51 protein-coding genes and 1 pseudogene (2 of these 52 only partly in view) are annotated in these 56904 nt (G+C 63.8%); 19 read left to right on the forward strand and 33 right to left on the reverse strand.

What is annotated here, in order from left to right:
• Positions 1-511, forward strand: partial view of a glycosyltransferase gene (locus tag ACP15W_RS12490; protein ID WP_424933228.1) — the 3' portion only. Its footprint begins 335 nt before the window's first position; 511 of the gene's 846 nt are visible here — the last part of the coding sequence; the start codon falls outside the window, past its left edge; it ends in the stop codon at positions 509-511.
• A 70-nt stretch (positions 512-581) separates the two neighbouring features.
• Here ACP15W_RS12490 and ACP15W_RS12495 read toward each other — a convergent pair whose 3' ends face one another.
• Together ACP15W_RS12495 and ACP15W_RS12500 are read right to left on the reverse strand one after the other, a co-directional pair.
• Entirely contained in the window at positions 582-2837 is a 2256-nt protein-coding gene (locus tag ACP15W_RS12495) for an ATP-binding protein (protein ID WP_424933229.1), read from the reverse strand.
• Between the two features lie 125 nt (positions 2838-2962).
• Complete coding sequence (locus ACP15W_RS12500) at positions 2963-4153, reverse strand: RsmB/NOP family class I SAM-dependent RNA methyltransferase (protein ID WP_424933230.1); 1191 nt, start codon at positions 4151-4153, stop codon at positions 2963-2965.
• A gap of 194 nt (positions 4154-4347) precedes the next feature.
• Here ACP15W_RS12500 and ACP15W_RS12505 point away from each other — a divergent pair, with 194 nt between their 5' ends.
• Positions 4348-4809: a (2Fe-2S)-binding protein gene (locus ACP15W_RS12505; RefSeq protein WP_424933231.1), complete on the forward strand. Its 462-nt coding sequence runs from the start codon at positions 4348-4350 to the stop codon at positions 4807-4809.
• Positions 4810-4812: 3 nt separating this feature from the next.
• On the forward strand, positions 4813-6996 hold the full coding sequence (locus tag ACP15W_RS12510; protein ID WP_424933232.1) for a molybdopterin cofactor-binding domain-containing protein: 2184 nt from the start codon (positions 4813-4815) through the stop codon (positions 6994-6996).
• A gap of 102 nt (positions 6997-7098) precedes the next feature.
• On the opposite strand, the gene ACP15W_RS12515 is transcribed toward ACP15W_RS12510, so the two are convergent.
• The 5 genes from ACP15W_RS12515 to ACP15W_RS12535 form a co-directional block, all read right to left on the reverse strand.
• Positions 7099-7614, reverse strand: a complete 516-nt coding sequence (locus tag ACP15W_RS12515; protein WP_424933233.1) for a CarD family transcriptional regulator — start codon at positions 7612-7614, stop codon at positions 7099-7101.
• 302 nt (positions 7615-7916) lie between these two features.
• Entirely contained in the window at positions 7917-8255 is a 339-nt protein-coding gene (gene fdxA, locus ACP15W_RS12520) for a ferredoxin FdxA (protein ID WP_424933234.1), read from the reverse strand.
• Between the two features lie 88 nt (positions 8256-8343).
• Positions 8344-8628: an RNA-binding S4 domain-containing protein gene (locus ACP15W_RS12525; protein ID WP_424933235.1), complete on the reverse strand. Its 285-nt coding sequence runs from the start codon at positions 8626-8628 to the stop codon at positions 8344-8346.
• 7 nt (positions 8629-8635) lie between these two features.
• Positions 8636-11692, reverse strand: coding sequence for a helicase-related protein (locus ACP15W_RS12530; RefSeq protein ID WP_424933236.1), 3057 nt, complete (start codon positions 11690-11692; stop codon positions 8636-8638).
• Positions 11693-11716: 24 nt separating this feature from the next.
• Positions 11717-12295, reverse strand: a complete 579-nt coding sequence (locus ACP15W_RS12535) for a tetratricopeptide repeat protein (RefSeq protein ID WP_424933237.1) — start codon at positions 12293-12295, stop codon at positions 11717-11719.
• 62 nt (positions 12296-12357) lie between these two features.
• Between ACP15W_RS12535 and ACP15W_RS12540 the strand changes: the two genes are divergently transcribed.
• Both ACP15W_RS12540 and ACP15W_RS12545 read left to right on the forward strand, forming a co-directional pair.
• Positions 12358-12648: an SCP2 sterol-binding domain-containing protein gene (locus ACP15W_RS12540; RefSeq protein WP_424933238.1), complete on the forward strand. Its 291-nt coding sequence runs from the start codon at positions 12358-12360 to the stop codon at positions 12646-12648.
• Positions 12648-13595 carry an alpha/beta hydrolase gene (locus ACP15W_RS12545; protein ID WP_424933407.1) on the forward strand — a complete coding sequence of 316 codons (948 nt, stop codon included), beginning with the start codon at positions 12648-12650 and terminating at the stop codon, positions 13593-13595. The genes ACP15W_RS12540 and ACP15W_RS12545 overlap by 1 nt, the downstream gene beginning before the upstream one ends.
• Here the strand turns inward: ACP15W_RS12545 and hisN are convergent.
• From hisN to typA, 3 genes are all read right to left on the reverse strand, one after another.
• Positions 13583-14389: a histidinol-phosphatase gene (hisN, locus tag ACP15W_RS12550; protein ID WP_424933239.1), complete on the reverse strand. Its 807-nt coding sequence runs from the start codon at positions 14387-14389 to the stop codon at positions 13583-13585. The two genes, ACP15W_RS12545 and hisN, sit on opposite strands and share 13 nt — an antisense overlap.
• A 100-nt stretch (positions 14390-14489) precedes the next feature.
• Complete coding sequence (locus tag ACP15W_RS12555) at positions 14490-14873, reverse strand: helix-turn-helix domain-containing protein (RefSeq protein WP_424933240.1); 384 nt, start codon at positions 14871-14873, stop codon at positions 14490-14492.
• A 389-nt stretch (positions 14874-15262) separates the two neighbouring features.
• Positions 15263-17080: a translational GTPase TypA gene (gene typA / locus ACP15W_RS12560; protein WP_424933241.1), complete on the reverse strand. Its 1818-nt coding sequence runs from the start codon at positions 17078-17080 to the stop codon at positions 15263-15265.
• A 342-nt stretch (positions 17081-17422) separates the two neighbouring features.
• Here typA and ACP15W_RS12565 point away from each other — a divergent pair, with 342 nt between their 5' ends.
• The 7 genes and pseudogenes from ACP15W_RS12565 (at position 17423) to hemN (ending at position 26110) form a co-directional block, all read left to right on the forward strand.
• Positions 17423-19078, forward strand: coding sequence for a hypothetical protein (locus ACP15W_RS12565; RefSeq protein ID WP_424933242.1), 1656 nt, complete (start codon positions 17423-17425; stop codon positions 19076-19078).
• Between the two features lie 40 nt (positions 19079-19118).
• Positions 19119-19235: pseudogene (locus ACP15W_RS12570) on the forward strand (hypothetical protein); the annotation flags it as partial.
• Between the two features lie 15 nt (positions 19236-19250).
• A complete protein-coding gene (locus ACP15W_RS12575) occupies positions 19251-20315 on the forward strand; it encodes a phosphatase PAP2 family protein (protein ID WP_424933408.1) in 1065 nt (354 codons plus the stop codon).
• Positions 20316-20447: 132 nt separating this feature from the next.
• A complete protein-coding gene (locus ACP15W_RS12580; RefSeq protein WP_424933243.1) occupies positions 20448-22484 on the forward strand; it encodes a S8 family serine peptidase in 2037 nt (678 codons plus the stop codon).
• Between the two features lie 157 nt (positions 22485-22641).
• A complete protein-coding gene (locus tag ACP15W_RS12585) occupies positions 22642-23418 on the forward strand; it encodes a Bax inhibitor-1/YccA family protein (protein ID WP_424933244.1) in 777 nt (258 codons plus the stop codon).
• A gap of 120 nt (positions 23419-23538) precedes the next feature.
• Positions 23539-24642, forward strand: coding sequence for a LacI family DNA-binding transcriptional regulator (locus ACP15W_RS12590; protein ID WP_424933245.1), 1104 nt, complete (start codon positions 23539-23541; stop codon positions 24640-24642).
• A gap of 118 nt (positions 24643-24760) precedes the next feature.
• The gene (gene hemN / locus ACP15W_RS12595; RefSeq protein ID WP_424933246.1) at positions 24761-26110 is read left to right on the forward strand and encodes an oxygen-independent coproporphyrinogen III oxidase; all 1350 of its coding nucleotides are present in this window, start codon (positions 24761-24763) and stop codon (positions 26108-26110) included.
• Positions 26111-26159: 49 nt separating this feature from the next.
• On the opposite strand, the gene ACP15W_RS12600 is transcribed toward hemN, so the two are convergent.
• Positions 26160-27707 (reverse strand): CHAD domain-containing protein, encoded by a 1548-nt coding sequence (locus ACP15W_RS12600; protein WP_424933247.1) that lies wholly within the window; start codon positions 27705-27707, stop codon positions 26160-26162.
• Between the two features lie 344 nt (positions 27708-28051).
• Here ACP15W_RS12600 and ACP15W_RS12605 point away from each other — a divergent pair, with 344 nt between their 5' ends.
• Positions 28052-28564 (forward strand): hypothetical protein, encoded by a 513-nt coding sequence (locus ACP15W_RS12605; protein WP_424933248.1) that lies wholly within the window; start codon positions 28052-28054, stop codon positions 28562-28564.
• Positions 28565-28581: 17 nt separating this feature from the next.
• Here ACP15W_RS12605 and cobC read toward each other — a convergent pair whose 3' ends face one another.
• From cobC to ACP15W_RS12650, 9 genes are all read right to left on the reverse strand, one after another.
• Entirely contained in the window at positions 28582-29094 is a 513-nt protein-coding gene (gene cobC, locus ACP15W_RS12610; RefSeq protein ID WP_424933249.1) for an alpha-ribazole phosphatase family protein, read from the reverse strand.
• On the reverse strand, positions 29085-29852 hold the full coding sequence (gene cobS, locus ACP15W_RS12615) for an adenosylcobinamide-GDP ribazoletransferase (RefSeq protein WP_424933250.1): 768 nt from the start codon (positions 29850-29852) through the stop codon (positions 29085-29087). Before cobS ends, cobC begins: the two co-directional genes overlap by 10 nt.
• Positions 29849-30868: a nicotinate-nucleotide--dimethylbenzimidazole phosphoribosyltransferase gene (gene cobT, locus ACP15W_RS12620; protein ID WP_424933251.1), complete on the reverse strand. Its 1020-nt coding sequence runs from the start codon at positions 30866-30868 to the stop codon at positions 29849-29851. Before cobT ends, cobS begins: the two co-directional genes overlap by 4 nt.
• Before the next feature lie 207 nt (positions 30869-31075).
• Positions 31076-31933 (reverse strand): DMT family transporter, encoded by an 858-nt coding sequence (locus tag ACP15W_RS12625; RefSeq protein ID WP_424933252.1) that lies wholly within the window; start codon positions 31931-31933, stop codon positions 31076-31078.
• 139 nt (positions 31934-32072) lie between these two features.
• Positions 32073-32432 (reverse strand): HNH endonuclease, encoded by a 360-nt coding sequence (locus tag ACP15W_RS12630; RefSeq protein ID WP_424933253.1) that lies wholly within the window; start codon positions 32430-32432, stop codon positions 32073-32075.
• 736 nt (positions 32433-33168) lie between these two features.
• A complete protein-coding gene (locus ACP15W_RS12635; protein WP_424933254.1) occupies positions 33169-33462 on the reverse strand; it encodes an HU family DNA-binding protein in 294 nt (97 codons plus the stop codon).
• Between the two features lie 207 nt (positions 33463-33669).
• Complete coding sequence (locus tag ACP15W_RS12640; protein WP_424933255.1) at positions 33670-35160, reverse strand: AMP nucleosidase; 1491 nt, start codon at positions 35158-35160, stop codon at positions 33670-33672.
• 25 nt (positions 35161-35185) lie between these two features.
• The gene (ade, locus tag ACP15W_RS12645) at positions 35186-36985 is read right to left on the reverse strand and encodes an adenine deaminase (protein ID WP_424933256.1); all 1800 of its coding nucleotides are present in this window, start codon (positions 36983-36985) and stop codon (positions 35186-35188) included.
• A 62-nt stretch (positions 36986-37047) separates the two neighbouring features.
• Entirely contained in the window at positions 37048-37812 is a 765-nt protein-coding gene (locus ACP15W_RS12650) for a helix-turn-helix domain-containing protein (RefSeq protein WP_424933257.1), read from the reverse strand.
• Positions 37813-37952: 140 nt separating this feature from the next.
• Here ACP15W_RS12650 and ACP15W_RS12655 point away from each other — a divergent pair, with 140 nt between their 5' ends.
• Complete coding sequence (locus ACP15W_RS12655) at positions 37953-38795, forward strand: hypothetical protein (protein WP_424933258.1); 843 nt, start codon at positions 37953-37955, stop codon at positions 38793-38795.
• Here the strand turns inward: ACP15W_RS12655 and ACP15W_RS12660 are convergent, their stop codons facing one another.
• Positions 38796-39392 carry a helix-turn-helix domain-containing protein gene (locus ACP15W_RS12660; RefSeq protein WP_424933259.1) on the reverse strand — a complete coding sequence of 199 codons (597 nt, stop codon included), beginning with the start codon at positions 39390-39392 and terminating at the stop codon, positions 38796-38798.
• A gap of 172 nt (positions 39393-39564) precedes the next feature.
• On the opposite strand from ACP15W_RS12660, the gene ACP15W_RS12665 reads away from it, so the two are divergent.
• A complete protein-coding gene (locus ACP15W_RS12665) occupies positions 39565-40062 on the forward strand; it encodes a fasciclin domain-containing protein (protein ID WP_424933260.1) in 498 nt (165 codons plus the stop codon).
• A 179-nt stretch (positions 40063-40241) separates the two neighbouring features.
• On the opposite strand, the gene ACP15W_RS12670 is transcribed toward ACP15W_RS12665, so the two are convergent.
• Genes ACP15W_RS12670 through ACP15W_RS12685 form a run of 4 tightly spaced genes read right to left on the reverse strand, consistent with a single transcriptional unit; the run spans position 40242 to position 42618 of the window.
• On the reverse strand, positions 40242-41603 hold the full coding sequence (locus tag ACP15W_RS12670; RefSeq protein ID WP_424933261.1) for an ammonium transporter: 1362 nt from the start codon (positions 41601-41603) through the stop codon (positions 40242-40244).
• A gap of 34 nt (positions 41604-41637) precedes the next feature.
• On the reverse strand, positions 41638-41976 hold the full coding sequence (locus ACP15W_RS12675; protein ID WP_424933262.1) for a P-II family nitrogen regulator: 339 nt from the start codon (positions 41974-41976) through the stop codon (positions 41638-41640).
• Positions 41973-42293, reverse strand: a complete 321-nt coding sequence (locus ACP15W_RS12680) for a hypothetical protein (protein ID WP_424933263.1) — start codon at positions 42291-42293, stop codon at positions 41973-41975. The genes ACP15W_RS12675 and ACP15W_RS12680 overlap by 4 nt, the downstream gene beginning before the upstream one ends.
• A complete protein-coding gene (locus ACP15W_RS12685) occupies positions 42280-42618 on the reverse strand; it encodes a P-II family nitrogen regulator (RefSeq protein ID WP_424933264.1) in 339 nt (112 codons plus the stop codon). Before ACP15W_RS12685 ends, ACP15W_RS12680 begins: the two co-directional genes overlap by 14 nt.
• Positions 42619-42901: 283 nt before the next feature.
• On the opposite strand from ACP15W_RS12685, the gene ACP15W_RS12690 reads away from it, so the two are divergent.
• Complete coding sequence (locus ACP15W_RS12690) at positions 42902-44938, forward strand: transglycosylase domain-containing protein (RefSeq protein WP_424933265.1); 2037 nt, start codon at positions 42902-42904, stop codon at positions 44936-44938.
• Between the two features lie 15 nt (positions 44939-44953).
• Here ACP15W_RS12690 and ACP15W_RS12695 read toward each other — a convergent pair whose 3' ends face one another.
• Positions 44954-45859 (reverse strand): PhzF family phenazine biosynthesis protein, encoded by a 906-nt coding sequence (locus ACP15W_RS12695; protein ID WP_424933266.1) that lies wholly within the window; start codon positions 45857-45859, stop codon positions 44954-44956.
• Between the two features lie 73 nt (positions 45860-45932).
• Between ACP15W_RS12695 and ACP15W_RS12700 the strand changes: the two genes are divergently transcribed.
• From ACP15W_RS12700 to ACP15W_RS12710, 3 genes are read left to right on the forward strand one after another with little or no spacing between them, the layout of a single operon-like run.
• Entirely contained in the window at positions 45933-46313 is a 381-nt protein-coding gene (locus ACP15W_RS12700; protein ID WP_424933267.1) for an ArsR/SmtB family transcription factor, read from the forward strand.
• A 1-nt stretch (position 46314) separates the two neighbouring features.
• Positions 46315-46758, forward strand: coding sequence for a YcgN family cysteine cluster protein (locus ACP15W_RS12705; RefSeq protein WP_424933409.1), 444 nt, complete (start codon positions 46315-46317; stop codon positions 46756-46758).
• Positions 46758-47837 carry a threonine aldolase family protein gene (locus ACP15W_RS12710; protein WP_424933268.1) on the forward strand — a complete coding sequence of 360 codons (1080 nt, stop codon included), beginning with the start codon at positions 46758-46760 and terminating at the stop codon, positions 47835-47837. The genes ACP15W_RS12705 and ACP15W_RS12710 overlap by 1 nt, the downstream gene beginning before the upstream one ends.
• 457 nt (positions 47838-48294) lie before the next feature.
• Here the strand turns inward: ACP15W_RS12710 and ACP15W_RS12715 are convergent, their stop codons facing one another.
• From ACP15W_RS12715 to ACP15W_RS12745, 7 genes are all read right to left on the reverse strand, one after another.
• Entirely contained in the window at positions 48295-49650 is a 1356-nt protein-coding gene (locus ACP15W_RS12715) for a TRAP transporter large permease (protein ID WP_424933269.1), read from the reverse strand.
• Between the two features lie 3 nt (positions 49651-49653).
• The gene (locus tag ACP15W_RS12720; protein ID WP_424933270.1) at positions 49654-50988 is read right to left on the reverse strand and encodes a TRAP transporter small permease subunit; all 1335 of its coding nucleotides are present in this window, start codon (positions 50986-50988) and stop codon (positions 49654-49656) included.
• A 102-nt stretch (positions 50989-51090) separates the two neighbouring features.
• On the reverse strand, positions 51091-52188 hold the full coding sequence (gene dctP, locus ACP15W_RS12725; RefSeq protein WP_424933271.1) for a TRAP transporter substrate-binding protein DctP: 1098 nt from the start codon (positions 52186-52188) through the stop codon (positions 51091-51093).
• A 227-nt stretch (positions 52189-52415) separates the two neighbouring features.
• Positions 52416-52688, reverse strand: coding sequence for a hypothetical protein (locus ACP15W_RS12730; protein WP_424933272.1), 273 nt, complete (start codon positions 52686-52688; stop codon positions 52416-52418).
• Between the two features lie 60 nt (positions 52689-52748).
• Positions 52749-53648, reverse strand: a complete 900-nt coding sequence (locus tag ACP15W_RS12735) for a histone deacetylase family protein (protein WP_424933273.1) — start codon at positions 53646-53648, stop codon at positions 52749-52751.
• A 52-nt stretch (positions 53649-53700) separates the two neighbouring features.
• Positions 53701-56517 carry a bifunctional [glutamine synthetase] adenylyltransferase/[glutamine synthetase]-adenylyl-L-tyrosine phosphorylase gene (locus tag ACP15W_RS12740; RefSeq protein WP_424933274.1) on the reverse strand — a complete coding sequence of 939 codons (2817 nt, stop codon included), beginning with the start codon at positions 56515-56517 and terminating at the stop codon, positions 53701-53703.
• A gap of 10 nt (positions 56518-56527) precedes the next feature.
• On the reverse strand, positions 56528-56904 hold the end of the coding sequence (locus tag ACP15W_RS12745) for an enoyl-CoA hydratase-related protein (protein ID WP_424933275.1). 400 nt of this gene lie beyond the right edge of the window; 377 of the gene's 777 nt are visible here — the last part of the coding sequence; its start codon lies beyond the right edge, outside the window — the gene reads right to left on this strand; its stop codon occupies positions 56528-56530.

A 56904-nucleotide genomic window follows, 5' to 3' on the forward strand; every position in this document is an offset into this window, starting at 1 on the left:
ACGGTTCTCGACGGGAAGCCTGATCCGGCTCGGCCCCGAGACCACGTCGATCGTGACCGAGGAAATGGTGCGCAAGGGGCTGGTTTTCGACATCGACTGGCTGCGCGCTCACGGTGCGATCGACCGATTGGGCACCTGGCTCAAGACGATGCCGTTTCCGCAACCCGTCATGGGATTTCTCGACCGTGTCACACCGGTTCAGAAGGCGCTTTGCGGCGCGAATGCCTCGTTCTTCCGCGAGGATGCGCTGAGGGTGAACGGGTTCGACGAGAGCATTCGATATGGTGGGGGCGACAAGGAGTTCGGCATTCGCCTGGCCAACGCGGGGATTTCCGGTCAGCATCTGCGCTACTCCGCGCCCCTGGTGCATCTCGACCACCCGCGGAGCTACAAGAATGCCGATGAGATCCGCAAGCATCGCGAATTGATCGCCCGGGCGAAGACACAGAAGATCACCTGGACCGAGAACGGGATCGAGAAGCGCGACGCCAAGGCCGAAGCGGCCGAGTGATTGCAGGTTTGGAGCACGGGGAGCAGCTGCCTTTCAGGAGCTCGAGTCGGCAGCATGCCGGTGCGGGTCATCAGGCATCCAGCATGTCCTTCACGCGCTGGGTCAGTTCGGGCAGGGTGAAGGGTTTCGGCAGGAACGAGGCATCTGCCATGGTTTCGTCGGTGCTGAAGGCGTCTTCGGTGTAGCCCGACATGAAGATGACCTTTGCGGCGGGGCGTTTCTTGCGCGCCTCACGCACCCAGGCCGGTCCGTCGAGCCCGGGCATGATGACATCCGAAAGCATGATGTCGACGTGGAGATCATCATCCTTGAGGATATCGAGCGCTTCCTCACCGGATGCGGCTTCGATCACCGTATAGCCGCGGAGTTGCAGCGCGCGGGCGGCGAAGGAACGGACCGGGTCTTCATCCTCCACCAGCAGGACCAGCCCACGCCCCGTGAGATCACGCGGGGCACGGATCTCGGGTTCGACAAGCGCTTCGGTTTCGGCCGTCTCGTAGGCAGGAAGGTAGATCGTGAAGATCGCACCGCTGCCTGGGGGGCTTTCGGCGAAGATGAACCCGCCGGTCTGCTTGATGATACCATAGGCCGTGGAAAGGCCGAGACCCGTACCCTCGCCCACCTGCTTGGTGGTGAAGAACGGCTCGAAGATCTTGTGGAGCTTGTCCGGCGGGATGCCGGTGCCTGAATCAGCCACTTCGACCACGACGTAGTCACCCTTGAACACCACCGCGCGGTCGCGGTGCATATCCTCCGCGAGATGGATGTTGCGGGTCGAGACCCGGACCTCGCCGCCGCGTGGCATCGCATCGCGGGCATTCACCACGAGATTCATGATGACCTGTTCGAACTGGCGCTCGTCCACGCGGACGGGCGAAAGGTCCGTGCCATGCTCGATCCTGAGGGTCACCTTCTCGCTCAGGAGCCTGTTGAGCAGGTGGGTCAGTTCAGAGAGGGTGTCCTGAAGGTTGATCACGGTCGGGCGCAAAGTCTGCTTGCGCGAGAAGGCCAGAAGTTGCCGAACAAGGGCTGCGGCACGGTTGGCGTTCTGGCGGATCTGCATCAGGTCGCCATGCTCGACATCGGCCACGTCGTGACGCATGAGCAGAAGGTCGCAATGTCCGTTGATGGCCGTGAGTAGGTTGTTGAAGTCGTGTGCGACCCCGCCCGCGAGCTGGCCGACCGCCTGCATCTTCTGGCTCTGGACGAACTGCGCTTCGAGGGTCTTCAGTTCGGTCGCGTCGCTCAGGACCGCAAGGACCGTCTGCTCGCCTTCGTGAACCGTGCGGGAGAACGCAACCTGGAGGAAGTTGTCCTGGCCCTCGGCCTTGCTCTTGGCGACCTCGGAACGTCCCAGACCGCGCCCCTTGGCAGTATCGCTCAGGCGCTCGGAAATCGACCGGCCCAACCCATCCATGAGCTTGGTGATATTCTTTCCCTCGACATTCGCCACGCCCAGCAGCGTGCGCGCCGCATGATTGGCGTAAATGAAATCGCCGTCGTTCTTGAGGCGTGCGAGGGCGACGGGCAGTTCCTCGAGGAAATCGTTGGGAGCCAGCCCCGAAACTTCCGAACTGTCCAGCGGCAAGATCAGCACCTCGCGCGAGGCCTGGTCATCGTTGAGCACGACGGAGCGAACCACCTGCCTGTTGGCAGCGAGCACCTGCACCGTTCCGGCGCGGAAAGGGGGATCGAGCAACAGCGCATCGAGAGACTGGATCGGGTCGTCTTCCAGTTCGTGCGCAGCCTCGTTGCAGGAGAGGACACGGGCATCCTCGTCGATGCGGAACCACGGGTAGCGGCATTCGGAGAAATCCGCAGGCAGCTGCTCGGGGGGGGCGGCCCGCTCAACACGCCACATCAGGAGGCGCGGCCCGACACGGCTCACGCCGATCCGGTGCCGGCCATCGGACGAAAGCTCCGAGGCAGAGCCGTTCGTTTCGGTCTCGCGGGTCAGCCGGTAGATCAGCGAAGGCGCGTCGGACGCCCAGCGCTCGATAAACCCCGAACTGCCCGCACATGCGTTGCGCGAGATGACCTGTCCACTGAGATCCGAGATGAAGACGGGCACCACATCGCTGTCGTAGTAGCGGATGAGCCCGTGACGGCTGGAACGTGCGCCAAGCGTCAGGCCGAGCCGGAGACACAGCATGTAGGTCCCGAAAACGACCAGAGCCACGGCGATGGCCGCGGGCACGACAATCGTGCCGGACCAGAGGGTTGTGAGTGTTGCGACGAGGAGAAGGATGCCCGACAGGGCGACGAATACACCGGAACGACTTTCCGTGGATGCGCTGGTATTCTGGTATTGATGCGTGTCGTGCACAGCTCACCTTGCAACCTATACGCGCACTATAGCGCAATTGGCGCAATTCAACCACAGGTAATATTAACTCTTCCCAAATGAGCCTCAAGGGCGAGTCCGGCTTGGAGGTCAGGCACTTGTCTGGTTCATGCTTCGGGAGCAACAAGCCGGGCCATGTAAAAACCATCGCCGCCATCGAGCGGGGTCAGCCGGCGTTCTTCCTCAAGGCGCCAGTCGGGCCTCTCCGAAAGGAATCGCGCAACCTGGTCCTCGTTCTCGCGCTTGAGCAGCGAACAGGTCGCATAGACGAGGCGTCCACCCGGCCGCACGAACACCGAGGCTTCCGCGAGAACCGTCTGTTGCAGAGGACCGAAGGCTTCAAGGCGCTCGGGGACCAGCGCCCACTTGCCCTCTGGCTGCCTGCGCCAGGCACCGGTCCCCGAACAGGGCGCGTCGACGAAAACGATGTCGCAGACCGGACCGAGTGCTGCTCGGGATGAGCTATCGAGGATCTCGATCTCTGCACCCGCGCGCCGGGCCCGGTCGGGAAGATCCTTCATCCGGCGGGGATTGATATCCCAGGCCATGAGTCGCCCCTGGCCCTTCATGTCGCTGGCCAGCGCAAGTGTCTTTCCTCCGCCACCGGCACAATAGTCGAGAACCGTCATGCCGGGCCGCGCGCCCGCAAAGGCCGCGGCGATCTGGCTGGACACGTCCTGAAGTTCCACCATGCCCTGCGTATAGGCACGACTCGCATTCACCAGGCGCGGATTTTCCACGACGCGCAGAGCGGTCTCCAAAGTGGCAACCGGCTCCGCGGCCACACCGTCGCGCGCAAGCACGACCATCGCGGCATTGCGGTTCGACTTGAGCGTGTTCACCCGCAGATCGACCGGTGCGCGGCTCTGCATTTCCCTGAGCACGTCGGCAAAATCGCCACCAAGTGAGCTTTGGAACTCGGGCAGGAGGAAATCCGGCAGATCAAGTTGCACGCTGGTCGGGGCTTCGGAGATGCTGCGGCCCAAAAGATCCCGCTCCTCCGGGGTCACCGGAGCAGGATCGTACCCCTGCCCCGTGAAAAGCATATCGAGATCCGCTGCCTCGGTCGCCTGGCCTGCGAGAACGATGGCGCGGCCCGTATCTCCACCACCCAGCCAGCCAAGTGACCGGCGGCGGCGCAGCCCCTCGAAGACAAGATCCCGGATCGCGGCCCTGTCCTTGGACCCGGCGAAGCGGCTTGCGCGTGCCCACCGCGAGAGCGCCCGCTCTGCGGGCGCACCGGCGAGAATCTCGTCAAGCAGGCCGATTGCGGCCGAAAGGCGGGCTCCGGGTGTCATCGCCGGTCATCTGCCTGCAAATCACGGGAGGCGCAAGGAAATCCGGCACGAAACGAAGCCGTCCGGCCTGCTTGTGCAAAACCACTCGCATGCGTATTATAAACTGGTCGGTCCACAAACGCGGCACCGTGCCGGCACGGTCCGGTCGTCGCCCCCAGCCAAACGCCAATCAGATGACTGACGGGGAGCCAATCATGTCACAGCAACTCAAGATCAACGGCAAGACCGTGACGGTCGACGTTGATCCAGGCACACCACTGCTTTGGGTCGTCCGCGACGAACTGAAGCTGACGGGAACGAAATTCGGATGCGGGATCGCGGCTTGCGGCGCCTGCACCGTGCACGTCGATGGCGCGCCTCAGCGCTCCTGTCAGATGTACGTTGAAGACGTCGCGGGGGCCGAGATCACCACGATAGAAGGCATCAACGGGCCAGTAGCGGAGGCGGTTCAAAGTGCCTGGGCCGAACTCGATGTCGTGCAATGCGGCTACTGCCAGTCAGGCCAGATCATGTCAGCCGTGGGCCTGCTCTCCGGTGAGAGCCGCCCGGATGACGAAGCAATCACCGCTTACATGCAGGGCAATGCCTGCCGCTGCGCCACCTACCATCGGATCCGTGCGGCCATTCACCGTGCGTCCGACATTCTGGAGGCCTGAGCCATGACATTCGAGACTTCCAGACGCGGCTTCCTGCGCGGAGCCACAGCCGCCGGAGCCGCCCTCGTGATCGGGCTGCGCCCCGATGGTGCCTTGGCCGCAAGGCTCGGCGACGCTGCGACCCTCAATCCCTTCGTGAAGATCTCTCCCGACGGCGCGGTGACCGTGATCATCAAGCACTTCGAGATGGGCCAGGGGACGACCACGGGCCTCGCGACACTGGTCGCCGAAGAGCTTGATGCAAGTTGGGAGCAGGTGAAATTCGAATACGCCCCCGCCGACAACGAACGCTACGCCAACCTGCTTTTCGGTGCGCAGGGCACGGGCGGATCGACGGCGATGGCAAATTCATTCATGCAGTATCGAAAGGCCGGCGCTGCCGCCCGAACGGTGCTGATACAGGCTGCTGCGGAGGCCTGGGGGAGCGACCCCGCCGCGATCACGATCACGGACGGCATGATTTCCGATGGCAGCAACGAGACCGGATTCGGAGACATGGTGACCGCCGCAGCCGCCATTCCGCTTCCGGAAGACCCGCCGGTCAAGGATCCGGCAGACTTCAGGCTCATCGGCCGCGAGACGCTTCAGCGCAAGGACACGCCCGACAAGATCAACGGTACCGCGACCTTTGCAATGGACATCCAGTTGCCCGACATGGTGACGGCAGTGATCCTTCGCGCGCCAAAATTCGGAGGAAAGCTCACGTCCTTCGATGCAACTGGCGCGGAGGACATGCGGGGCTTTGTCGATGCGAAGGCCCTGCCGGACGGTTCGGGTGTCGCCGTCTATGCCAGTTCGACCTGGGCGGCATTTCAGGCGCGGGATGCGATTTCGGCCGAATGGGACTTCTCGGAAGCGGAGACCCGCAGCACCCCCGAGATCAACGAGGCGCTGCTCGGGCTGGTTCGTGCCGATCCCGAATATGTCGCCCGCGCCGAGGCCGATACCGCGGCGCAGGAAGCCATCGCAGCGGCGGACCAGGTGATCGAGGCGGAATTCCTCCTGCCTGCGCTTGCCCATGCGCCGATGGAGCCGCTCACCTGCACCATCGAGCCCACGGAAACCGGCGTGCGTGTCCACGACGGTTGCCAGTTCCCCGCGATCGCGCACCCCACGATCGCCGGCGTGCTGGAACTCGATCCGGCGGTGGTCGAGATCCGGACGCTTTACGCGGGCGGATCCTTCGGACGGCGTGCCAATCCGGCCGCGGATTACCACATGCAGGCGGCAATGGCTTTCGCGCTTACGGATCGCAGCGCGCCTGTGAAGCTTGTCTGGTCGCGGGAGGATGATCTCAAGGGCGGGTTCTATCGCCCCATGGCGGCGCATCGTGCCCGTATCGGCCTGGCTTCCGATGGGACCATTGTCGGCTGGGATCACCGGATCGCGACCAAATCGATCTTCAAGGGTACCACGATGGCGGAATGGGTCGTCCACGACGGCGTGGATCATGCCTCGGTGGAAGGGATTGCCGATACGGTCTACGCCCTTCCCAATCTGACCGTCGGGTTGTCTGACTTCCAGACGCAGGTCCCTGTGCTCTGGTGGCGCTCGGTAGGGCATTCCCACACGGCCTACGTGATGGAAAGCCTGATCGACATGGCGGCCGAAGCGGTCGGGCAGGACCCGGTAGCGTATCGCCTGTCACTGCTCGAGGGCGGCACCCCGGATCAGGCACGGCTGGCCGGCGTGATCAGGCGCGCGTCCGAGGAGGCTGGCTGGTCGGAGCCGCTGCCCATGGGCTGGTCCCGCGGCGTGGCGGCCCATAAGTCCTTCGAGACCTTCGTCGCGCATGTGGTGGAGGTCTCGACAGACGCGGATGGGGCGGTTCGGATCGAGCGGGTGGTCTCGGCAGTCGATTGCGGTGTGCCGGTCAATCCGGACGTGATCCGGGCCCAGATCGAGGGCGGAACCGGTTTCGGTATTGGGGCAGTCATGCGCAATCAGATCACCTTCTCGGACGGGGAGGTCGATCAATGGAACTTCCCTGATTACGAGCCGCTTCGCATGGGGGATATCGGCAGGATCGACGTGCATGTGATCCCATCGACCGAAGCACCCACAGGGGTGGGAGAACCCGGCGTTCCATCCGCCGGCCCTGCTCTCGCCAATGCCATTGCGGCTGCGACGGGTTTGCGCGCAAAGACTCTGCCGATGGCGGAAAATGGCGTGACCTTCGCGGCATAAGCGGATTGCGAACACAAAAAGAGCCCCGGTGATGCACCGGGGCTCAGTCGAGATCTCGCGCTTGGGTCTCATCTGGGCGAAGGGTTCCGCCCGTCAGGATCGTCAGGCTGCGACGCGACCACCGAGCACGCTGTCGACGTGCTGCTGCGCCTTGACCTCTTCGATGCCGTTCACGGCCGCAACTTCACGGGTCAGGCGCTCGAGCGCGGCTTCGTAAAGCTGACGCTCGGAGTAGGACTGCTCGCGCTGATCATCGTTGCGGTGCAGGTCGCGTACAACCTCCGCGATGGAGATCAGATCGCCCGAATTGATCTTCTGCTCGTATTCCTGCGCCCGGCGCGACCACATGGCGCGCTTCACACGCGCACGGCCCTTGAGGGTATCGAGGGCCCGCTCGACGATGTCGGAGGAACTGAGAGGGCGCATGCCGACGGCACTGGCCTTGGCGGTGGGAACACGCAGTGTCATCTTGTCCTTCTCGAACGAGATGACGAACATTTCTAGGTTGAGACCGGCGACCTCTTGCTGATCGATGGAAACGATCTTGCCCACGCCGTGGGCGGGATAGACAACGAAATCATCGGGGCGGAAATCCGCCAGCTTCCTGGACTTGCTCATTTGCGCGTCTTTTCCTTTTGGCCATTACCTGGTACCGCCCGCAAGCTCAGTCAAAGACCCGCCTCGGGTTGCCTGACAACCGTTCAGAGGGGCCAATTGCACATGGGTTTTGAGTGTCGACTCGCGGCCGGTGGGGATCCCAGAGAATTCACATCCCTGATTAAATAGCACAAACGACCGCGAAATGGAAGACCACCGGGCGAGAAACACTTCGAACTTGGTCAATTTGACCGATTTCAAACGTTTTCGCCGCGCCTAAACCGCTTCAAGTCACGTCGTCGCGTGAGGGACAAGAGCGTAACTCAGCCGCCTTCGCCCGGTGTCTCGGAGAAGTATTTCTCCAGTTTACCGGTTTCGCCATCCCGCTCCTCGGCCTCGGGCAGCGGATCACGCTTCGTGGCAAGCACCGGCCACATCTCGGAGTACTTTCGGTTGAACTCCACCCAGTCTTCCAGGTTTGGCTCGGTATCCGGGCGAATTGCGTCCGCAGGGCATTCCGGTTCGCACACACCGCAATCGATACACTCGTCCGGGTGGATCACAAGCATGTTCTCGCCTTCGTAGAAGCAATCCACGGGGCACACTTCGACACAGTCGGTGTATTTGCAGGCGATGCAATTGTCGGTCACGACATAGGTCATGGGTCGTAGCCTTGTAGTTGATAGATCCGCAAAGCCTGTCACACTTCGCAAAAGGCTATTTATCAGGCTCAATTGCAGGATCAAGGCCTCAGTCGGATACCTGTGGCTCTAGATCCTCGTAAAGCAGTTGAGCCTCGGCGGCGGGGCCTCGCCGCACGCCCAGCCCCTTCACCCGAAGCACGCGCACACGACCGTCACGGGCGTAGGAGATACCGTCACCGATCCGCACGGGCGTCGCGGGTTTGACCACCCGTGCGGAGTTGACGCGGATCTTGCCGGAAGCAACCAGTCGCGCCGCGAGGCTCCGTGTCTTGCACAGGCGTGCATGCCAGAGCCACTTGTCGAGGCGGATCGAGGGCGATGGCCCCTGCATCAGCCTCTCAGTTCTTGAACTTCAGCGCGGCGAGAGCGGCGAAGGGATTGTCCGGATCGACAGGCTTGTCGGACCGCGGACCCCGGCCACCATGCTTCGGCCCGCCCGGCTTGCCGCCCTTGCCCTTGTTCTTGTTGCCACCGCCGGGACCACCGCCGGGCTTTCCCCGGCGTGGCCGTCCGCGTTCCTGATTACTTTCGCTGCCTGCTTCGCTCGACGCAGCGGGAGCGGAGGCATCCTTCGCCTGACGGGAGGGTTTCTGCCCGCCGCGGGGGCGTGTATTCTCCCGCGGGGCCCGTTCAGGCCTGCGTCGCGGCGCGCGCGTGAACGTATAGAAGGTCTCCATCTCAGCGGGCGTGTCTCCGGTCGCCTCTGCTTCCTCGGCCCCTTTTGCCTCAGCCGGTTCGGGAGCCTCCTCGGTCGGGACGGCATCCTCCGCAATTTCAGGCGATGGAGGTGCGGCCTGCGCCGATTCGGTTGGAGCGGCGACTTCCGGTTCAGGCGTAGATGCCGTTTCTTCGGCAGTCTGAGCTTCGGCTGCAGCTTCCGAGGTTCCCGCACTGTCCGGGCCTTTGTCGGCACTTTCGGCAACAACCGACCCTGTCTGATCGGACTCCGGCGCAGCCTCCGCCGGTGTCTTGCTCTCCTCTGCAGCCTGGGGCGCGGGAGCCGGTTCGGGGCGTTTCTTGGGGCGGGTTCCCGGCGTCGCCTGATAGCCCAGGCCCTGCATCAGCTTGGCGAACTGGTCCAACGTGAGACCGCTGATCGACAGCATGTCCGGCGTCGCCTCGAAACCGGCACGCGCGTCGAACGGCCGCACCATGTCAGCAAGTCGCTCAAGCATGTCGATACGGATCGCACGTTCGCCCGCGAGCCGGTAGCCTGCGCGGGGGTAGTAACCTTTCGGCGCATCGGGCACGGCCGGAACGGTGACGAGACCGGGCGGCGGCGCCTCCGGGAAGATGTCCAGCCCCTCGGCCAGCGACCACAGCACCAGCCGAAGGCGGGTCGGTGCAGGCTTCAGTAGAAGCGGCATGAAAACGGTGAACTGGCCGAAGCGGACACCGTGCTTGCGCAATCCGGCGCGCTGCTCCTGTTCAAGGCCCTTCACGTCATTGGCGACCTCACCGCGCGGCAGGATGCCAAGCGATTCCACCATGCGGAAGGCAATGCCCCGAGCCATGCCGGTAAGTTCTTCATCGTCACGCAGCTTGATCAGCGGCTCGAACAACGCAGCGATTCGACGGTCGACGAAATGCCCCAGACGCCTGCGGATCTTCTCGGCGATTTCGGGAGCGGCATCTTCGTCCACGAACGGCTCGACCTGCGGGCTCAGCGGATCGGCGCCTGCGACGAGCTTGCCGACCGCATGCTCGCCCCACATCAGGCCGCCCTGATCCGTCACATCGAATTCGGTATCGGGCGCGTTGTAGAACTTGTCCGACCGCAACGAGAACACTGGCGCCAGCGCGGCGATGGCAGCGGCCCGAATCGTCGGAACCTGCTCCGGATCGGCGTTCGGATCGAGCCTGAATCTGAATCCTTCAAGCCGACCAATGAATTGTTCATCGATCGAGACCTCACCGTCTTCGGTCACGTGGGCCACAAGGCTCTCCCTCTGCTTCAACCGCCGCATCAACACAGACGTGCGCCGGTCAACAAATCTCTGGGTCAGGCGCAGGTGGAGCGCATCTGACAGGCGGTCTTCTACAGCACGGGTTTCATTCCGCCAATGGTCGGATTCCTCAACCCATCCATTGCGCTGCGCAACATAGGTCCATGTGCGGATATATGCCAAACGCTTCGACAAGGCATCGATGTCGCCGTCAACCTTGTCGATACGTCCAATCTGGGTCGCCAGCCAGTCCCGCGGGACATGACCCTTCGTCTGGAGGAAGCCCAGGAGCCGGATGCAAAGGTTGGCATGCTCCGTCATCGAGACCTTGCGGAAATCGGGCACGCGGCAGACATCCCAAAGGAGGCGCACATCGGCTGGCGAGATGATCCGCCCACGCAACTCGCTGTTCTCCGAAAGAAACTTCAGTGTCGCCAGGTCGTCGGCCTCCCGCGCCCGAGCGAGCTCGGGATTGTCGGAAGGTGCCTCGAGGCTGGTGATGAGCCTCTCCACCGATCCGAACTCGAGCGCCGAATTGCGCCATTGCAGACGGCGCAACGGCGCGAACCGGCTCTGCTCGATGGCGTCGATCACACCCTCATCGAGCGGGGACACATCGCCTGTCACGCCAAATGTGCCGTCGATCTTGTAGCGCCCGGCCCGGCCGGCGATCTGAGCAAGTTCGTTCGGCATGAGGTGGCGGTGTCTACGGCCGTCGAATTTGACCACACCCGAGAAGGCGACATGGGCGATATCGAGGTTCAGCCCCATGCCGATTGCGTCAGTGGCAACAAGGTAGTCCACATCCCCGTTCTGGTAGAGTTCCACCTGGGCATTGCGGGTGCGCGGACTGAGCGCGCCCATCACTACCGCCGCTCCCCCCTTCTGGCGACGAATCAGTTCCGCGATCGCGTAGACATCATCGACCGAGAAGCCCACCACCGCGCTGCGTGGTGGCATGCGGCTGATCTTGCGCGGCCCGGCGTAGCTGAGCTGTGAGAACCGCTCCCGGCGCACGAACTGCGCCGAGGGAACCAGGCTCGCAATCATCGGCCGGATCGTTTCTGCGCCAAGAAACAGCGTTTCGGACAGGCCACGGGCGTTGAGTAGCCGGTCCGTGAAGATATGACCGCGCTCCGGGTCTCCGCAAAGCTGGATCTCGTCCACCGCCAGGAACTCCGCGCCGAGATCGACCGGCATTGCCTCGACCGTGCAGACCCAGAAGGCCGCGCGCGGCGGGACGATTCGCTCCTCCCCGGTGACGAGCGCCACGACGGATGGCCCGCGCAATTCGACGATTCGGTCGTAGACCTCGCGTGCAAGGAGCCTGAGTGGCAGACCGATGATCCCGGTCCGATGGCCGAGCATCCGCTCGATCGCATAATGGGTCTTGCCGGTATTCGTGGGGCCAAGAACCGCCGTGACCCGCCTCTCGGCACCGAGCTGCATCGTTACGCCTCCGGTGTCCGAGCCTCAGAGCTCGGCCGCGCCTTTTTGCCGTTCCAGCCGCTCGATGGCACTGTCAATTTCCGGCTGGTTGGGATTGAGTTCGTAGGCCTTACGGAAAGCACGAAGCGAAAGTTCCGTCTCTCCAAGCTCCTCGAACATGATGCCGAGGCCCTGCAATGCACCGAAATGGCGCGGATTGAGCGACAGGACATGCTCGATGTCCGAGATTGAGAGCGCATACTCCTGCATCATGAAAAAGGTCGTCGCGCGTGCGTTCCAGCCTTCGGCGAAATCGGGGGCATGATCCGTGAGAGCGGAAAGGTATTGCAGTGCCGTTTCGAGATCTCCCGCTCCCATGGCTTCGCGTCCGCGTTCAAGCAGAAGGTCCATCGAGTCCGACCCGGAACTCGACCAGATCCGCTCGATCTGCCGTTCGATCCGCTCCCAGTCCTGACGATCAGGTTCCGCAAGCTGCTCATGGAGCCTCTCGATCTCCGAATCCGGTGCAAACTCACCGGGCTGGGCGGAGACAGTCGCGGCGGAAACCACACCAAAAAGCATGGAGGGCAGGACAACAAGGAAGCGCTTTCGGAATTTTTTCATGACCCTTAGATTAGCAGGACTTCACCGGAAGTCTAAGCGCTTCGCCGCATCGGAGAGAAAATATGAGCAAGGTCATCGAAGGCGCCGTGAGGGCACTTGAAGAGAAGCTCGACGGCGACCGGGTCAATGGCTCCGTGCGCTTCGTGATCGAGAACGAAGGCTCGATCCGGGTCGATGAAAGCGGTGTGCGCGAAGACGATTCGGAGGCCGACTGCACCCTGCGCGCAACCCGTGAGACATTTGAGGGCCTGCTGGAGGGTCAGGTCAACCCGGCTGCGGCCTTCATGACCGGGCGCCTCAAGGTGGATGGCGACATGGGGTTGGCCATGAAACTCGGCAGCCTGCTCACGTGATGGAAACAGCGCCGTTCTTTGCCGAAGTGGCTTCCGCGCCGGATGGTGCACGCCCCTTCTGGCTTCGAACAGCCGACGGCGTGCGGATCCGTATTGCCGTATGGGAAACCGGCACACGCGGGACGGCGTTCATCTTTCCCGGCCGCACGGAATATGCGGAGAAATACGGCAAGGTCGCGGGCGAACTCGCGGCGATCGGGCTTTCAACGGTTGTCGTGGACTGGCGTGGACAGGGCCTTTCGGACCGTCTGGGACGCACTCATAGCGAGGGTCACGTCGGGGACTTCCGCGAGTTCCAGCACGATGTCACTGCCATGCTCGCGGCTGCGAACGACCTCGGGCTTCCCGGGCCACGCTATGCCTTTGCACATTCCATGGGCGGCTGCATTGCGCAGCGCAGCCTGATGGAGCACCCAGATTTTGCGGGGGCTGTGATGTCGGCGCCGATGTGGCGACTTCAGGCCCGCACGGCGATGCGGGAAGTGCAATCAAAGGTTATCGGGTTCGGGCGCGTATTTGGTCTAAGCAAAACGGTATCGCCGGTTTCGACCACCGAGCCGGACAAGGCTTCGGACGCCTACACGGGCAATCCGCTGACATCGGATGCGGAACTGTTCGGCTGGGCACGAGCCCAGGTTGCTGCCCATCCAGAGTTGGCGCTTGGACCGCCCGGTCCGAGCTGGACGCGGGCAGCAATTGTCGAGATGTTGCGCCTCGATTATCGCCCCCTGCCCACCATTCCCCTCCTCGTGATGGTCGGTGGCGGAGAGCGGATCGTGTCGCGATCCAAGATCCGCAAACGGGCAAGTCAATGGAAGGGAGCTCGCCTGCTGGAGTTTCCTGATGGGCGCCACGAGCTATTTCTAGAGCGTCATGAGATCCAGAACCGGATCTGGCGGAATAGCGAAGCGCTGATTACCGATATCGAGACAGCTCAGTCCGCATAGGGCGCGAGGAGATCCAGCGCCGCCGCATGCACGCGGGGATCGCCAGCCGCCACGATCTGGCCTCCCTCATGCGCAGAACCGCCAGTCCAGTTGGTGACGATCCCGCCCGCAGCCTCAATGACGGCCTGCGGCCCCTGGATGTCATAGGCCTGGAGTCCAGCCTCGATCACCAAGTCCGCCTGCCCCATCGCGATGAGCGCATAGGCATAGCAATCAAGGCTGTAGCGGGTCAGTTTCACCCGGTCGCGAACCGCTTCGAAACCGGTGCGCTCGGTCATCGAACCGACTTCCGGATAGGTCGTGAAAAGCGTTGCATCCGCGAGCGAGGTGCATGGGCGCGTGCGAATGTCGCGGGCGTTCCCATTCCGTCGCACTTCCGCGCGACCGAATCCGCCAATGAAGCGCTCACCGATATGAGGTTGATCGATCAGGCCCAAAATCGGCCCCTCACCTGCATCCACACCGATCAGAATGCCCCAAGTGGGCGCACCGCATATGAAGGCGCGGGTTCCGTCGATCGGATCGAGAACCCAAGTAAGATCCGTTGTTCCGCCTTGCGTGCCGAACTCCTCACCCAGGATGGCATCGTCCGGCCGTCTGAGGGCGAGAACCGCGCGCATCGCCTTCTCGGCTTCTCGGTCCGCCATGGTGACCGGGTCGAACCCTTCGGCAGTCTTGCTCGATGCCCGAAGATCTTCACTTCTGAAGAATGGCAAGCACTCGCGCACAGCCACATCGGCTAGGTCGCTCGCGACCTTCCACAGCTCTTGCTGCAACTTCGGCGTGATCGCCATCCTGGCCACGGGCTCCCTTCGACCTCGACGCCCGACCGATTTCTGCCATCCGGCGTCCTCGGTCAAGCGTGTCGTGGGCCGTCAGAGCGATTGGCCCGGATCAGGCGACGTCGCTCAGGACGCGAGCAAGGTCGAATAGCCGGCGGCGCTGGGTCTCCGGGATCGCGTAGTAGGACCGCACCAGTTCGAGGGCTTCCTTGTCGGCCAGCAGGTCTCCCCGCTGCGTCGCAGAAACTTCTGCCGGAGCGCTTTCGACTGCTTCGGCCTCGTCGAACCCTTCGAAAAAGAAGCTGATGCTGACATCAAGGGCCTGCGCGATATCCCAAAGGCGGGATGCGCTGATCCGGTTCATGCCGGTTTCATACTTCTGGATCTGCTGGAACTTGATCCCGACAATATCGCCGAGTTGCTGCTGGGTCATCCCAACCATCCAACGACGATGGCGAACGCGCTTACCTACATGAACGTCAACAGGATGTTTCATACCAAGTGCTCCAATTGCCAAAACGCTCTATCACTCAACCTACATGCATGGATCGTGCCAACTCATCTAATGCAAGCTGTTGTTCTGCGCCGCAACTCAATCTACGGTATTTTAACTCAAATTTGAGCCAAGACTGACACAATCTAGAGGCGAGCGATCGCTCACCTCGCCCAACCATGCGGAATGCTAGTGCAAATTCGCAAATCGCTTTCGCAAAATGCAATCGGCGGCAATCCCCACTCGCGGAATCTTCCCAAACCGCGAATTGGTTAACGCCAGCATCGATGCAGTCTTCGAGCTGCGTCAGATAGCCTCACCTTAGAAAAACAAGGGCCGGAAGAGTGCGCATCACCCTATCCGGCCCAAATCGGTATCAAATGGAGGGGAGGTCAGCTCGCGCTGCGGGCCTGCCGCTTGCGCTCATGCGGATCGAGGAACCGCTTGCGCAGACGGATCGACTTGGGCGTCACCTCGACAAGTTCATCGTCATCGATATAGGCAATCGCCTGCTCGAGACTGAGGCGCGTGGGTGGCGTCAATACCACCGCATCATCCTTGCCGGCTGCGCGCACGTTGGTGAGCTTCTTGCCCTTGAGCGGATTGACCTCCAGATCATTGTTCCGGCTGTGCTCTCCAAGGATCATGCCGGTATAGACCTTCTCGCCGGACCCGATGAAGAACTTGCCCCGATCCTCGAGGTTGAAGATGGCGTAGGCGACCGAAGTGCCGTCTTCCATGGAGATGAGAACGCCGTTGCGCCGCCCCGGGATGGGCCCTTTGTAGGGTGCCCAGTCGTGGAAAACCCGGTTCAGAACGCCAGTTCCGCGCGTGTCGGTCAGGAATTCACCATGATATCCGATCAATCCGCGCGACGGCACATGCGCCACGATGCGTGTCTTGCCGCCTGCACCGGTGCGCATGTCCGCGAGATCACCCTTGCGCTGGGAGAGCTTCTCCACGACGGCGCCGGCGAATTCCTCGTCTACATCGATGGTCACTTCCTCGACCGGTTCGAGCCGCTGACCACCCTCTTCCCGGAAAAGCACACGGGGACGCGAGATCGAAAGTTCGAAGCCCTCGCGGCGCATGTTCTCGATGAGCACACCCATCTGCAATTCGCCGCGCCCCGAAACCTCGAACGCCTCTCCACCAGGGGTGTCGGCCACCCTGATCGCGACATTGGACTCTGCCTCGCGCATCAGCCGTTCGCGGATCACCCGGCTCTGGACCTTGTCACCATCCCGACCGGCAAGCGGGCTGTCATTGATACCGAAGGTCACGGAGATGGTCGGCGGATCGATGGGTTGCGCCGGGATCGGGACATCGATGGCCATGTCGCAGATGGTGTCCGCAACGGTTGTGGAGGACATGCCGGCGAGGCTGACGATATCTCCGGCCTGCGCTTCCTCGATGGGCTGCTGTGAGAGGCCCCGGAACGCGAGCACCTTCGAGACACGGAAGCGCTCCACCTCCTTGCCCTCACGGCTCAGGGCCTTGACCGTGCGGCCGGCCTTCAGGGTGCCGGTCTCAACGCGGCCCGTAAGCAGTCGTCCGAGGAAAGGGTCGGCGGAAAGCGTCGTGGCCAACATGGAGAAGGGCTCGTCAACATGATCAAGCTGCTTTGGCGCATTCACGTGATCGAGGATGAGGTTGAACAGCGCCTTGAGGTTCTCCCGCGGCCCTTCGAGCGAATCGTCGGCCCAGCCCGAACGTCCCGAAGCGTAGAGCACCGGGAAATCGAGTTGCTCCTCGCCGGCATCGAGGGTGACGAAGAGATCGAAGACCTCATCGAGTGCGCGATCCGGTTCGGCATCGGGCTTGTCGACCTTGTTGACCACGACAATAGGACGAAGCCCCAACGCGAGCGCCTTGGCCGTCACGAATTTCGTCTGCGGCATGGGGCCCTCGGCGGCATCCACGAGCAGGACGACGCCATCGACCATGCTCAGAATGCGCTCCACTTCACCGCCGAAATCGGCGTGACCGGGCGTATCGACAATATTAATGCGATGGCTGTTCCACTCGACGGAGGTCGCCTTGGCGAGGATCGTGATCCCGCGCTCGCGCTCCAGATCGTTCGAATCTAGCGCGCGCTCGGTGAGCGCCTGGTTCTCTCTGAATGTGCCCGACTGCTTGAGCAATGCGTCGACAAGCGTTGTCTTGCCGTGGTCGACGTGGGCAATGATGGCGATATTTCTGATATCCATGCGGGTTTCTGGTCCGGGAATCGGGCCCATGTGCCCGCGAGACGCGCCTTAAATGCAGTGCAACAAAAAGGCAACGCATGAGGACGGGAAAGCCTCAACAGGTGTGACATCGGCCGAAACGCGCAGGTCAGCCGTTCAACCGATGGTCGGGCCCGCTGCTATCTTCCTCGTAAACACCAATAATCCACTCGAAGTAGACAATACGCCGCACATTCGAACAATTCACCACGCGCGAGAGCTCCATTCTTGCGCGAACCTTGCATTTCACGTAGAGCTGTGCATTATTTTACAATTACTTAATAAATCAGTTTTTGGAATGAATCCAAGTCGGGCGGGGGCCCAATGCGTTGTGATAGTATAGAGCATCTGGCCTTGCATCTTGCGGGGCCGCTGCGGCTTTGCCGCGCGGACGGAAGCGACGTGACGCCAAAGAGCCAGAAGGCTCAGGCACTGCTCGCATTGCTTGCGACTGCGACAGGATTCAGCCGACCACGCATCTGGGTTCAGGACAAGCTCTGGAGCGACAGCCCACAAGCACGCGGTGCGTCAAACCTGCGGCAGTGCATCCATCGTCTGCGGAAGGAAGTCCCCATCAAGGGCGAATGGCTCCTGTCCGACAGTCACCGTCTCGCGCTCGACCCTCAATTCGTGAGCGTGCATTTCGGGCTGGAAGACAGTGCGCGTCCGATTTCGAGCGAGGCTCCGGAGTTCTGCGAAGGTCTCGACGTCAAGGATCCCGAATTCGAGGACTGGATCCGCGATCGCCGTTTCGATTTCGAGGACAAGTGGGAAGAGCGGTGCGCCCAAGAGGCCGCCGAGCCACTGACGGCGCCTGCCGAAATCATGCAGCACCGACCGACGGAGACACTCGGGCATTCCGTTCTGCTGATCGCACCGCCTCAATCGAGCGATGACGAACTCAAGGGCCTCGAATCCATGATCTGCATGGATATTGCGGCCAATGTTTCACATATCGGCGGGGTGGAGATCCGGTATCAGAGCGACGGCCTTGTCCAGACGGGCCTCGATGATGCGGTCTGTCTACAGGTGCGCACCTTCCGGTTCGGGGAAAACGTTTCCCTGCAATCGGTCCTGAGCGACCCCAAGAGTGGTGCGGTCTACTGGTCGGACGTGCGCCACCTTTCTTCCCTCGGATCGCGCTCATTCTCGGAAGATTATTCCAGCGCCGTCGCGCATGTGACCTCGGCAACGGCAGTGCAATTTGCGGACGGCCCCATGACAGGCCATTCGACGCGCAAGGCCTATCGCGCGATCTGCGACCTTCTGACTTTCGATAGCACCAAGTTCGATGCCTGCGAGCAGGTGCTTGCCTCCTTTCAGGACGAGCCCCGCTCTGCCTCGCTCGATGCATGGCGGGCCTACCTGCGGGTAACGCAAGTGCTCGAGCGCACGGCATCCGACCGGCATGCAACAACCGAAGAGGCAATCGCGCTTTCTCGTCGCGCTTTGGAGCGGGACCCGCGCAACCCTGTCGTTATTGCCCAGGCCGCGCATGTGGCGCTGTATCTGGAGAAGAGTTCCGAGAAGGCCTGGGCTCTTGCGAAGTCCTCCGTGCTTTGCGGACCCTGCAGCCCTATCGCCTACAATCATTTCTCCGCCGCAGCAGCGGCAATCGGAGAATCCGAAACGTCACGCATCGCATCTGGTCGGGCGCTCGAACTTTCTGCGAGCCAGCCCAACCGAAGCTTCTGGTATATTCTGGAGTGTTTCGCGAAGATCAATTCGCATGACTTCGAGCAGGCCCGCAAATACGCACTTCTCGCTCATCAGATGTCGCCCACTTTCCGCCCATCCCTACGATATCTGATCGCCCTGAGCCACGTTTGCGGCGACGAAGAGGGTGCCTCGGCTGCGATCACCAAGCTTAGCGCGTTGGAGCCTGGTTTCAGCATCGAACAATTCAACGACTCCGATTACCCGACACCCACCCTGAGGAGAGCCGGACTCACACACGGTCTGCTTGGTCGGCAGGTTTAGTTTTGCATTACGTTCCATTCACATTTCGAAGGGCAGGAAGATGGCTATTTTGAGCACTTACAGCCATGGAAGTCACGGATCGCACGGCAGTCATGGCTCACACGGAAGTCACGGGTCACATGGCAGTCACGGATCACACGGGAGCCATGGGTCGCATGGAAGTCATGGCGGAGTGTCTCCCACGGAGATCACCGGTTCGCTCATCACCACCCGCGACGGGATTATCGGCGCCTGGAATGACCCCAAAAGCCCGGCGCCGCCGGATCGGCCGCTGGGTGGCGTAGCCAATCTCAAGCAGTGGTCGCCGTCCTACCGGGCGCTGGTGTTCGATGCAGAACTGACCTCACGGCTCTGTTTCTGCCATGGGAAAGGGGGGTACGACGCGTCGCTCTATCACATGAGCATTGCCGAAGCTCCTGAGGGACCGACCGGGGCCGAATTCACACCGGTCGTTCACATGGACCGCCCCACAAAGGAAACCTTCCGCGAGCAGCTGGCGTTCCTGCATGGCTACGCCAACATCCGTACCGACCGATACGGGGAAATCCTCGACCAGATCGGCGCAATCACCCCGTTTCAGGCCTCGATCGCGTTTCTGCGCGCGGATACCAAACCCAAGTCCCATGAGCTTCTTGAGGTTGCCTTCCGGCTCGCCCGGCATGTCGAGCATCAGTTCAAGCATGCTCTCGCCTGCCGCCGACCGATTGAGCTTTCCGCGCAGGTGCAGCCGATCATCGAGACGCCCGGTCACGGCACCCTGCCCTCCGGCCACTCGACCGAAGCCTTCATGGCCGCATTCGTGCTTTGGGAGCTTCTGAAGGATGCCGATCTCGATCCCTATGGCGAAGAAAGCTATGGCATTCAATTTATGAAGCTTGCCAACAGGATAGCGGTCAACAGGACCGTTGCGGGGGTTCATTTTCCGCTCGACAGTGCGGCGGGGGCGACGCTCGGATTGACGTTGGGCGCATATTTTGTCGGGCGGGCGAAAGGGGGCGTGGGCAGCTATAGGCCAGCGCATTTCGACGGTCGCGCGACCATGCCTGCGGAAGACACATCCATCGGGCATCGCGACTTCCACTGGACCATGGCTTTCGATGTGAAGGCTGGCCAGATTCGCCAGGACGAGGACGCGCATCCGAGCATCAAGCTGCTGAAAGATAAAGTAGAACTGGAAGGACAAGGCTCCGAGATCCTGCACTGGCTCTGGGATGAAGCCCGCAAGGAATGGACCTGAGCCATGGCCTTCGATCATGACGGACACGGCGTTGCGGAGGGAGATCCCGACGCGGCGCAAACGCTCGACTTCAGCCGGATTCGCGGCATGGATTCCGATATGGTTTCGATATGGAAACCGTATGGAAAACGTATGGCTATTCCCTTCCTTCTGCACCTTCCAGACGAGAAGGTGCGCGCGGCCTTCCGAAACCTGCCGCCGCTGGAGGGCGAGGAGGGCAATGGTGCGGCGGTGATCGGCGGCGCCCGCGCGGCGCGCCTGACCGGCGGGGCCTACCTTGCCGTGATCGCCCCTCCCGAGTGGTTCGCCCGGCTGGCCGACCCGGATGCGCGCGACCCGGCGATCATCGCCTTTCGGGATGCGGACAAGACGATCCGGCTGTCCGTGCCGGGCAGTCTTCCAAGCTGGTTGTGCCGCATCGCGCGGAGATTGCCCGCAGCGCTCAACTGGCGAGAGCCGGCGGCCTCCACCAAGCCACGCCGGGGAGAGGTCTGCATCGGCATCGTGGATGACGGAATTGCCATCGCGCATGAGCGGCTGCGATGCGACACGCTTGAAAGCCGGGTTGAAGCCTATTGGGATCAGAACACGCTGCTGACCGATCGGGAGGAGATCGAGGCGATCAAGGCGTTCAGCGAGAGTGACCTCCAGGGTCGTGCGCTCGGAAAGACGCTGACACGAAAAGAAATCGACGCGGCTCTTGCCTGGGCCGATCCACATATGGACGAGGACGCGATCTACCGCAGGCTGGGTCTGATCGATTACCGCAAGGCCGGTCCGCAGTTCGCCGCGCACCGGATCGCGCATGGCATGCATGTGGCCGATCTCGCAGCCGGCTATGCGCCCAGCTCGGCTGAGGCCAGTTCGCGCCCGGTCATTGCGGTGCAGATCGCCAATCCGGTGATCGCGCGCCCCATCGACGATCGGCGGCTGGATTTCCACATCTGGCTGGGCATCCTCTTCATCGTCGATCAGGCGGACCGGATCTGGGGCGAGAACAAGATGCCGCTCGTGATCAACGCGAGCCTCGGCAAGATCGCCGGGCCGCATGACGCGACCGGGCTCTTGGAATCGGCCATAGATTCGCTGGTGAAAAACCGCGAGGGCATGGTTCATGTGGTGCTGCCCGCAGGCAACCATCATCTCTCGCAGTGCCATGCCTGCATCGACCTTGGCGAAGGAACTGAGAAACAGGTGGACTGGATCGTCCAGCCCGACGACAGGACCTGCAGCACGGTCGAAGCCTGGTTGCCGGCTGGGATGGCCGCCGAGGACGTAATGTGTGAACTGACCACGCCCGCCGGAGCGAAATTCACGCTTGCAGGCGAAGTGGCCGATCCGGTGGAGATCCGTTACCTGGGCAAGACAGCGGGCAAGATCAGTCGGATTGCCAATGGCGAGAGGCGGGCCATGATACGCATCGATATCGGCCCGACCGTGCCCGACCCTCTGGAAGAGGGAGATTTCAGTATCGCCCCCTCGGGCAGATGGACCCTGAAGTTCGAGGCCGCGGCCCCCTCCTGCAAGGGCCGGGTTCTGCTCTGGTCGCAACGTGACGATACGCTGCACGGCTACCCGCAGGCCGGGCGGCAATCCTATTTCGAGCATCGGAACCACCGCATGATCGCGGAAGCCAAGATCGGTTCGGCCTCGCGCGTCACGACATTGGTGGAGGATGACAGCCACCCCGAACAGGCCGGTCTGAAATCCCCGGTGCAACGCGCACGGCTCGCGAATGCCATTGCGACGGGGGAAGAGACTCTGGTCGCGGGAGGCAATATCGCGCAGACCGGGGAGGTCGCCCCCTACTCCGCCGGGGGCCCGGTGGGCACGGCCGGGGAGCCTGTTTTTGCCCGTCGCAAGCCCGATGTCCTGATGCGTTCGGACGATTCGCGTGTGCACCTCGGAATCCTCGCCGCCGGGTCACATTCGGGCTCCACCGTCTCCCTGAGCGGCACGAGTGTCGCGGCGCCCCAACTTACCCGATGGGTGGCGGACCTTCTGGCGCGCGACGGCGCAACCCCTGCGGCGGACCTCCGAAAGCGGATGGAGGAGGCCGCGACTGAGCCGCCCAACTCGGCCGGATGCGAAAAGCGTATGGGTTACGGCAACTTGCCAGGGATCGAGACACGGGATCAGTTCATCCCCGAGCGGTTCGAGCGGGATTGAACTGGGCGCGCGGGACGATCCATCGCCGCCCCGCGCGTCATGACCGAAATGTCAGCACAGTCTTAGCGACTTCACCGTTGAAATTCCCGACCCAATACCCAATATTTCATGCAAACCCAGCGCTTCGCTGGAACTTTTTGGTTCAACGGAGGAACACATGGCCGAATTCGAGACCGTTCGTCGGACGCACGCCGGCGTAAGAACGGCGCAGATCGACGAGGGTCTACGCGCCCACATGAACAAGGTCTACGGCACGATGTCCGTAGGCATGCTGATCACTGCCCTGGCCGCCTGGGCCATCGCGGGGCTTTCGGTGACCAGCGACCCGGCGTCCGGCATGATGATCCGCGAGGGCCAGTATCTCACGAGCCTCGGCAGCACGATCTACGCCTCGCCGCTGAAGTGGCTCATCATGTTCGCGCCGCTCATCTTCGTCTTCGGGATGAGCGCGGGCATCAACCGCATGTCGGCCGCCACCGCCCAGACGGTGTTCTACGCCTTCGCGGCGGTGATGGGTATTTCCATCAGCTCGATCTTTCTCGTCTTCACCGGCGAGTCGATCGTTACCGTATTCCTCGTGACCGCGATCGCCTTTGCGTCGCTCAGCCTCTACGGCTACACGACGAAGCGTGATCTGAGCGCGATGGGCACCTTCCTGATGATGGGTCTGATCGGTCTGATCGTGGCATCGATCATCAACATCTTCCTTGCCTCTTCGGCACTGGCCTTTGCCGTCTCGGCGATCGGTGTCCTCGTGTTTGCCGGCCTTACCGCCTATGACACGCAGAACATCAAGAACACCTACATCCAGATGGCCGCCAGCGGCAATCAGGAGTGGCTTGGCAAGGCCGCGATCATGGGTGCGCTGAGCCTGTATCTGGACTTCATCAACATGTTCATGATGCTGCTCTCGCTCTTCGGAAATCGCGAATAAGCCGCGTCACGACGCAGACACAGTAGCGCTCGGGCCCCGGACACCTCGTCCGGGGCCCTTGTTTTTTGTTGGCGGAACCCGTTTGCAGCGCTATCCTTTTCCTGAAAAGGGGAGGATCCCGTGTCACACGGGAATGCAACACTCAAGGATCTGGCGAAAAAGCTGGACGTTTCCATCGCGACCGTCTCGAGAGCTCTTTCGGGGCAGGATCGAATTTCGCCGGAGACCCGCAAACGCGTCGAGATGGCCGCGCGCGAGATCGGCTATTGCCCGAACCGCGCCGCCCGCGCGCTCGTATCGGGCCAGACCGGGCTTGCGGCGCTTGTCCTGCCCGATCGACCGGATGGCGGTTGTGCGTTCGATCTGGGGCGGATGATCAGCAATCTGAGCGGGGCGCTGATGCGGCGCGGGATCGATCTTCTGGTCACGCAGGTTCCTCCCGGCCGGTCCGATTGCGAGGCGCTGACAAAGCTGATCGGCTCGCGCAAGGCGGACAGCATCATCCTGACCGACATCCGCGAGAACGACCCCAGGCTTGCCCTGCTCAACGAGCACCGGTTTCCCCATGTGGCATTCGGCGCGGCGAGGCCCATCGCAGACGGGGGCATTCCAGCCACCGCGTGGGTCGGCTGCGATGCGCATGGCGTGGCGGCCCGCGCGACGCGGCTCCTGCTCGGGCATGGTCATCGCCGTTTTGCCCTCCTGCGGTGGTGCGAACCGACCCTGTTTCGGGCGCGCTGGACGGCGGGGGTGGCGACGGCGCTTCGGGCGGCTGGCGGGAGCCAGACCGACCTTCAGGTCGCGACGCTGGCTTTCGCGGATCACCGGGGGAGATTGGCTGAGATTCGGCGGTTGCTGGGTGCGCCTTCCCGGCCCACGGCCATTCTCGGGCTCGACGACACCCTGGCGCTCGAGGCGATCCGGGTGGCGGAGGGGATGGGATTGTCCGTGCCGGAGGATCTTTCCGTGGTGGGGTTCGGAAACCTCCCTGCCGGGTCGCATTCCAGCCCGGGGCTGACCAGCTTCGATCCCGATCTCGCGCGCTGCGCCGATCTGCTGGCCGAGGCAATTGCGCCGCTGATCGGCCGCATCCGCACGGGCGGGAGCGCGGTTGCCGAACGGTCCGTCACGCCGCGGCTGATCCTGCGGGAGAGCCACGGGGCGGTCCCGGACGGCCGGCCCGCAGCTTCGGAACCTGTGCCGATCTGTTTCGAGAACGTCTGAATGCGCGCAGGCGGCCCGGGGTTGGGTGCGCCTGCGAATTGCCCAATTTGACATGTGTCATATTCGTGATGGTCAGAAATCCGGTATATCCGGCAACAAATTTGGGGAGGATGGGACAATGGCTGATTTGCGGGAGAAATATGCGAACAGATCCGTTCCGCGCTATACGAGTTATCCGACTGCGCCGCATTTCCGGCCGGCCTTTCCGGAGACGACCTACCGATGCTGGCTCGCGGAGCTCGATCCGACCCGGCCGATCTCGCTCTATCTGCACATGCCGTTCTGCAAGGAGGTCTGCTGGTACTGCGGCTGCAACATGAAGCTTGCGGCGCGCTACGAGCCCGTGGCGCAATATCTCGACACGCTGATCGAGGAGATCGAGCTGCTGGCGACGGCGCTGCCGGGGCGGATGACGATCTCGCATCTGCATTGGGGGGGCGGGACACCGACCGTGCTGCGGCCTGAGGATCTGCGACGCGCGATGAACGCGGTCTGGTCGCTCTTCGACAGGGCGCCGGACGCGGAGGTGGCCATCGAATGCGACCCGCGCACGCTCGAGGACGAGATGTCCGCCGAGATCGGCCGGCTCGGCTTCACCCGCGCGAGCTTCGGGGTGCAGGAGTTCGATCCCGACGTGCAGGCGGCGATCCACCGCATTCAGCCGCCCGAGATGGTTCAGCACGTGGTCGACAGGCTGCGCGAGGCCGGGGTGAGCGCAATCAATTTCGACCTGATCTACGGCCTGCCCTACCAGACCGAGGAAAGCCTGCTCGAAACCATCGAGATCTGCCAGCGGATGAAGCCCGACCGGGTCGCGCTCTTCGGCTATGCCCATGTGCCCTGGATGGCGAAGAACCAGCGGATGATCCCGGAACACGCACTGCCGGACGGCAAGGCCCGGCGCGCGCAGGCCGAGACGGCGGCCAATGCCCTCAAGGCCCAGGGCTACGATGCCATCGGGCTCGATCACTTCGCCCTGCCCGAAGATGAACTGGCGCAGGCCGCACGCGACGGAAAACTCCACCGCAACTTCCAAGGGTACACCACGGATGCGGCTCGTGCGCTGCTCGGGGTCGGGGCGACCTCGATCGGGCGAACGCACCTGGGCTACGTACAGAACATCGTCGAAACCGGTGCCTGGTCACGAGCGGTTTCGTCGGGGCGGCTGCCCATTGCGAAGGGGCTGGCACTGACCGACGAAGACAGGCTTCGGGCGGAGGTGATCGAGCAGCTCATGTGTTCGGGGCGGGTCGATACGCGCGCGATCGGCGCTCGCCACGGACGCCCCGAGGACTGGTGCAAAGATGAGATGAGCCGGTTGGCGGAACTCGAAGCGGACGGGCTTGTCCGCCTCCAGGACGGAAGCGTCGAGCTGACGGAAACCGGGCGCGGCCTTCGCCGGGTAGTGGCGGCAGTCTTCGACACCTATCTGGCCCGGTCGGAAGCGCGGCACTCGGTCGCCGTTTAAAAAGAAAGCACGCGGAACCGGGGCCCGGTTTCGCGCAAGCCCCCGGTCACTATGACCAGAAGGGCTTTTCCTTTGCGAACTCGTCCCAGCTGTCGAAGAGCTTGGGCCGGTCCTGGCCGACCTGAACCGCGAGCGTGCCGAGTATCCAGCCCACGGCGCGCTGTGCTGCGGCATCGCTGCGACCCGGTGCGTTTGTGCCGGAGAAATACTCTTCGACCATCGCGGCGTCATTGAGACTGCCGAACTTGTCCTGAAGCGTCTTGAGCGATTTGATGTAGCTCTTGACCTTCTTGCCGGGGTAGATCGTTTCGAACACATCCGCAGTGTAGCGCAGCTTCTTCAGTTCCTTGCGCATCTCGTGCAGCGCCTCGACCTCGAGCTTGCGGATCTTCTTGCCGTATTTCGAGACCTTCTTGTAGCGCTTGTCGAGCAGCACGGGGGCATACTCACCCACGGGCGCCGCGAGCCGGGCGGTCTGCGAATAGTCGGACGGGGCAAGCCATCCGCGCCCTTCGATCATCCGGCCGAGATCGAAGAGGAAATTCACGCATTCGGGCTTCACCAGGTAATCCCGCACGTCCGCGCGAACCTTGGTGCGGCGCTTTTCCAGCACGCCGATCAGGGCTTCACTCGCCTTGTCATCGAGACCCTGGCCAGTGTCCGCGACAACCTCGTCGATCAGCACATCGATGTCGCGGAGGCTACCGACGATCTGGCCGAGGATGCGGGCCTGTTCGGAGAGGTTGGTGAAGGCTTCCTTGCCGAGCGCATCCCCGAAGACGGAAAACGCGGTGCGGATCCGGCGAAGGCCGACGCGAAGCTGGTGCGGGCCTTCCATGAGATCGGTATCGGCCACCACGACCATATTCGCCGCGATCTGGGCAAAACAGTCGCGCAGCACATCCCGTGCCACGCTCTCCACGGTCGCATCCGCGTCGAAATTCAGGCTCCCCGCATTGCGGGCGCTTACCGGGGGCTCGGTCTCGCCGCGGGCAAGACGATAGCCGCGCGCAGCCTTGCTTTCGCTGCCGAAACGGACGGGCCCAGACTCGAAGAGCATCTGCGCGACATCGTAGACCGCGGCGACCTCGCCCGACAGCAGCTCGATTTCGGCCTCGTGAATGGGCTGGGTGATGTCGCCCGCCACAACTTCGCCGTGATCGAGCGCCAACTCGATCTCGCTGCCGTTCTCAAGCTTGAGATGGTCCGTCACCCGCCGGATGCGGGTCTCGAATACCGGAGAAACCGCGCCACCGGCGGTGATGCGATTGATTTCGGCAAACATGCCCTCCGGGTCGGGGCCTTCGAGAACAAGCCGACCACCAGGTGCCGGCATCTCGATCTCGGACCGGGAGAAGAACCCGTTTCCGCCACCATTCTTGCCGAACTTGATTGTCTGGATCCACCGGCGCCCGACCTTTCGGAGGCGCAATGCAATGCCCGCCTTTGCGAGGTCGTGATCGGGCGTGTCGTAGTAGACGCTGACGAGATTCTGCGTCTTGCGGTTGCCAACTCGAAGGCTCGTGAGGCCCGCGTGGCGCCTGAGCCGCGCTTCCTGTTTGGGGTCGAGCGCGATCTTCAGTTCAGTCTCAAGCAATTTTCGCTTCGCTCCGATGTCATGGCCCCGTCACAGTATTCTTGGTGATCTACGGGTCTCGTGATAGCATTTGATACGTGGAACGGACGGTTTGTAACAGTTTGATGACCGGACACAAGATCGGGCGGGCAAAAAACTACCGAGCGGTCGCTCAACCAAAATTCTGCCCGACCGTGTGCCCGCTAGGATGTTCTTAACAACAATGGCCCTCAATTCATACGGGCTGGATAACGAGGAAACGACTGGATCTGGCGGCGGGACAGCCGCGTCGAGGGCACGAAACGATTTGGTACGGAGGGCGGACGGTTCGCCCTCTGGAGGAGTTGCTTACGACAGGATCTGACATGAACCCATCGACGCTGGCTATCGCATCGGAATTCGTGAAGACGGGTATGGAGAAGGCGAACGTCCCACTGACGGAGACGCTGGAAGCCTATCTGTCCATCACCTTCGCCCGCTTTATCGGGGAGGCCATCACGGTCGATCTCCTCACGGTCCGCATCAATCAGGCCATGGATGCGCGCGCGCCGCAGGATACGTTCAGGGGGCTCGCCGATGAATGCCTCATTGCCTGTGCGTTCTTCGAAGGGCGGCTTCGGCGCAGCGGCACGATCCGTCACTACGTGGGACTTGGCCAGATGACCTATGATGCGGCGGACATGACCGAGCAGGCTTACGGTTTCATGCCCATGCGCGACGTGATCGCGAGCGCGGCGGAGCACCAGCCGGACGACAGCCGCATCCTCGTCGATACCGCGCGATCCGGAAGCGCCACGGCCAAGAAGGAGCTCGAGGATCAGAACGTGATCGTCGGCCCCTGGGGGCGCGATCCGAGTTCGGGTCTACTCTGGCGATAGACCATCGAGCGGGCCCCTCAGGGTTCGACGCTGACCCAGCAGCCGAAATCGAGTTGCGTATCCCAGCCGTCATCGATCCCGCGGATGGCGCAGACGGCGCGAAAAACACCCGAGTGGGTGACCCAGAGCGTCGGCTCCGGGCCGAGCCCTTCGAGCGCCCGCGAGACCCGTTCCGCGAGCATGGCGACGCTCTCGCCGCCATGGGGTCGTGCGCCCTCGAAATCCGCGGCCCATGCGTCCAGTTCGGGCCGGCTGATCTCGGCCCAGGGGGTGCCTTCCCAACGCCCGAAATCCATCTCGACGATGCGCGGGTCGATTTCGAGAGGCAGGTTTCTTGCCTGTGCGATCCACTCCGCGAGGCGCAGGCAACGCGATAGCGGGCTGCTGACGATCCGCGCGACCGGCGGCAGGCCTGCATGTGCGGCTCTCGCGGTCTCCTCGAAGCACGTGGCGAGCGCGAGATCGGTGCGGCCGTAGCAGGTGCCCGGCGCAACATCGGGCTTGGTGTGACGCAGCACGATCAGAGGCATGCCAGCAACCCCAGGTAGCAGCCGATCTCGCTCGTCTGCTGGACGGCGCCGAGGCAATCGCCGGTATAGCCCCCCAGCCGTTTCTCGAAGCGTGCGCGCATGGCGGCATGTCCGAGGGCGATGCCGGCGAGAGCGCCCAGGCTGGCCCAACCGGCGGCAAGCGCGAGTGTGGCCAGAGCCGCCACGCCGGTGAGGAGGGCCAGCGCGAGTCCCTTGCGCGAGAGGCCGTTTGCCACGGGTTTGCCCGTGCCGTGGTGGCGGATGTAGGTGCTGGTGGCGATCACAAGTACCGCGGACGACCGGCTCGCGGCGTGCCCCGCAATGAGGGCAATCGGCGCGAGGGTCACGGGCAGGCTTGCGAGGGTGATGATCTTGCCGCCCAGCATCAGTCCGAGGCCCGCTGCGCCATAGGTGCCGAGGCGGCTGTCGCGCATGATCTCGAGCGCGCGCTCGGCAGTGGCTCCGCCGCCCAGCCCGTCGCAGCAGTCGGCGAACCCGTCCTCGTGGAAGCAGCCGGTGAGCAGGAGGCCTATGGCGGTCGAGAGAAGTGCAGCCAGCGCGGGAGGGAGGACGAGGGCGGCGAGCCAGAAGGCAAGGCCCGTGAGCGCGCCGATCAGGAGGCCGACAGCCGGATACCAGCGCGGGGTGGCGGCGAGGCGTTCGGGGGTGAAGCCGGGATCGGCGGGAAGCGGCAGTCGGGTGAGAAACTGCACCGCGAGGGCGAAGACCGCCGCCTCCTCCGCGATCCGCTCTCTCATGCGGGCCCGCTGACGCCGGCGCTCTCGAAGCTCGCCATCTCCGTGAGCATCGCCGTGGCGGCGCGCAGGATCGGCCAGGCCAGCAGCGCGCCCGTGCCCTCGCCGAGGCGCATGTCGAGCGAGAGGACCGGGTCGGCTTCGAGGAAGTCGAGTATCGCGCGGTGGCCCTGTTCGGCGGAGGCATGGGCGAAGACGAAGTTGCGGCGGACGGCCGGATCGATGGACTGGGCGAGGAGCGCTGCGGCAGAGGCGATGAAGCCGTCCACCAGCACCATGCGACCGGCTTCTGCCGCGCCGCGCATGGCTCCGGCCATCATGGCGATCTCGAAGCCGCCATACTCGCAGAGCGCGTCGGAGGCCGCGAGACGTTCCGGTGTGCGCGCTGCCGCGCGGGCGAGAATTTCCCTCTTTCGTTCCAAGCCCTTGTCATCGAGACCGGTGCCGCGCCCGACGATGGATTCGAGCGGCAGGCCCGCGATCTTGTGCGCAAGAAGCGAGGCGGAGGCGGTGTTGCCGATGCCCATTTCCCCGAAGGCCGCGGCGAGATGGACGGGGCCATTGCCGATTCGGCGCCCCTCGGAGAGGGCCCGTTCCGCCTGCTCGGCGCTCATGGCGGGGCCGGAAAGAAAGCTGGCCGTGCCCGGCGCGATCCGTCGCGAGAGCAGTCCGGGATTCTCGATCGGCGCCCCCGCGACACCCGCATCCACCACACGCACGGGCACACCGAAGGTCGCGGCGAAGACGGTGGAGGCCGCCCCGCCGGCGAGGAAATTCTCGACCATCTGCCGTGTCACGGCCTGGGGATAGGCGGAGACACCATCGGCCGCAACCCCATGATCTGCCGCGAAAATCGTCAACTCGCAGCCATCGAGATACGGCGTGACCGTGCCTTGAATTTCGGCGATCTGCGCGGCCAGCGTCTCGACCCGCCCGAGCGAGCCCACGGGCTTGGTCTTGGTGTCGATCGCATGCCGGATCTGCGCGCGCAGGTCTGCGTCCGGAATCTTCCTGTCCATGGCTGTCTCCTCTTTGGGGAGGTTATTGCCCCGCCCGATCCGGAAGGCCAGAGCATTCGTGCGCCGCAGGTTTCAGACCCGTGCAGCCCCCTCGAGAGGACGTTTCGGCCGATATGAAAACCGTATGCATTCGATATGCATTTCGTAGTGCAAAAAGCATGACGACAGGTGATTTCGTTGCGCCCCTGAGCCGTGGGGCGCGCGGCCCTATCGCCGCGCTGTCTGCACCGCGAGGATGCCCGCCATGATCACGGCAACGCCGAGCACATCGCGCAGCCCCACCTGCTCGCCGAGGATGAGAGCGGCGGTCGCGACGCCCAGGAACGGGTTGAGGAAGTGGAAAGTCGCAGCGCGGGTGGCGCCGATCATGCCGACGAGCACGAACCAGATCATCGTGGCGCCCAGACCGGGGATCAGGACCGTATAGGAAAACGCGACAACCAGCGGCCAGCTCCAGTTGACCACCCAAGTCTCGAGGGCGAGCGACACCGGAAAGAGTGCCGCACTGCCAACTAGCATCTGCAGGCCCACGACCATCCAAAGGTTGCCCCCCACCGAAACACCCCGGACGAGCATCGTGGCGATGGCCAGCGACAGCACGCCGATGAGGCAGAGGATCATGCCGAGCAGGTCGGCCCCCTGCCCCAGCCGCCCGCCCATGATGATGAGCACACCGGCAAAGCCTGCAACGAGACCGAGGCCCGCCTGTCGCGATAGGCGTTCGCCGGTGAGCCGGCCCAGCGCCGCGACGATCAGTGGCATCATGCTGGCGATCACCGAGGCGAGGCTGGCCTCCACGGTGCGCATGGCCTCGAAATTCAGCCCGAGATAGAGCGCGTTCTGGCAGACGCCGAAAAGGATCACGCCACCCCAGGCCCGGCGGTCGAGCCGGATGCGCTGGCCGAGCGCGAACCCGATACCGAGCGCGATGAGGCCGGAGATCAGGAACCGCACGGAAAGCGCCAGGAAGGGCGGCGCGTCGGCCACGACGATGCGCGCGGATGTGAAGGCGGAACTCCAGGCTGCGGCGAAGAGAAACCCGAGCGAGAGCGCGCGCCAATCCATCGTTCCAGGTCCATTCGTTTCCGGCAGAGAAGAGTGCCGCGCATCGATCCGGCGCGGCGCTGCTCGGTATGCCTCGACAGGGCGGCCTTGTCGAGGTGGCGGAAAGGCGGGACGGGTATGGCTCGCAATCGGCAGCGCACTATGCCCTTGGAGATAAAGACCGTGTGGCAAGGACCGCAGCCAGCCATCTTCCTGCCGCCATTCGCCGTTGCACATGCAAACGGTACGCGTCGGGCGAAAGCGGCCTTTTCCGCTGGTGGCGCCGGCTGTTGCAGAACCAGCAAGCAGCAACGATATTGTCCACCGTGTTCCGCCCCCCTTCGGAACGGGGGTGAAGATGCTCGGCCGTGCAGCGCAGGAAATTCGGCGCCGGCCCTGCCTTGCGATGCTTACCTGGACCTGCTGCGGCGTTCGGCTCCCACATCGCCAAGCCGCAATAGTAGCAGCGCCCGCGTTGTGCGATCATCTTCTTTCGACGGATATTCTTGAGTGTTCCCATGACGTGGGGCCTCCATTCAACTTCGTGAGAAGCGAATGCGCGGCGTCCCGAAGGACGCTCCCCGGTTGGAAGCTGATGCTCGCGCGAGACCCGATTGTTCGTGGTTTCGCAGTCCGGAAAACGAAATCTAACAGGTAAAGCGACAGATCTGACCAGCCTCTGGCTTGATCAAGACGATAAAAATCGCCTTCGTTTAGGCGAGAGTAGAAAGCGGCAAGATTTGCGTCAATGCCTTCGCTCGAGCAAACGCTGCAATTGGTCAATTCCTGAAAGCGTTTGTTTGGGCCACCAAGTTGACACACTCTGAGGAGACGGCCGAATAGGTGGCAGCGCGAGGGGGCGCCGTGAAGTGCCCCGGTGTAGTTTATGGCATTGGCGCGGGGGCGGCCCTTTGCATCATGCGGTGCAGAGGCGTGTTTCCGAGGCTTTAGGGCCAACTGTGTAGCGAGCCGAGAGTGCGAGTTGTGCTGGGAACCAATGGCACGGAACAAGCCGAAGGGGCCGTGCCTGCGACGGCCCGACCGGACGGGTCGGCGCATTGTCAATGCAGGGGCATACCGCCGGTCTGGGCAATGTCGTCGCCGTAAACTGCGCCAAGCAGGCGTTGGTGCACCAACCCCAGGCCCGCCCCCGGCCCGGCCTCGAAGATGGCCCGAAAAAAGAAAGCCGCGCAGGGGGCGCGGCTCTGTTTGGCATTCTTTGGCGGGGCCGCCCTGACGGGGCGGCCGGCCGAGGATCAGGTGGGGTTGATCACGGTCTTGAGCTGCTTGGCGATGGTCACCTTCGCCACGCGGTCGGCAGGCTTGGGGATCATCTCGCCGGTGGAGGGGTTGCGCACGGTGCGCTCGGGACGCGCACGGCAGTAGAACTTGCCGAGGCCCGGAAGCGTCACGGCGCCGCCTGCGGCCATTTCCTTGGACACGATGCTGGTGAGAGCCTCGAGCGTCCGGTTTGCGGTCGCTTTGTCGAGAGCTGCTTCCTCCGCAATGGCCGCAATCAGTTGGGACTTGGTCATGGATTTCTCTGCCATCTTTTTCTCCCTGAGAGATCAAAACAAAATCTAGCGGCGCCGGTACGCGGGTCACTGGGCGTCACATAAGCGCCATCAGGCAGCAAAAACAATCATAGATTGCAACGAAGCCCTTTAAATATTGGTTTTTCGCGAGTCGAGTGTGGCATTCAGGTTGCGGTTACACCCCCGTTGCCCAAATTTTCACACAAATTTATCGTGAATCTGTCACAAAAACGCCGTTTCGTCGAAACTGCGAAGTTTGCGCGAATGAAGCTTCTCGAGCGGCATGTCCCGAAGGCTTTCCAGGGCGCGCACCCCGATCTCGAGATGCTGGGCAACCTGACGCTTGTAGAAGCTCGTCGCCATGCCCGGCAGCTTCAACTCGCCATGAAGCGGCTTGTCGGAGACGCAAAGCAATGTTCCGTAAGGCACTCTGAACCGGAAGCCGTTGGCCGCGATCGTCGCGCTTTCCATGTCGAGCGCGATGGCGCGGGCCTGGCTGAGCCGTTGCACGGGGCCCGACTGGTCGCGCAGTTCCCAGTTGCGGTTGTCGATGGTGGCGACCGTTCCGGTGCGCATGATCTTCTTCAACCCGTAGCCTTCAAGCCCGGTGACCTGGGCCACGGCCTCCTCGAGCGCCACCTGAACCTCGGCCAGCGCCGGGATCGGCACCCAGAGCGGCAGATCGTCATCAAGCACATGATCTTCGCGCATGTAGGCATGGGCCAGGACATAATCGCCAAGCGATTGCGAGTTCCGAAGGCCCGCGCAATGGCCGAGCATGATCCAGGCATGGGGCCGCAGGACGGCGACATGGTCGGTGATCGTCTTGGCATTCGACGGACCGACACCGATGTTGACCATGGAGATGCCGGAATGGTTCTCGCGCACGAGGTGGTAGGTCGGCATCTGCGGCGTGCGCCCGGCGGGCTCGCCTTTCGTGCCATCGTGAGTGGTCACGACGTTGCCGGGGCCCACGAAGGCCTTGTAGCCGGAATTGGGGTCCGCGAGGCTCGCTTTCGCGAAGGCAACGAACTCGTCCATGTAGAACTGGTAGTTCGTGAACATGACATGGTTCTGGAACCAGGACGGGCTGGTGGAGGTATAATGCGCAAGCCGCGCCAGCGAGTAGTCGATCCGCTGCGCGGTGAAGGGCGCGAGGGGGCGCGGGAAATCGGGCGTGGGGGCGGCGATGCCGTTCACGATCTGGTCGTTCGTGGTGTTGAGATCGGGCACGTCGAAGATGTCGCGCAGCGGCCGATGCAGCACGTCCTCGATCGAGCCCTCCACGTGGGTGTCCTCGGTCATGGCGAAATGCAGCGGGATCGGCGTGTCTGAGGTGCCGATGCGTACGGGCACGCCGTGGTTCTGGAGGATCAGGCCGATCTGCTGGGTGAGGTAGCCCTCGAAGAAATCCGGGCGGGTGATGGTGGTCTCGTAATCGCCCGGCTCCGCGACATGGCCGAAGGAGAGCCGGCTGTCGACGGTGGCGTAGCTGTTGGTGGTGATGGCGACCGAGGGATAGTAGGCGCGGTAATGGCCTTCCGGCTCCACCCCGCTCATCACGTCCGCGAATTTCTCGCGCAGGAAACCCGTGGCCGCGGCATAGCGCGCCTTGAGCATGGCGACGGCCTCGCCGGGATCGGTGAAAAGTTCGGCGGGTTCCGGGTCCGGGCAGATGAGCTTGAGTTCCGCCAGCGGGATGCGCTTGGTCATGGGTCTGGTCCGGGCTTGTTCGGTTCTAGTCGGTAAGGAGCAGGTCAGTCTTTTCGAAGCGCGTCACGTCGATCAGGCCGAGATCGGAGATCCGAAGCTCGGGGATGACGACGAGCGCCAGCAGCGAGTGCTGCATGTAGGCGTTGTTGAGGGTGCAGCCGCAGGCACGCATCGCCTCCATCATGCGGGCGGCCTGGTCGGCGACCTCCTCGGCGGGGGTGTCGGACATCAGGCCGGCGATGGGCAGCGGCACGAGGGCAATCTCCTCGCCCTCCTTCCAGACGGTGATGCCGCCACCGACCTCGCCCAGACGGTTCGCGGCGCGGGCCATGTCCTCGCGGGAGGTGCCGACGACGATCATGTGGTGGCTGTCATGGGCGACGGTGGAGGCCATGGCGCAGGGCACGTCGTAGCCGAAGCCCGATACAAGGCCGTTGACGACCGCGCCGGTGCCGCGATGGCGTTCCACGAGCGCGATCTGGCAGATGTCGGCGTCCGGGTTCATCTGCACGATGCCGCCGGCGACCGGCACCTCCGCTTCGAGCGCCTTCGTCGGGGCCTGGTTCTCGACCACGCCGATCACGCGAGCGCGCACGAGCATGGCGCCTTCGGGGGCGGGGATCTCGAAATCGGCGGAGCCGAGCGCGCGGCCCATGCGGACGGTTTCGCGCGCGCTGTCAGGCCAGGTGAACTCGGGCTGTTCGGCGAGGCAGAGGCCGTCCTGCGCGACGATGTTGCCGCGGGCGATCACCGTCTCGATGGGGAGCGTGGAAAGGTCCGAGGTCAGGATGCAGTCGGCGCGCCGGCCGGGGGCGATCGAGCCGAGCTCGCGTTCGAGGCCGAAATGGGTTGCGGTGTTGATCGTGGCCATCTGGAGCGCGATCAGCGGATCGAGACCGCAGTCGATGGCATGGCGCACCACGCGGTTCATGTGACCATCATGAACGAGCGTGCCGGAGTGGCAGTCATCGGTGCAGAGGATGAAGTTGCGCGGATCGAGCCCGCGTTCGGTGACGGCGGTGACCTGGGCCTTCACGTCATACCAGGCCGAGCCCAGCCGCATCATCGCACGCATTCCCTGGCGCACGCGCATGATGGCATCGGATTCGCGGGTGCCTTCGTGGTCGTCCGCCGGGCCGCCCGCCGCATAGGCGTGAAAATCGGCAAGATCGGGGCTGGCGTAATGCCCGCCGACGGTCTTGCCCGCGGCCTGCGTTGCCGCGATCTCGGCCAGCATCTTCTCGTCGCCCGCCACGACACCGGGATAGTTCATCATCTCGCCCAACCCGATGATGTTGGGCCAGGCCATGGCCTTCTCGACATCCTCGGGGCTGATCTCGGCCCCCGGCGTCTCTAGGCCCGGCGCAGACGGGCAGCATGAGGGCATCTGCACGAAGACATTGACCGGCTGGGCCAGCGCCTCGTCGTGCATGAGCCGCACGCCGGTGAGCCCGAGCACATTCGCGACCTCATGGGGATCGACGAACATGGTGGTAGTGCCATGGGGAATGACGGCGCGGGCGAACTGGCTGACCGTGAGCATGCCGGATTCGATATGCATGTGCGCGTCGCACAGGCCCGGCACGAGGAACTTGCCGACCGCATCGAGCACCTTCGTCTCCGGGCCGATCATGGGCTCGGCATTGGGACCGCAATAGGCGAAGCGGCCCGCCTTGATGGCGATGTCCGTGCCCTCGATCACCTCGCGGCTATGAACATTCACCCAGCGACAATTGCGGATCACCATGTCGGCGGGCGCGCGACGGGCAGCGACAGCGACAAGTTCGGCGGCCACGGAGGGCCAGGGTCTGATCGGTTCGGTCATGCGACACGATTGCCGCGCGGCGCGGGCGGTGCAAGCCCCGCGAGCGGCCTGACGCGAAAAATTCACCGATGGGACGCCATCCCTCGGCCCGCCTCTTCGGTGATGGGCGCGAGGCGCGCGAAATCCACCGGGCCCCAGGCGAGGCAGAGCTTGTAGCTGTGAAGCTCGGCGGCGGGGAGTGTGAGCTGATCCTGCCGGGCCATTTCGGACAGCTCGCGGGTGAGCGCGCGCAGGCTCTCCATGACATGACGAGCCGTATGCGCGGAGATCCGGCGGGACCGGGTGAGGAAACCGGCATCCTCGCCCTCGCCCGCAAGGAAGACCTCGCGGATGAATTCGAGATTGAGGCGCAGGAGCGCCGCATGGAGCGGGCCATCGAGCCGGAAGCGGATCGGTGCTTCGAGCAGGATGCGGATGCGGCCACCTTCCAGAACCTCCGCCAGTCCCATGTCCTCGAGGCGCCGCCCGATGCGAAAGAGCGTGCGGGCATCGAGACCGAACTGGCGCCCGATCTCCGCGGCGGGCATTCCGTCGCGCAGAAGCAGGAAGAGATGAAAGGCGGAGGGATCCTCGGCGAGGCGCATCTCGAGCCGGTCTCCCAGTTCCACCGGCCTGACCTCTGTCCGGCTGGCCTGGGCGATGATGTCGTCAAGCGAAACGTCGAGTGCGGCGCAGATCTCGATGATCCGGCTGAGCTTGTCGTCGCGCGCGGCGAAGATGCGCTTGATGGTGGGCTCTGAGGTGCCGAGCCGGCGGGCCAGCTCGGCGTAGGTAATACCGCGCGCCCGGAGCACGGATTTCAGGGTTTCGAAGATGAGGGCCTGCATGGGCGGGTCTCCATGATCCTGATTTCCAGAAGAAGGTATCGTTTTTTGATACTTCATGGAATGTATTTTGCCGCATCAGATAGAAATGCAATGCCTTTCCTATCAGGCGGTTGTGCCTGATCCAGTGAAAGGTTCTCGGAATGAAGGGTTTTGCAGGCGTGTTCCTCGCCGTGGCGGCTTTTGCGACCCCGGCGGCTGCGGCGGATGAGCTTTGGGTGGCGGATGGGTTCGACATGCCGGAATCGGCAGTGGTCGATCCGGCCCGCGGTCGGATCATCCTGAGCGTGATCGGCGGTGATCCCACGGCGGCGGATGGCAATGGCGGGCTGGTGCTGCTCTCATCCGATGGCGCGGTGCTCGACGCCAATTGGACTACGGGGCTCGATGCACCGAAGGGCTTGGCAATCGTGGACGATGTCTTGCTGGTGGCCGATCTGACGCGGCTCCATGAGGTCGATCTGACGTCAGGCGAAGTGCTGCGCTCCATCGAGGTGGAGGATGCGGTTTTCCTCAATGATATCACGTCGGATGGGAAGGGAGCCTTTGTCAGCGACATGATGGCGCACAGTCTCTGGCGCTACGAGGATGGGGAAATGACGCTCTGGTTGCAGGATGCGCGCCTGAGCCACCCCAATGGCGTCTACTGGGATCGGGACCGCTTGCTCGTCGGCTCCTGGGGTGAGGGCATCGCGGCGGATTTCACCACGGAAGTGCCCGGATCGCTGCTGGCAATCGACCCGGAGACGCAGGCGATCCGCGTTGTCGTGCCCGAACTTGGCAATCTCGACGGGATAACGCGGGCGGGTGACGCGCTTCTCGTGAATGACTGGATCACCGGCGCGCTCTTCGAGATCGGGGCGGACGGAACGGCCTCGGTGGTCGATACGTTTGCGCCGGGACTGGCGGACATTTCCTCTGACGGGAATGTGCTCCACCTGCCGATGATGCTCGAGGGACGGCTGGTGGCAAAGGCCTACCCCTGATCAGCCGCCGGTGCCGGCGCAGACCACGACGATGGCCGTGCAGGCCCCTGCCCCTTCGGCCGAGTAGGCATGGGGCAGGCTCGAGTCGAAATACATCGCGTCTCCCTGGCCGAGGTGAAAGCTCTGCGCGTCGATATCGACCCGCAACGCGCCGTCGATCACATAGATCAGCTCCTCGCCATCGTGGCGGTGTGGCTCGGTCACGGGGGCGCCGGACGGAAAGGTGCCGAGATAGGACTCCATCCGGCGGTCCATGACCGGGAAATCGAGGCTTTCGAACAGGTAGCTCGGATTGGTCGTATCGGGCCGGTCCGGGAGCCGGATGCGCTCCGCCCGCCGCACGACGGCAACCTTCGGCTGCTCCTCGTCATCGACGAAGAAGTGGTCCAGACCGACGCCGAACACGAGCGCGATCCGCAGGAGCGTGGGCAGTGTCGGGAAGAGCTGGCCTGTCTCGATCTTCGACAGCATGCCCGGCGACAGGCCGGTGTGATTGCCAAGCTCCGCGAGGCTCAGCTCCTTCTCCTTGCGGAGGTTTCGGACCTTCGGCCCGATGCGGTATTTTTCCAGCCCCTCCATAAGTGTCTGTGAAATCATTCCTGCGCCCCCGGACTCTTTCCTCCCAAGAGATACTCCGAGCGGAACTTTCATTTCCAGCAATATCACTTTCCTATCACGCAAATGTTTCTCGTAAGAAAACAAACTTTCCCTATCTTCAATTCCAAGCCGCAATGGGCGGCCCAAAATCTGAAAGCAACAGGAGGATCAAATGGCAACCGGACTGAAGAAAATGGCTTTGGCAGCCGTGGCTTTTGCAGGACTGACCGCTGGAAGCAGCGCGTTTGCCCAAGACGCCGACATCGTCGACACCGCTGTCGCCGCGGGGAATTTCCAGACGCTGGCCGCGGCCCTCGATGCCGCCGATCTTGTCGATACGCTCAAGAGCGACGGGCCGTTCACCGTGTTCGCCCCGACGGATGAAGCCTTCGCCAAGCTGCCGGATGGCACGGTCGAGATGCTCCTGGAGCCCGCCAACAAGGACAAGCTTGTGGAGATCCTGACCTATCACGTGGTTCCGGCCGAGTTTCCGGCCTCGGAGGTCGTGAAGTATGATGCCGCCAAGACCGTCAACGGCGAGCGCATCCATATTGATGCCGGCGCTTCCGGCGTGATGATCAACGACGCCAACGTGACGGCGACCGATATCTCCGCCTCAAACGGCATCATTCACGTGATCGATGCTGTGGTTCTTCCCCCGAGCATGTGATCCGCGCACCATGCCCTCGAAGCAGGATCGGGGGTGTGGATGACGCAAGTCCAAGCCAGGGAGGAGCGGTTCACGCGCATCTTCCCCCAAGACAGCGTGCGTGAATCGAAAAAGGCCCGGATCGCGATGATCCGGGCCCAGTCGTCTGAGCCGGGGCTTTCACCCCGGCAGGGGGAAAATCACGCCTTGGCGGCGACGAATTCCGGGTAGCACTCCATGCCGAGCTCATCGAGGTCGAGACCGTCGATCTCGGCTTCCTCGCTGACGCGGATGCCCATGGTGGCCTTCAGGATCAGCCACACGATGGCCGAAACCACGAAGACGAAGGCGCCGACGATGACGATGGAGATGATCTGACCACCCCAGGTCGCATCCGAGTTCGTGAAGCAGACGGCAAGCGTGCCCCAGATACCGCAGACGAGGTGGACCGGGATCGCACCGACGACGTCGTCGATCTTCATCTTGTCGAGCATCGGAACCGAGAGGACCACGAGAACGCCGCCAACCATGCCGATGAGCGTTGCCGCACCCAGCGAAGGCGTCAGCGGCTCTGCGGTGATGGAGACGAGACCCGCAAGAGCGCCGTTGAGGACCATGGTGAGGTCGGGCTTCTTGTAGAGGATCTGGGTCAGGATCAGCGCGGCCACGGCACCACCGGCAGCGGCGGTGTTGGTGTTCGAGAAGATCCGGCTCACGTCGGCGGCATCACCGATCGAGCCCATGGCAAGCTGCGAACCGCCGTTGAAGCCGAACCAGCCGAGCCAGAGGATGAACGTGCCGAGGGTTGCCAGCGCGAGGTTGGAACCCGGATAGGGATGCACGCCACCGGACTTGGGATACTTGCCGAGACGCGGTCCGAGAATGAGCGCGCCAGCGAGAGCCGCCCAACCACCGACCGAGTGCACGACCGTGGAACCTGCGAAATCGAGGAAGCCGTACTGGCTGTCGAGGAAGCCGCCGCCCCATTTCCAGGAGGCCTGGATCGGGTAGATGAACGCAGTGAGGACGATCACGAAGATCAGGAACGGCCAGAGCTTGATGCGCTCCGCCAGCGTGCCGGACACGATCGAGGCGGTGGTGGCGCAGAACATCAGCTGGAAGAAGAAGTCCGAACCCGTGGAAGCATAGGCGATGTCATCCGCGCTGTCTGCGCCGATGCCGACCGCTTCGAGAACGGCCACGCCGAAGGCGCCGAGATAGCCGCCGGTTTCATCTGTGCCGATGGACCATGCGCCGAGCGGGTACATCAGGTTGTAGCCGATCAGGTAGTAGAAGATTGCCGCCAGCGAGAAGAGCGAGATGTTCTTCAGCAGCTGCATGGTGACGTTCTTCGAGCGGACGAGACCTGCTTCGAGCATTGCGAAGCCGGCCGCCATCCACATGACGAGGAAACCGCCGATGAGGAACAGCAGCGTGTTGAGAATCCAGACCGTGTGTTCGGCCGGGTCTACGCTTGCAGCGGCCTCCTGCGCGAATCCCGCCTGGGTCGCCGCTCCGAGCGCGAGCGCCGCCACTGCGGAACATTTAAAGAACTTGTTCATGTGTTTGGTTACCCCTTCCTGGTAAGTCTGGCGCTCACAGAGCTTCTTCACCGGTCTCGCCGGTACGCACGCGCATCGCCTGTTCGACATCGAGAACGAAAATCTTTCCGTCGCCGATCTTGCCGGTCTTCGCCGTGGTGGAGAGCGTCTCGAGGACCTGCGGAGCGACCGCGTCGGAGACGACGAGTTCCAGCTTGATCTTCGGGACGAAGTTCACGACATATTCTGCGCCGCGGTAGATCTCGGTGTGGCCGGACTGGCGACCGTAACCCTTGACCTCGGAGACCATCAGACCCTGCACGCCGATGGTGGTCAGCGCCTCGCGGACCTCCTCCAGCTTGAAGGGTTTGATGACGGCTATGATCAGTTTCATGAGTTTCCTCTCTCCTTAATTCGTCGGAAGGCGGCGATGCGGCGCCTTCTCTTTTGGCCGGCGGTCAGGTCCGGTACCCGGTGAGGGCCAGTATCAGAGGGCCTGCCGATCCAGAAAGCGAACCGGGGGGCGGAACCTGTGGCCGTGAATTCATTTTCCGGCATTTGCACATTTTTTGAACACATCTGCTTAGAAAGGCGGACCATTGCCAACGCCGCGGCGCCGGTTTCGAGAGCATTTCCAGCAGATGAGTCCTTCTGCCCGGCCAGCGCGGTGCAAGAACGCTCTTCGGCGACGCAGAACTCAGAGCGCGTCATGGCCTGTCTCGCCCGTGCGGACGCGAACGGCGTCCGAAACGTCGAATACGAAAACCTTGCCCGCGCCGATCCGGTCGGATCTGGCCGCCTCGCCGATGATGGCCACGACCTGCTCGGCGACCTCCTCGGGCACCACGATCTCCAGTTTGACCTTGGAGATGAAATTCACCTCATACTCCGCGCCCCGGTAGATCTCGGTATGGCCGACCTGCCGGCCATGCCCCATGACTTCCGAGACCATGAGACCCTTGATCCCGAACTCCGAAAGCGCCTTGCGCACGCCTTCGAACTTCGGCGGATCGATCACCGCCATGATGAGCTTCATCCCATTCCCTCATTCGCATTCCTTGAGGGCAGCAAAGCAGGATTCGTGCCGGGTTAACCAAGGCGTCACAATTGCTTGATTTCAAAGGAATTTTACCGATTCCCCCTGGTGGAGTAATTAAAGGTGTCTAATGGTTGGGCAGAATGTGCGAAAATCCGGCGCATTCTGTTCACGTATCCGGCATTCCGCGCCCGCGCTTGACCCGACGGGGCCGCATTGGGCTGGAATGCCCGGTGCTTTGACCTTACTGTGGTAAAAAACAACGAGAGCAGGTGGCCGACGGATGGCCAAAGCGACCAATAAACCGAAAAAGGCCCCCGCAAAGCGGGCGAAGCCCAAGGCTCGCGCGCGGCTTGGTGCGCCCGAACGCATGCTGCGTGGCTTTTTTTCGAGCATTTTCCGCATCCTATGGTGGATCGGCCTACGCGCAGGGATCGCAGTCGGCCTCGCGGTCGGGATCGCCACGGCGTATTACTACAGCCAGCTTCCCGATTTCGACGCCCTGCTCGACGGGCGCGATCGCGGTTCGGTCACGTTCCTTGACCGTCACAACAACGTCTTCGCCTGGCGCGGAAGCCAGCAGGGCCTCGCGCGGGCCGAAGATGTCTCGCCGCACCTGGTTCATGCGGTGGTCGCCACAGAGGACCGGCGGTTCTACAGCCATTTCGGACTGGACTTCCGCGGGCTGGCCCGCGCCGCGCTGGTGAACTACCGCGCTGGCGGCACGGTTCAGGGCGGATCGTCGCTCACCCAGCAGGTGGCCAAGCTCATCTTCTTCGACAACGAGCGGACGCTCGAACGCAAGATCAAGGAAGTGCCGGCCGCGCTGGCGCTGGAGTTCAAGTTCTCGAAGAACGAGATCCTGTCGATCTATCTCAACCGGGCCTATCTCGGCGCAGGCGCGACCGGGTTCCAGGCCGCCTCCGAACGCTATTTCGGCAAGTCGGCCGCGGAGGTCGATCCGTCCGAGGCGGCGATGCTGGCCGGGCTCCTGCGGGCGCCCTCGCGCTTTGCCCCCACCAACAACCTCGCCCTAGCGCAGGAGAGGGCCTCGACGATCATCGACCTGATGGAGGATCAGGGATACCTGACGGCCCAGCAGGCAGCTGTGGCTCATGCCAGCCCGGCCTCGCTCTCGCGCGCGGCAGCGGAACGTGCCGGCGGTGATTTCGCTGACTGGGTCATGTCGAGCGGGCCCGATTTTCTCACGCGCAAGACCACCGAGGACATCTCGGTGCTGACGACATTCGACGCGCGCATCCAGCGGGCCGCGGAACAGGCGCTCACGCATGTGTTCGAGACCAAGGTGAAGCCCGGGTCCAAGGCGCAGGCGGCGATCGTTGTGATGTCCCCCGACGGGGCGGTGCGCGCGATGGTCGGCGGGCGCAATCTTGGCGGCACCGAGGGGCAGTTCAACCGCGCGACCCAGGCAAAGCGCCAGACCGGCTCGCTTTTCAAGACTTTCGTTTTTGCCGCAGCGCTGCAATCGGGGGCAAGTCCGCTCGATACGGTGCTCGATGCGCCGCTGACGCTCAATGTGCCCGGCTCGGGCGACTGGTCGCCGCGCAACTATTCGCGACAGTATCGGGGTGACATCACGCTCGACGATGCGCTGACCTATTCGGTGAACACCGCCACGGTACGGGTCTCGGAAGCGACGGGGCGCGCACGCGTCAAGGCACTGGCGCAGGATTTCGGGGTCAGCTCGCCGATCGCGGACGGGCCGGCGCTGGCGCTCGGGGTGTCCGAGGCGACGCTGCTTGAAATGACGGGTGCCTACGCCGGTATCCTGAATGGCGGGGTTGCGGCCATCCCATTCGGGATGCGGGAAATTCAGCTCAAGGAAGACGGCACGCATCTGATGGGATCGGGGCGGAAGCCACCGGTGCGGGTGATGAACGAGCGCGCAGCTGGTGAACTGGTCTGGATGATGAACCATGTGGTCGAACGCGGCACCGGCACCCGCGCCAAGCTTCCCGACCGGCCGGCAGCGGGAAAGACCGGCACGACCCAGGCGGCGCGCGATGCCTGGTTCATCGGCTTCACCGGCAACTATGTCACCGGGGTCTGGATGGGTTATGACGACAACACGCCCCTGTCGGGCGTGACCGGCGGCGGATTGCCGGCGGAGATCTGGCAGGAAGCTATGGTGCGGATTACCAATGGCGTGCCCGCGAAACCGCTGCCCATGCGTGCCCCGGAACCGGCGGCCCCTCAGGTGGCCATGCCGGACATCCGTCCGGGCCAGGTGGCGCAGAACGTCGGCGACACGGTGCAAAATGTGTTCGAGAGCGTGTTCCGCGGGATCTTCGGGAACTAACGGGCCTGCCGGGGGCTATTCAGGCAGGAACAGCGCCCCCGTCATCACGTGAACGGCAGGGCCGGAGATCGTCACATCCGAGGTGCCATCCGGCGCTCGGGCGGCTTCGGCCACGATCTGGCTGGGGCGGCCCATCTCGGAGCCTTGCGATATGACCAGCGAGACGGGCTCACCGCCGAGATCGCAGAGAAGGCCCGAGAGCGCGGCCGCGGCGCTGCCGGTTGCCGGATCTTCCTCGATGCCTTCCAGGGGTGCGAAGACACGCATGGCCGCGGCCTCTCCCTTTCCCCGGGCATAGAGCGCGATGGCAAGAATGCCGGGCGCATCGGTGTTTGCGGCTTTCAGCGCGGAAAAGGCATCGCGCTTCGGTTCGGCCCGCGACAGAGCCTCGCGCGAGGCGGTTTCCGCGATCACGAAGGGCAGGCCCTTGGAGGCGAGGCACGGCGCGTGGCTTTCCGTGGCAAGATCTCCGAGCTTCAGTCCGACACAGGCCGCGATCTCGGCAGGCGTGAATTCCGCCCCGCGCTCGAACGGGGTGAGGCTGTTGAAGCTTGCGTGCCAGACCTCGCCCGACAGCGATGCGGTGCAGGCAACCGGGCCCGCGCCTTCCTCGATCACCATCTCGAGCGGCACCGGCTGCCCGAAGGCGTAGCCCGAATTGGCGAGGCTTGCCGCGGCACCCAGCGTCGGGTGGCCGGCGAAGGGCACTTCCGAGCCCGGCGTGAAGATCCTGAGCCGGATCGTCCCGCCCGCCTCGGGAGGCAGCATAAACACGCTTTCGGAATAGTTGAATTCGCGGGCAATGGCCTGCATGGCCTCCGCGCTCAGGCCGCGCGCATCGGGGATCACGGCGAGCTGGTTGCCGCCGAACGGGCTGTCAGTGAAGACATCCCAGACTTCAAATGAGAGCTCTCGGGTCATGAGGGGGCCCTTTTCGACGGGAGAGACGTGGGATATGCTGTTTTGGAGAATTGCAATATAGGGGTTTTCCTATATGGACGTTTCGGAGGAGTCAACGCTGTGCTTCCTGCGCGCGGTGTCGAATCGCCACCGCCTGATGATCCTGCGATGGATCCTCGATCCACGCCAGCATTTCCCGCCCCAGCGCGATGGCGATCTCGAGGATGACGGCGTCTGTGTCGGTTTCATCACCGAGAAGCTCGGCGTGACGCAGCCGACGGTCACGGGGCACATGCAGGTGCTCGCCGAAGCGGGGCTCGTCACCTCGCGCAAGATCAAGAACTGGGTATTCTACAAGCCGCGGCGCGAGGCGATCCGCGAAGGGCTCGGCGGGCTCAGGGCCGCGCTCGGCCCGGCTCTCGACGATGCCCCCCTGCCCGGACAGCCCCTCGAGGAGACACCACTTGACCGATGACATGAGGCCCCGGTTCTGGGAGCGGTTCGCGCTCGAGGATCTGACACGGGCGGAATGGGAAGCGCTGTGCGATGGGTGCGCAAAGTGCTGCCTGATCAAGCTCGAGGACGAGGATACCGGCGAGGTTTCCTACACCAACATCTCCTGCCGTCTGCTCGATCAGGGCACGTGCCGGTGCAGCAACTACCCGCTGCGCCGCCAGCTCGTGCGCGACTGCAACGTGCTCGACATGGCGACACTGGAGCGGATCGCGGACTGGCTGCCGCTTTCCTGCGCCTATCGCCGGATGCAGGACGGGCGTGGGCTGGCGAAGTGGCATCCGCTGGTTTCGGGCGATCCCGAGAGTGTCCACAAGGCCGGCATCTCGTTGCGCGGGCAAATGGTCTCGGAATACGATCTCGACGAAGACGACTGGCCCGACTACGTGATCGAGGAGGCGATGTAATGTGGTTCGTTTCGGACAATGCGGCCCCGGCGGCGCCGGAAGTTCTGGCCTCCCTCACGCGCGCCAACGAGGGCTACACGCCTGCCTATGGCAAGGACCCGCTGACGGAGCGCGTCACGGTGCGGTTGCGGGAGATCTTCGAGGCCCCCGATGCGGCGGTGCATCTCGTGGGCACGGGCACGGCGGGCAACGTGCTCGCACTTGCCTGCCTCTGCCCGCCCTGGGCGACGATCTACTGTCATCGGAACGCCCATATCGAGGAGGACGAGTGCGGAGCGCCGGAATTCTACACGGGCGGCTCGAAGCTCACGCTGCTCGAAGGGGATCATGCGCGGATCACGCCCGACGCGCTGACCCGCGCCATCAGCTTCACCGCGCGTGCAGGCGTGCACAATGTCCAGCGCGGCGCACTTTCGCTGACAAATTCCACAGAGCTCGGCGCAGTCTATACGCCTGCCGACATCCGCGCGCTATCGGACATCGCCCATGATGCGGGCCTGCCGGTGCATCTCGATGGGGCGCGTTTCGCCAATGCGCTGGTCGGGCTCGGCTGTTCGCCGGCAGATCTGACCTGGCGCGCTGGCGTGGATGTGCTCACGCTGGGCGGGACCAAGAACGGGCTTATGGGCGTCGAGGCGGTGATCTTCTTCGACCCGGCGAAATCCTGGGAGTTCGAGCTGCGCCGGAAGCGCGGCGGGCATCTCTTCTCGAAGCATCGCTATCTCGCGGCCCAGATGGATGCCTGGCTGGAAGGCGGGCTCTGGCTGGACCTGGCGTCACGGGCGAACGCGCGAGCTGCCGAGCTTTCCGCCGGGATCGCCGCCTTGCCCGGCGCAAAAATCAACCACCCGACCGAGGCCAACGCCGTCTTTGCCTCCTGGCCCCGGGCCGGCCATCGGGCGCTGCAGGAGGCCGGGGCGCAATATTACCTCTGGCCGGGGAACCAGAGCCTCGAGGGACCGGACGACGAGCCCCTGTCCGCGCGGCTCGTCTGTTCCTGGTCGACACGGCAGGGAGATGTCGCGGCGTTTCTTGCGGTGCTGTCGGAACAGGTGGAGGCGCAGGCGCAGCGGGCCTGAGCCGGATCAAGAATGGTGCGGATCTGATACCAGCCCATGCGGCGAAAGTTGAAACGGCTCGGCCCCGTCATTTTCCTGGCGGGGCCATTTCAGCGTGACATCCAAACGACTGCTATTTGCAAACCGCTGTCGTGTTCGGTGCCGGTCCGGCGGCGGACCGGGGGTTGGCGCAACAGCGGCTGTTCAGCGCAATTTATGGTGAAAAGACTGCCCAGACCGGCGGTATGCCCCTGCATTGACGATGCGCCAGCCCGTTCGGTCGGGCCGCCGCAGGCACGGCGCCTTCGGCTTGTCCCGTGCCATGGTATTCCAGCACCAATGGCACGACTCGGCGGGCGGGAGTGATATCCGCCCTCCTTATGTACTTCTGCCCTCGCGAACGCCGGAAAAGCAGGCCCGCGCATTCAATATTTGCCGCAGGTACCGAGGGGGCTGTCAGCCCCCCCCGTCCTCACATTCACCCGTAAACCTGCTGTGGCAGCCATGTGATGATTTCCGGGAACATCATACATAGTGCGAGCCCGACGAATTGCAGGAACAGGAAGGGCAGCGCGGAGCGGAAGATCTGCCCCATGGGGATCTCGGGTGGTGCCACGCCGCGCAGGTAGAAGAGCGCATAGCCGAAGGGCGGCGACAGGAAGCTCATCTGCATGTTCACGAGATAGAGCACGCCGAACCAGAGAACGAGGTCGTCGGCGTTGTCGAGACCGAAGGCCTGCGCGCCCAGCGCTTTCACGATCGGCACGAAGATCGGCACGCAGAGCAGCAGGATGCCGACCCAGTCGAGGAACATGCCGAGCACGATGAGTACGATCTGCATCACGATCAGGATGCCCCAGGGGCCGAGACCGGTGGCGGCGAGTGCGTTCTGGACGAATTGCTGGCCGCCCTCGAGCACGTAGAGCCCGACGAAGATCGTTGCGCCGAACATGATCCAGATGACCATGGCGGAGGCCTTGAGCGTGGTGAGGGAGGCCTCACGCAGGGTCTGCCAATCGAGCTTGCGGTGGATGGCGGCGACGATGATCGCGCCGAAGGTGCCGATGCCCGCGGCCTCCACCGGCGTGGCGACCCCGGTGAAGATCACGCCCAGCACCACGGCAATGAGCACGATGGGGGCGGACATGTTGCCCATGAGCCGGATCTTCTCGCGGGTGGAGACGCGCTCCTCCAGCGGGATCGGCGGGCCTTTCCTGGGGTCGATGTAGCACTGGACGACCGCGTAGAGGATATACATGCCCGAGAGCAGAAGGCCCGGGAACACTGCGCCGATGAAGAGCTCGCCCACGGATTGCTCGGCCACCACCGCGTAGATGATGGCGAGGATCGAGGGCGGGATCAGGATGCCGAGCGTGCCGCCGGCCATGATCGAGCCCATGGCGATCTTCGGGTCATAGCCGCGCCCGAGCATCGCCGGGAGCGCAATGATCCCCATCGTCACGACCGCCGCACCGATCACCCCGACCATGGCCGCGAGCACGGTGGAGGCGATGACGGTTGCGGCTGCCAGGCCCCCCTTCACCCCGCCGAGCACCTTGTAGATCACGTCGAACATGTCGTTGATGATGCCCGCCCGTTCGAGCATCGAGGCCATGAAGATGAAGAGCGGGATCGCCGAGAGCTGGTAGTTCGTCATCAGCGGGAAGATGCGGGACGGCACGATATTGAGGGCGCGCTCGTCACCGAGGAGAAAGAGGAAGACGCACGCGAGCCCCCCGGTGACGAAGGCAAGCGGCAGGCCTGCCATCAGGAGCACCATCAGCGAGCCGAACATGATGAGTGTGAGCCACTCGATGCCGATTTCGAGACCCATGGATCACACTCCCTGCACGACTTTGCGCAGGTCCTGCGCGAACTTCGAAATCCCCTGCAGCACAAGCAGCAGGCCACCGATCACCATCACCCATTTCATCGGCCAGAGCGGCACTTCCCATTCGTTGAAGCTGATCTCGCCCCAGCGGATGTTGGCATCCGTCCATTGCCGCAGGTCCCATGACGCGAGCATCTCGCCGGTGGAGATCTGGCCCCGTGCCCAGGACGAGAGGATGCCGTTGCCCGAGGGCACCGCGAGTGCATCCATGGCGAAGATCCAGGCGGTGACAAGCAATGTGCCCGCGAAGATGAAATAGAAGACGGAAGTCAGCAGGTCGACGATGGCCTTCCGGCGCGGCGACCAGGAGGCGTAGAAGATGTCGACCCGGACATGGCTTTCGGTCAGCGCGGCATAGGCGCCCGAAACGAGGTATTGCATGCCGAACATGAGATACATCGCCTCATGCGCCCAGTTGGTCGGGCTGCCGAAGACATAGCGGCTCAGCACCTCGAAATAATAAACGAAGACGGCGATCACCGCCCAGTAGCTGACGAATTCGCCGGCATAGAGCGAGCAGCGGTCGAGCGCGCCGGTCCAGCCGCGGGAGACGTAGTCGGCATCGTCCTTGCGCTCGGCGGATTCCAGCGCCTTGAGCGCCTTTTCCGCCTCGCTCATTTCCTCATGCTCGGGAAGGTCCGCGTTGGCGCGGCGCACAAGCATGGGCAGAAGGACGGCATCGACGGCCATTGCGGCGAGGATCGCAAAGAAGGCGATGCGCGCCATTCCGTTCCAGCGATCCAGGTCCGCCTGTGCCGTTTCGAGACCCGGCTTCGCCTCGGCCAGATCGGCTTCGGCCAGCGCGATGCGGGCCTCGCCCTCCTCGAGTCGGGTTTCGGCCCGTTCCACGTCACGCTCGGCCCGGCGGATGGCAAAGCTGCCTTCATCGGCCTCGGCCTGCGCGGTTTCGAGCGCTTCGCGCAGGGCCGGCAGGTCGGCGCGGGCCGTCTCCACCCTGCCCTGCTCGCGGTCGAGGGTGCGCTCGGCCATGCGCACCGCATTGGCATAATCCGAGACACCCGAGCGGGCGGTAAGCGCTTCGGAGTTGGCGTAGAGAATGAAGATGAAGACCGGGATGTAGAGGAGCCCCCAGAGGTTGCTCAGGTAGAGCCTGTGGAGGCCCATGATCCCGCCGGTAATCAGGATGAAATAGCCCAGCACCGGGGAATACCGGCGCTCGCGGGGCCGTTGGCGGCGGGAAAGCGCCATGGCAACGAGCGGGAACAGGATCAGTCCGATCCAGTAGGCCCAGTGCGGCAATGTGAAATCGAGACTTGGCATGGGTATCCCCGAAGGGGCGCGCAGCCGGGCGCCCGGTCAAATCCGGTCAGGCCCGCACGCAGGAGCGCGCGGACCTTCGAGTGTGTCAGCCGGTTTGGCGGATCACAGGTTGAGGGTCAGACCTTCGGTCAGCGCCGGATCCACATAGCCAAGCGAGCCGGACTGCATGTAGTCGAGCTGGATCTTGAAGACGCGGGCGCTGTTGGGATCGCGGTTTGCGTAGTCGAACCAGATCGGCACCGCCACCTCGGTCATCAGTTCCACGTCGTCCTGGCTGAGGCGTGTCACCTCCACGCCATCGGCCTCGAAGAGTCCCCAGGCTTCCTGGTCGGCCTTCTGGATCGCGGCGTGATGCATGTCGGAATAGACGTGGGTCTCCATTTCGACGAACTGCTGCATCTGCGGCGAAAGCGCGTTCCAGGCATCCATGCCGACGGTGATGTCCATGAGGTCGACCGGCTGGTAGAGCGACATGAAGCCCGGAGGTCCCATAGAGATGTAGCTGGTGACCTGGGAAAAGCCGAGCGCGTAGTTGACCGCCGGCCCCACGTAGTCGGCCACGTCGATGGTGCCGCGTTCGAGGGCGGGAAAGATCTCCGAGCCGGGAAGCACGGTCGTCTCCGCGCCGATCTCCGTGAAGACCTCGGCCACCATGCCGCCGGGCAGGCGCATCTTTCGGCCGCGGAAATCGTCGATGGACCGGATCGGCACCTTGGAGTGAATGATGTTGGGCCCATGGTGCACCGGGCCGACGAAATGCATTCCCTGCTCGGCATAAAGCTCGCGCGCGATGTCGAGCCCGCCAAGGCCATAGTAGAACACGTCCCACTCATGCGGATTGCGCAGGGCAAGCGGGTAGCTCGTGAGGAAGGTTGCCGCGGGAATGATGCCCTGGGCATAGATCGTGAAGGGATTGACCGCCTCGAGCACGCCATTACGCACGGCGTCGTAGAGCTGGAAATCCCCGACGACGTCGTTTGCGCCGAAGGGCTGGAACTCGAGCTCGCCGCCCGACTTCTCCACGATGGTCGCGCACCAGTCCTTGAAGATCTGGAGCCCTGCGCCGCCCGGCCAGGATGTCTGGATGCGCCATGTGGTCGTCTGGCCCTGGGCGCTGGCGATATGCGGTGCGGCCAGCGTTGCGGCGCCGGCCCCTGCAATGGTGCGCAGGGCGGATCTTCGTTTGATCAATCGCGTCATGTCTTCCTCCCGTGTGAACAGGGAGGCAAAACGGCATGGCACGTTCGGCAACGGTCCGGCGCAGGCGCGCGATGCGACCCCGTCGGTTCCGTTCCAAAGCCAGTTACGGCGCGTCTCTTTTGACGAGAATTGCGCAGCACGAATTCCTCCCGTGCGGCAACCCTAACCGGTTCGCCACAAAAGGCAATGTTCAGGTTTGCTCACAGTAATCCCGCGTAAAGGACCGCTTAAGGTTTGCGCCGGGCCTTTGCGCCACCCCGGCGGGAATGGGCGCGCGCGGGCGCCGCCAACCCCTCTTCGAGCACGCGGGTCATCGGGTGATCGGGATGGGCGGTGCCGTAGGCCTCGAGCAGCGCCCGGATCTCCGCCCGGCCCGTCATGCCGGAATGGCCCACGGCCCAGTCGAAGAAGATCGTGCGGCAATCCTCGATACCGATATCGAGCGTGTAGGCCTCGGCAAGAAGGCCGCGCGGATCGGCGGGGTGATATTTGCGGGCCATTGCGAAACCTCTTCCTACTGCGTCGCGATTTCCGATCACACACACGCCTCGGCGTGCGCATCAGCCATACCGCGCAGCCTCCTCGAACAATATGGCATGGCGTGCAGCAAGACGCTCCGGGTTTTCATCATATCCCCCGCCCAGTACGCCGGTGAACGGCACGCCCCTTTGCCGCGCGAAGGCGATGACACGGGCCTCGCGTGCGCGCAGCCCCTCGCTCGTCAGTGCGAGACGGCCGAGCCGGTCCTCCTCATGAGGATCGACGCCTGCATTGTAGAACACGATGTCAGGCGCAAATCCGTCGAGCCGGTCGAGTGCGTGATCGAGAAGCTCGAGATAGGCGGCATCCTTCAAGCCATCGGGCAGCGGGAAATCGAGATCCGAGCGAGCCTTGCGCGCCGGATAGTTCTTCTCCGCATGGAGCGAGAGGGTGAAGACTCGGGGATTGTCGCGGAAAATATCTGCCGTGCCATCGCCCTGATGAACGTCGCAGTCGATGATCAGCACCCGGCGGACAAGTCCCTCGTCCAGGAGAGACTGTGCGGCGACCGCGACATCATTGAAGACGCAGAAGCCCGCGCCGCCCGCCGGGCCGGCATGATGCGAGCCGCCGGCCATGTTGCAGGCGATCCCGTGTTCGAACGCGAGCCGGGCGGCGAGCAGGGTTCCGGCAGCGGAAAGAAAGGCGCGGCGCGCCACGGCGGCGGTATTCGGCAGACCGATCCGGCGCACCTCGTCGGGCAGGATGCGGTGGCCCGCGACACGCTCGACATAGCCAAGGTCATGCACGGCCGCGACCTGCCGGACGCTTGCGGGCGCGGGCGCGATGAACCCGCCTGTCGGAGGCAGAAGACCGCGGGAGACGAGCTCTTCGCGCAGGTAGCCGTATTTCGACATCGGGAACCGGTGTCCGGGCTTGAGCGGCGCGATGTAGTGGGGGTGGTAAACGAGCGGGATCATCACGCCGACGGTCGCAGCCTCCGCCTTGTGCCTGCGAACGGTCCGGGCCGCATCATGCCGTGTCCAGTCGACGGTTGATGATCTCCTCGCAGCGACGCGCTTCTCTCACGAAGGTGTCGCGCAGCGTATCGAGATCCGACGCACCCGTGACCCGGAGCACGAGGCGGACAAACCCCTCGCCGCGCTCGCTGGGATTGACGGTCTTGTCCGAGGCAAGGCGGCTCACCTGCTGAAAGGCCGCAAGCCGGTCCAGCGACCGGGTGAGGCACTCCCCGTCCTGTTTCCCGAGCCATCCCAGTCTCACGAGCCGATCCGCGAGGCGCCGGGGCCGGCGCACGCCGTTCAGCCCGTGGATCAGCGCCCCGGTCTGGACCAAAAGTTCGATGTCCATCATCCGGCCGGGTCCCTTCTTGGTGGTCCAGGGGTTTGCGGCATCCTTCTCGTGGGCCTCCGCCAGTCGCCGGCGCATGTCCTTCACATCCGCCACCACCTTCTCCGGGTCGTGCGGCGCGGAAATCGACCCGCGGATGGCCTCGTCGATCCTCTGGCGCAGTTGCACCGGCCCCGCCACGATCCGGGCCCGCGTGAGCGCGAGATGCTCCCAGGTCCAGGCCTCCTTCGCCTGATAGGTGCGGAAGGCGGCAAGGCTGGTGGCGAGCGGACCCTGTCGGCCGGAGGGGCGCAGCCGCATGTCCACCTTGTAGAGAATGCCTTCGGGCGTGGGTGCGGTCAGGGCCGAAATGAGCGCCTGAGTCAGCCGCGCGTAATAGGCCGGAGCTGCGAGGGGCCGTCGGCCATCGGACATTTCCCCCGACTCCGCATCGTAGATCATGATCAGGTCGAGATCGGAGGAGACGGTCATTTCCCGGCTGCCGAACTTGCCCATCGCGAGCACGGCCGCGCCCGATCCCGGCGCCTTGCCGTGGCGCTCGGCAAAATTGGCCGAGACCTGGGGCAGCAGCACGTCGATGACCGCCTCGGCCACGGCGGAATAGGCCACCGCGACTTCCTCGGGTTCGGAGAGGCCCCGCAGCAGGTGGACACCGATGCGGAAGTGCCGCTCCTTCATCCAGATGCGCGTCGCGTTGAGCACGGTCTCGTAATCCGCGGCCCGGTCCACGACCTCCTGCAACTCGGTGCGCAGGGCATCGACACCCCGGAGACCGCCGAAGAAATCCTGGCTGATCACCGCATCGAGAACGCCCGCGTTGCTGCCGAGGTAGTGGGCCAGAGCCTGGGTGGTTCCGCAGATGTCCACCAGCAGATCGAGAAGCTGCGGGTTGGCTTCCATCATCGAGAACAGCTGAACGCCCGCCGGCAATCTGCGCAGGAAGGCGTCGAGCGAGCGCAGGGCCTCGTCGGCATCGTGGGCCTCTGCGATCCGGCGCAACAGTTCGGGTTCGAGCCGGCGGAACTTGGCGCGTGCCCGTTCCGTGCGCAACGCGGGTATCCTCCGCCAGCCGGAGATCAGCCCTTCGGCCTTTTCGGGGTCCTTGAAGACCTCCCAGACCGAGGGGGCCGCTTCCTTGGGCGGAGCATCGGGTGCAAAGAAGGGTTCGGTCAGCGCATGGACCGTCTCGAAGCGTGACTTGAGGTCGTCAAGCATCGCCTCCGCGCTTTCATATCCGCAGAAATCTGCACAGCGCGCCAGCCCCGCATCGCTTGCCGGAACCCGGTGTGTTTGGGCATCCTCGAGCATCTGCAACCGATGCTCGGTCGTGCGCAATGCGCGATAGGCCGCACTGAGTGCGGTGGCGGTGGTGCCGTCGACCCACCCCTCCTTCGCCAGCGCGGCGAGGATCGGCAGGGTGCGACGGTCGCGCAGTTGCCGGTTCCGGCCGCCGAGGATGAGCTGCCGGGTCTGGGCGAAGAACTCGATCTCGCGAATGCCGCCGCGCCCGAGCTTCACGTTGTGCCCCGGAACCTCGATCGGACCGGCAAGTCCCTTGTGACTGCGGATGCGCTCGAGCATGTCGTAGGCATCCTCGATCGCGGCGTAGTCGAGGTGCCGCCGCCAGACGAAGGGGGTGAGCCGGTCTAGGAAGGCTCTGCCAGCAGCGATATCACCCGCGCAGGGCCGCGCCTTGATATAGGCCGCGCGCTCCCAGGTGCGCCCGAGGCTTTCATAGTAGTTCTCGGCGGTTTCGGTCGCGATCACCACGGGCGTCGAGGACGGATCGGGCCGCAGCCGAAGATCGGTGCGGAAGACATAGCCCTCGCCGGTGTGCTGGGAGAGGAGCTTGACCATCTTCTGGGTCACACGGACGAAGCTCTGGCGCGCCTCACCATACTGGTCGGGCTCGAAGCGCGTCTCGTCGAAGAGCATGATGAGGTCGATGTCCGAGGAGTAGTTCAACTCGCCCGCCCCCATCTTGCCCATGGCGAGGGCGAAGAGCCCCGCCCCGGTTGCGATGTCCTCCTCGGTGCAGCCCGGCAGCTTGCCCCGGCCGATCTCGACCGCGAGCAGGGTCTTGAGCGCGGTATCGACGGCGGTATCGGCGAGGCGGGTCAGCGCGCCGGTGACATTCTCGAGCGGCCATACGCCCCCGAGATCGGCCAACGCTATGAGTAGCGCCCCGCGGCGCTTGGCGATCCTCAGGTTCTTGCCGAGCGTATCCGGACTGGGGTCGGGAATATCCGCGAGGATCTGCTCCATTGCCGTCTCGGGTGGCAGGGCGACGGCCTCCCGCAGCCATTCCTCCTCGATCTCGGCACTGCGGCGGAGATAGCCCGAGCAGGCGGATGTCGCGGCGACGAGATCGCGGGCCGCTTCGGGCAGATCGGCAAACCGCGTCCGCGCAGCCTCGGCGAGGTCGGGCTCATGCGGGCGCGGGGCGGTGGTGATCAGGTCGGCGAAGGCGGTGGTCATGACATGGTCCTCAGCGCCCTTCGAACCGCGGCGCGCGACGTTCGCGGAACGCGAGCGTGCCTTCCTGGAAATCGCGGGTGCGCGCCGCCTCGCCCTGCAGGTGGGCTTCGAGCTCGAGCTGCGCCGGGAGATCGTTCATCGCGCTCTGACGCATGGCCTCCTTCAGAAGCCGGTAGGCCTCGCCCGGCCCCTCGGCCAGGGCGTACGCCCGGGCCCGGATGGTTTCGGCGAATGCAGCCTCCGGCACCGCCTCCCAGATCATGCCCCATTCGGCAGCTTGGGCGGCCGAAACGGGCGTGCCGAAGAGTGCCGCTCCCATGGCACGGGGCAGGCCGATCTGGCGCGGCAGGGTGTAGGTCGCGCCGCAATCGGGGATCAGGCCGATTC

Origin of the sequence: Amaricoccus macauensis (assembly GCF_049800915.1) — a bacterium.
Lineage (GTDB): Bacteria > Pseudomonadota > Alphaproteobacteria > Rhodobacterales > Rhodobacteraceae > Amaricoccus > Amaricoccus macauensis_A.

Excerpts from the sequence above, each read along its gene's own strand:
- ACP15W_RS12500 (WP_424933230.1), bottom strand. The coding sequence starts at position 4,153 with ATGACACCCGGAGCCCGCCTTTCGGCCGCAATCGGCCTGCTTGACGAG.
- ACP15W_RS12505 (WP_424933231.1), top strand. The coding sequence starts at position 4,348 with ATGTCACAGCAACTCAAGATCAACGGCAAGACCGTGACGGTCGACGTT.
- ACP15W_RS12510 (WP_424933232.1), top strand. The coding sequence starts at position 4,813 with ATGACATTCGAGACTTCCAGACGCGGCTTCCTGCGCGGAGCCACAGCC.
- ACP15W_RS12515 (WP_424933233.1), bottom strand. The coding sequence starts at position 7,614 with ATGAGCAAGTCCAGGAAGCTGGCGGATTTCCGCCCCGATGATTTCGTT.
- fdxA (WP_424933234.1), bottom strand. The coding sequence starts at position 8,255 with ATGACCTATGTCGTGACCGACAATTGCATCGCCTGCAAATACACCGAC.
- ACP15W_RS12525 (WP_424933235.1), bottom strand. The coding sequence starts at position 8,628 with ATGCAGGGGCCATCGCCCTCGATCCGCCTCGACAAGTGGCTCTGGCAT.
- ACP15W_RS12530 (WP_424933236.1), bottom strand. The coding sequence starts at position 11,692 with ATGCAGCTCGGTGCCGAGAGGCGGGTCACGGCGGTTCTTGGCCCCACG.
- ACP15W_RS12535 (WP_424933237.1), bottom strand. The coding sequence starts at position 12,295 with ATGAAAAAATTCCGAAAGCGCTTCCTTGTTGTCCTGCCCTCCATGCTT.
- ACP15W_RS12540 (WP_424933238.1), top strand. The coding sequence starts at position 12,358 with ATGAGCAAGGTCATCGAAGGCGCCGTGAGGGCACTTGAAGAGAAGCTC.
- ACP15W_RS12545 (WP_424933407.1), top strand. The coding sequence starts at position 12,648 with ATGGAAACAGCGCCGTTCTTTGCCGAAGTGGCTTCCGCGCCGGATGGT.
- hisN (WP_424933239.1), bottom strand. The coding sequence starts at position 14,389 with ATGGCGATCACGCCGAAGTTGCAGCAAGAGCTGTGGAAGGTCGCGAGC.
- ACP15W_RS12555 (WP_424933240.1), bottom strand. The coding sequence starts at position 14,873 with ATGAAACATCCTGTTGACGTTCATGTAGGTAAGCGCGTTCGCCATCGT.
- typA (WP_424933241.1), bottom strand. The coding sequence starts at position 17,080 with ATGGATATCAGAAATATCGCCATCATTGCCCACGTCGACCACGGCAAG.
- ACP15W_RS12565 (WP_424933242.1), top strand. The coding sequence starts at position 17,423 with ATGCGTTGTGATAGTATAGAGCATCTGGCCTTGCATCTTGCGGGGCCG.
- ACP15W_RS12580 (WP_424933243.1), top strand. The coding sequence starts at position 20,448 with ATGGCTATTCCCTTCCTTCTGCACCTTCCAGACGAGAAGGTGCGCGCG.
- ACP15W_RS12585 (WP_424933244.1), top strand. The coding sequence starts at position 22,642 with ATGGCCGAATTCGAGACCGTTCGTCGGACGCACGCCGGCGTAAGAACG.
- hemN (WP_424933246.1), top strand. The coding sequence starts at position 24,761 with ATGGCTGATTTGCGGGAGAAATATGCGAACAGATCCGTTCCGCGCTAT.
- ACP15W_RS12605 (WP_424933248.1), top strand. The coding sequence starts at position 28,052 with ATGAACCCATCGACGCTGGCTATCGCATCGGAATTCGTGAAGACGGGT.
- cobC (WP_424933249.1), bottom strand. The coding sequence starts at position 29,094 with ATGCCTCTGATCGTGCTGCGTCACACCAAGCCCGATGTTGCGCCGGGC.
- cobS (WP_424933250.1), bottom strand. The coding sequence starts at position 29,852 with ATGAGAGAGCGGATCGCGGAGGAGGCGGCGGTCTTCGCCCTCGCGGTG.
- cobT (WP_424933251.1), bottom strand. The coding sequence starts at position 30,868 with ATGGACAGGAAGATTCCGGACGCAGACCTGCGCGCGCAGATCCGGCAT.
- ACP15W_RS12625 (WP_424933252.1), bottom strand. The coding sequence starts at position 31,933 with ATGGATTGGCGCGCGCTCTCGCTCGGGTTTCTCTTCGCCGCAGCCTGG.
- ACP15W_RS12630 (WP_424933253.1), bottom strand. The coding sequence starts at position 32,432 with ATGGGAACACTCAAGAATATCCGTCGAAAGAAGATGATCGCACAACGC.
- ACP15W_RS12635 (WP_424933254.1), bottom strand. The coding sequence starts at position 33,462 with ATGGCAGAGAAATCCATGACCAAGTCCCAACTGATTGCGGCCATTGCG.
- ACP15W_RS12640 (WP_424933255.1), bottom strand. The coding sequence starts at position 35,160 with ATGACCAAGCGCATCCCGCTGGCGGAACTCAAGCTCATCTGCCCGGAC.
- ade (WP_424933256.1), bottom strand. The coding sequence starts at position 36,985 with ATGACCGAACCGATCAGACCCTGGCCCTCCGTGGCCGCCGAACTTGTC.
- ACP15W_RS12650 (WP_424933257.1), bottom strand. The coding sequence starts at position 37,812 with ATGCAGGCCCTCATCTTCGAAACCCTGAAATCCGTGCTCCGGGCGCGC.
- ACP15W_RS12655 (WP_424933258.1), top strand. The coding sequence starts at position 37,953 with ATGAAGGGTTTTGCAGGCGTGTTCCTCGCCGTGGCGGCTTTTGCGACC.
- ACP15W_RS12660 (WP_424933259.1), bottom strand. The coding sequence starts at position 39,392 with ATGATTTCACAGACACTTATGGAGGGGCTGGAAAAATACCGCATCGGG.
- ACP15W_RS12665 (WP_424933260.1), top strand. The coding sequence starts at position 39,565 with ATGGCAACCGGACTGAAGAAAATGGCTTTGGCAGCCGTGGCTTTTGCA.
- ACP15W_RS12670 (WP_424933261.1), bottom strand. The coding sequence starts at position 41,603 with ATGAACAAGTTCTTTAAATGTTCCGCAGTGGCGGCGCTCGCGCTCGGA.
- ACP15W_RS12675 (WP_424933262.1), bottom strand. The coding sequence starts at position 41,976 with ATGAAACTGATCATAGCCGTCATCAAACCCTTCAAGCTGGAGGAGGTC.
- ACP15W_RS12680 (WP_424933263.1), bottom strand. The coding sequence starts at position 42,293 with ATGACGCGCTCTGAGTTCTGCGTCGCCGAAGAGCGTTCTTGCACCGCG.
- ACP15W_RS12685 (WP_424933264.1), bottom strand. The coding sequence starts at position 42,618 with ATGAAGCTCATCATGGCGGTGATCGATCCGCCGAAGTTCGAAGGCGTG.
- ACP15W_RS12690 (WP_424933265.1), top strand. The coding sequence starts at position 42,902 with ATGGCCAAAGCGACCAATAAACCGAAAAAGGCCCCCGCAAAGCGGGCG.
- ACP15W_RS12695 (WP_424933266.1), bottom strand. The coding sequence starts at position 45,859 with ATGACCCGAGAGCTCTCATTTGAAGTCTGGGATGTCTTCACTGACAGC.
- ACP15W_RS12700 (WP_424933267.1), top strand. The coding sequence starts at position 45,933 with ATGGACGTTTCGGAGGAGTCAACGCTGTGCTTCCTGCGCGCGGTGTCG.
- ACP15W_RS12705 (WP_424933409.1), top strand. The coding sequence starts at position 46,315 with ATGAGGCCCCGGTTCTGGGAGCGGTTCGCGCTCGAGGATCTGACACGG.
- ACP15W_RS12710 (WP_424933268.1), top strand. The coding sequence starts at position 46,758 with ATGTGGTTCGTTTCGGACAATGCGGCCCCGGCGGCGCCGGAAGTTCTG.
- ACP15W_RS12715 (WP_424933269.1), bottom strand. The coding sequence starts at position 49,650 with ATGGGTCTCGAAATCGGCATCGAGTGGCTCACACTCATCATGTTCGGC.
- ACP15W_RS12720 (WP_424933270.1), bottom strand. The coding sequence starts at position 50,988 with ATGCCAAGTCTCGATTTCACATTGCCGCACTGGGCCTACTGGATCGGA.
- dctP (WP_424933271.1), bottom strand. The coding sequence starts at position 52,188 with ATGACGCGATTGATCAAACGAAGATCCGCCCTGCGCACCATTGCAGGG.
- ACP15W_RS12730 (WP_424933272.1), bottom strand. The coding sequence starts at position 52,688 with ATGGCCCGCAAATATCACCCCGCCGATCCGCGCGGCCTTCTTGCCGAG.
- ACP15W_RS12735 (WP_424933273.1), bottom strand. The coding sequence starts at position 53,648 with ATGATCCCGCTCGTTTACCACCCCCACTACATCGCGCCGCTCAAGCCC.
- ACP15W_RS12740 (WP_424933274.1), bottom strand. The coding sequence starts at position 56,517 with ATGACCACCGCCTTCGCCGACCTGATCACCACCGCCCCGCGCCCGCAT.